The sequence below is a fragment of the Algoriphagus sp. SE2 genome, assembly GCF_039563885.1.
GTDB lineage: Bacteria > Bacteroidota > Bacteroidia > Cytophagales > Cyclobacteriaceae > Algoriphagus.
The window spans coordinates 230,686-288,356 of sequence record NZ_JBCLWJ010000004.1; the positions used below are offsets into that span (position 1 = coordinate 230,686).

The window sequence follows — 57,671 nt, forward strand, 5'->3', positions numbered from 1 at the left end:
AATACTGGCTCAGAACTTCCTGGGAGACCATCCTTTGGATCATGGATTAGTTATGGTTTGGGATCTGACAATGAAAATTTGCCTGCTTTCATTGTTCTGAAAACAGAAGGGCTTGAAGGTGGCTTTGCAGGATTATATTCCAGTGCATTCTTGCCTGCGGAGCATCAGGGGGTACGATTCAGAGGAGGAAAGGATCCTGTTTTATTTCTTACAAATCCTCCCGGAGTTACCGAAGCTGCTAGAAGAGTACAATTAGACTACTTGAAAAAAATGCAAGAAGGAGCATTTGAGTTTTGGGAAGATCCCTCTATTAAAGCCAAGATGGCTCAATATGAAATGGCTTTTAGAATGCAAACCTCTGTTCCGGAGGTGGTTGACACCATAGGAGAGCCTGATTACATCTATGATCAATATGGGGAGGATAGTAAAAAGCCTGGGACTTTTGCCAGCAATTGTCTTTTAGCCAGAAGGCTGGCAGAACGAGGAGTGAAATTCATCCAGGTTTACCATGGAGGCTGGGATCACCACAGTGATCTACCAAAAAATATTGGAAAAAGAGCCAAGGAGGTGGATCAAGCAAGTGCAGCATTAATCATGGACTTAAAACAAAGAGGCTTGCTTGAGGATACCTTGGTAGTATGGGGTGGAGAATTCGGACGAACTTGCTTTTCTCAAGGCCAGCTAACCAAGGATAATTTTGGAAGAGACCACCATCCAGACGCTTATACTATGTTATTGGCAGGAGCAGGTGTTAAAAAAGGGATGACTTATGGTAGAACTGATGATTTTGGATATCATGTGGTAGAAAACCCAGTTCACGTACATGATCTTAATGCAACGCTACTTCATTTGATGGGACTTGACCATGAGCGTTTAACATATAAATTTCAAGGTAGAAGATTTAGATTGACAGATGTGGAGGGAAATGTGATCAAGGAGATTTTGAGTTGATAATTCCATTAATTAATCTTCACGCAGGACTGATTGCCAGCTGCATCAGTGGCACAAACTTCAATTGAATCTGAATTTTTCGATTCTTCAACTTCTGCTTTCCATAAATACTCTCCATACCATTTCATTTCGATTTCAGCTGAATTCACCAAAAGAACGACTGATTTCCAATCTTGAGGCATGCTCGGACTTTTGTTGTCATGAATTCTGGCTTTAATTATAGAAGTTCCATTTAAAGATTCCTGATTCTTAAAATGTGAAATGATTGGCTTAGCCTTATCAACCACAATATTTTTCCCAATATAAATTCTTTCATCTATCATTTCCTCACCCTCCCCTTGTCCCATGATGATATCCATTTTATGGTCATTGTTAATATCTGCAAAGACTAAAGAAAGGGTATGAGGAGTTGGCTCTCCCGATAAAATGGATTGTCTAAGTTTGAATTTTCCAGATCCATCATTAATTAGAAGACGATCTTCACCTGTCAAGGAGCTCAGAATGAAGTCCGGGTCACCATCTGAATCGTAGTCTAAAAAAGCAATATTATTATCATCTTCTCCTATATTATCAGGACTCTGCCATAAAGCAGAAGTAGCGTCGATATATCGCCTGGCACTATCATTCAAGAAAATATGTTCTTTTCTTGACCAAGATTTTTGATCTACTATTTCACCGTCATTTACAGTCACTAAGTCAAGGAAACCATCTTTATTTACATCTGCTACCTCAAATTCATAATTATTGGTATAAGCCGGAAGCATTCTTTTATCTTCAAAATTCCCTTCCCCATCATTTTCAAAGATTCTACTTGTACCACACCTTTTACATGAAATAGCGATGTCCAGATCAAAATCATTATCAAAATCAATGAATTCCAAATCCCACGAAAATTGGATTAATATGTCTGGCATTTGGGAAGTTGTAACGTCTTCGAATTTTCCATTCCCATCATTGAGCCATAATAATGTTCTGCCTCCATTATTTTCCATATTGGATCCAGCTCCCCAGTCTGATAAAATAATATCTAAATCCCCATCATCATCCACGTCTCCAAATTCCAGATCTCCAATGCTTGCAATTTTTTGAGGAAAATTTGTATCTGTTACCTGAATGAATTTTCCTTTTTCGCTTCCCAGAAATAATTCACTTTGAGTTTGAAAGGTATTTCCAATGACTAGATCAACGAAGCCATCCTTATTTAAATCTTGCGCTTTGATCACTCTTGCATAAAACTTGTTCTCTCCAAAAATCTCTTCTGTAACCTCAAGAAATCGGGAATTAGGACCTTGATTGAGGAAAATTCGACTTGATTCCAAAACTCCCGGTTCTGAATAATCTCCTCCATTTGCAAATATTAGATCCACCAACCCATCCTGATTAAGGTCAGCTACTTCAACTCGATTGGTCCATTCTCCTGTTTTGGGGAGGTAAATTCCTGTCTGATCCTCCCATAAAAAATCTACTGAATCAATTTTTTTATCTTGAACCGTGGAGGTATGACAGGAAACAATAGAAAAGACTATAAAGGTGAAATATCTAGAGTTTTTTAAAAAATTGATCATCTAAAGGAAGTTTAACCCAAATTAAATTTGACCTACATACATCTGTAGTACAGAAAAGTAAGGTACAAATGTTATCTTTAAATAAGTCAATTTTCATTTTATGTATATACTTCTGCAATCAGATGCCGCACTATTTTTTGGACGATTTCATTCCCTTACGGTGCACCTGCCTATTGGTTTTCTACTTTTAGCAGCAATTTTATTTCTCCTGTCTTTATCAAAAAAGTTTAATTTCTTGATTAAGGCCTTGCCTTTAACAATACTTTTAACAGCTATTACGGCAGTTCTATCAGTTGTTTTGGGATTACTTTTAGCTCAAGAAGGAGGATATCCAGAAGGGAGTCTTTTTTGGCATAAAGCAATGGGGATAGCAGTTGCTATTCTATCCGTCTTTCTGACCATTTTTATATTGGGCTATTTTGATAAAACAAGGCAAGGGAATTCTTTAATGGAAAGATTGAATATCAATACCATTGAGTCAACTGTTGTTGACCATAAAAAAGGAGTGGGTATTTTTTTAGCAGCTGCAGTGGTATGTATTTCTATCACAGGTCATTTAGGAGGAAATCTGACCCATGGAGAAAATTATCTATATGCTTATGCTCCAACGTTTATTCAGGAATTTCTTTACGACCCTAATCTCGAAAAAAGCTCCTTGGAATTCCCAAAGGATGCGGATTCTACGTTGGTTTTTGACCATATCATCCAACCAATTTTAATTCAGAAATGCGCTTCATGTCACGACTCAGAAACTCAAAAAGGGGGGCTTCAAGTTACTTCTCTTGAAAGTTTATTGACTGGAGGAGAAACAGGTCCGGCCTTAGAAGCAGGATCTCCCCAATCCAGTGAATTATATAAAAGGGTGACTTTAGATCCAAAAAGTAGGAAATATATGCCTCCAAAAGGCGTAACTTTGTCATACGGAGAAATCACCTTATTGAAATATTGGATTGACAATGGAATGAATTCAGATCTTAAAGTCACAGATCAAGAGCTTCCAGGAGAAATTCAAGAGCTTTTAGAGTCAACTTATGGGCTTTCAACTAAGAAGAAAGCACTATATGAGAAAATGAATGTTGATGCCGCTTCAGAAGAAACCTTGGCTAAGGTAAGAGAACAAGGATTTAGAGTTTCAGCGCTTTCTGAGGAGAATAATTTTTTGGAAGTTGTGGCCAATGGAAAATTAAAAAGGGAGAATTTAGAAGCATTATCTTCAATTGAAAATCAGATCACCTGGCTCGATTTAGGAGAGGCTGCTATTGAAGATTCCTGGATGGAGATTGTTGCAGGTTTTCCGAACTTAACGCGACTATTATTGGATAATAATCCCATCACTGATAAAGGAACTATCCCTTTGGACAGATTGGAAAACCTAGAATCAATTAACCTTTATAATACCGCTGTTGGTGACTCAACACTCAATCTTTTAGCAACGCTTCCGAATCTCCAAAGTGTTTATCTTTGGAAGACAAAAGTCTCTAAGGATTTGGTTGCTAAATTAAGTGAAGTAAACCCAAAACTTAAGGTGGATCTAGGCTTTGTAGAAGAAGAAAAGAAGTCAAATTAAATAGACATTTTCTTCTTATGAGGAAGAGCTGGACCTCTTAAAATAGTCACTTTTGTATCCTTATTTTTGTTTTTTACTGTCAAAAAATCCGACTCTTCAAAGATTCTGTTTCATTTTCGGTCATAATGGCTTAAAAAATTGCTTGGAGTTGGATTTGCTAAATAGAGTTTGTTACAATCTGGAAATGTTAAAGAAAAATATGCTTTCCTGATTAGACAAAAACCTAGTAACTTAAATAACCAACGATAATGGATTTCAAACAATACACGATCAAATCTCAGGAGGCGATTCAAAAAGCGGTGGAGTTGGCATCAGCTGCTGGACAGCCGAATATTGAGCCATCTCACTTGTTGAAAGGGATCTTCTCTGAGGATGAAAATGTAACTGACTTTTTATTCAAAAAGCTCGGTGCAAACAAGCAGTTGCTTAATCAAAAATTAGATGAGCAATTGGAACGTTTACCAAAAGTAAGCGGAGGACAGCAACCGTACTTAAGTAATGCCGCCAACCAAGTATTGACTAAAGCAAAAGATTATCTTAAAACCTTTGGTGATGAGTATGTGGCTATTGAGCATTTACTTTTAAGTATTTTGGCGGCAGGAGACCCTGCTTCAAAGATTTTGAAAGATCAAGGCATCGCAGAAAAGCCTTTGATCGAAGCAATAAAAGAATTGAGAAAAGGTAATAAAGTGACTGACCCAAACGCAGAAAGTAAATATCAGGCATTAGAAAAATATTCTAAAAACCTGAATGAATTGGCCAGAAAAGGGAAGATAGATCCTGTGATTGGCCGGGATGAAGAAATCAGAAGGGTTCTTCAGATATTAGCAAGAAGGACCAAAAACAATCCGATCCTATTGGGTGAACCTGGTGTGGGTAAAACAGCGATTGTGGAAGGTTTAGCGCAGCGAATTGTATCTGGAGATGTTCCTGAAAATCTAAAATCCAAAACATTGATCTCTTTGGACATGGGCTTGTTAGTGGCAGGTGCCAAGTACAAAGGTGAATTTGAAGAAAGATTAAAAGCGGTTATCAAAGAAGTAACCGATGCAGAAGGGGAAATCATCTTATTCATTGATGAGATTCATACCTTGATTGGTGCCGGAGGTGGTGGCGAAGGAGCGATGGATGCTGCGAACCTTTTGAAGCCTGCTTTGGCCAGAGGGGAATTGCATGCAATAGGGGCGACTACCTTGAAAGAATACCAGAAGTATATCGAAAAGGATAAGGCCTTGGAAAGAAGATTTCAGGCTGTTATAGTCGATGAGCCTGATGCAGCTGATGCGATTTCAATTCTAAGAGGTATTAAAGATAAGTATGAAGTTCATCACGGTGTGAGAATTAAAGATGATGCTGTTATTGCAGCTGTTGAGCTTTCTCAACGCTATATTTCTGACCGTTTCTTACCGGATAAAGCCATTGACTTAATGGATGAAGCTGCTGCTAAATTGAGAATGGAGATTGACTCCTTGCCTCAGGAACTCGATGAGTTGAACCGAAGAATCATGCAGCTGGAAATTGAACGAGAGGCAATCCGAAGAGAAAAGAATAAGGATAAAGAAACCGTTCTTAGCAAGGAGTTGGCTGAGCTTTCTGAAAAGAGAGACAGTGTTAAAGCCAAGTGGGAAAGTGAAAAGGCAGTTATCACTGGAATTCAACGAGAGAAGGAAAGAATCGATAGTTATAAGCTGGAGGCGGAGCAAGCAGAAAGAGCTGGAGATTTCGGAAAAGTTGCAGAAATCAGATACGGCAAAATCGGGGAAGCTGAGCAAAAGCTTGAATCTTTCAAAAATCAATTGGCAGAAATGCAGGCTGGATCTCCATTGTTGAAAGAGGAGGTAGATCAAGAGGATATTGCTGCGGTGGTTTCCAAATGGACAGGAATTCCACTTTCCAAGATGATCCAATCTGAGCGCGAAAAGTTATTGCACTTGGAGGAGGAATTAGGAAAGCGTGTTGCTGGTCAGCAAGAAGCGATTACCGCCTTGTCTGATGCAGTGAGAAGAAGCCGAGCAGGATTACAAGATCCAAAGAGGCCTATTGGTAGCTTTATCTTTATGGGTACAACCGGTGTAGGTAAAACTGAATTGGCGAAAGCTTTGGCAGAATATCTTTTCAACGACGAAAATGCCATGGTACGAATCGATATGTCTGAATATCAGGAAAGACATGCGGTCAGCAGATTGGTTGGAGCGCCTCCAGGATACGTTGGATACGATGAAGGTGGACAATTGACTGAAGCAGTAAGAAGAAAGCCATATTCTGTAGTGCTCTTGGATGAAATTGAAAAAGCTCATCCGGATGTGTTCAATATCTTACTTCAGGTCCTAGATGATGGTCGTTTGACCGATAATAAAGGTAGAATAGCAAGCTTCAAGAATACTATAATCATTCTTACAACCAATATTGGTTCTCATTTGATCCAGGAAAGATTTGCAGAAATCGAAGAATGGAACAAAGAGGAGATTATGGAAAAAACAAAAGAAGAAGCATTTGACTTATTGAAAAAATCTGTAAGACCTGAATTCTTAAATAGGATTGATGAAGTAATTATGTTTGAGCCGCTCAATAAGAAGATTATCCGCAAGATTGTGGATATTCAATGGAGAGAGATTCAAAAGCGATTGGCAGAGGCAAATATCGAAATCGAAGCAACGAAGGAGGTATTGGATTATCTTGGAGAAGTTGGATTTGATCCGAACTTTGGAGCAAGACCACTCAAGAGAACCATGCAGCGATTGATCTTGAATGAGCTGTCAAAAGAAATCTTGTCAGGATACATCAAAAATGATTCTGCCGTATTGGTTGACTTAGATGCTGATAAGCAGGTTTATTTTAAGAATATAGATTCCCCAGTGGAAGTTTAATTCGTAATAATTCAGCAAAACCCTCGGAGAGTTTAGGCTTCGAGGGTTTTTTATTTTTAATTAACTTGTTATATGCCCGAACACTTTTTCAAATGTCCTTACTGTCTTGCCGAAATATCTATGCTGGTAAACCCTTCGATCTCCACTCCCGCTGTTCAGGATTTGCAATCCTGAACCTCGATCCTGGGATTTATAATCCAGAAACCAGAATCCTATCTTTTGAACATTAAGATTTAAAATCTTCGTATAGAGCTTCGAGATTACAAATCTCGAAGAGCGGATGATTTTTATTTACTGCAAAGTTCACAAGGGTATACGGGAAGGCCTTAATTAATGTAAATTCCGTCAGTTGTTAGGAAAGGTGTATTTGATTACTTTAGAAAATGCTTGAACATTTCTTTCAATGCCCTTATTGCCTTGCCGAAATCTCAATGCTCATTGATCCTTTGGTTTCTTCTCAACAGTACATCGAAGATTGCGAAGTTTGTTGTAATCCAATAGAGATTCGAGTTGAAGTTGAGTCTGGGGAGATTATAGCATTTGAAGCTAAGTCTATCGAACAGTAATTACTTAACCGGCGTATGCTCCATCAAATAGTTTGTGAGTAAAGTATATAAATGAAGTGAGGTCCCTGCACCTTCCCTAATACCGTGAGACCTGTTTGGATATGGCATGATCTGGAATTGTTTATTGTGTTTCACCAACTCGTTGATCAGCATTTCAGCACTTTGGTAATGTACATTGTCATCACCGGTTCCATGAATTACCAAGAGATTCCCTTCCAAGTTTTTGGCATAAGTAATTGGAGATCCGTTAACAAAGTCTTCAATATTTTCCTGTGGCAATCCCATGTAGCGCTCCTGATAGATATTGTCATAAATCAACTGATTTGAAACAGAGGCAACAGACATTCCTGTTTGATAAATTTCCGGGAATTTAAACATCAGGTTCAAAGTCATAGATCCACCTCCGCTCCATCCCCAAACAGCAACTCGGCTTTCATCTAGATAAGGGAGTTTTAATAACTCTTTGGCAGCTAAACCTTGGTCTTGCACATTTACTTTTCCAATATTTCGGTAAATGATTTTTCTCCAAGCACTGCCTTTCAGAGTTGGTGTACCCCGATTATCCATATCGATGATGAAATACCCCTTTTGCGCAAGCATTATATTGAAAAGACCCACTTGCGTATCGGTAGCCACGGTACTCCAAGGCTCGCCATACACATGAAAAAGCACCGGATATTTCTTCGTTTCATCAAAATCCACCGGATAGATGACCCGTGCATCTAGGGTCACTCCTTCTGAAGTAGTCACAGTCGTGAATTTGATTTCGGGAGTTTTAAGTGAAGCTAATTTGGCCTTGTATTCCTTATTCTCTATCAGAGTTTTCAGTACCTCATGCTTCGGCAAAGAGACCAATCTCGTGGTCAAAGGATCAGAAGTACTTTGATGATTATGCACTGCAAATTCACCATTTGGAGCGATATCGTAGGTGTTCACTCCCTCAAAAGCATCAGGAGTTACACGTCTAAGCTTTCCTTTTCCAGCTAAATCAATGGCGTACAGATAGCGCTGGGTAGTATTCTCAGGAGAAGCGATAAAGAACACTTCTTTATCAGAAAGGCCTCCAAAAGAAGCAACGTCGTATTCTCCCGGCGTTAGCAATGTTTTGTTTCCAGTTGCAATATCTACTTTGTAAAGATGTCTCCAACCGTCATTTTCGGTCATTCGGAGAAAAGCTTTTCCATCATCTACCAGTGGCAAGCTATTATCGCTCCAGCCATATCTTGATAGGTCAGGATAAGCCAAATCCACCCAAGTCTTTTCAGTCTCCACATAAACCTTCTTCAATTCTCCATTGGAAGGTTTGTAGGTCCAGATCGTCAATTGATTTTGCTTTCTATTCATCTGCTGAATCAAGAGTAGGTCCTCATTGATCCACTGCATTCCAGGTAAGTAGTTTTCTTTTTCTCCTCCTGGAATCGGAAGCCATTTGGTGTTTTTAGAAGCAATGTCGATTAGGCCAATTTTTGCTCCGGCAGGTTCTTCGCCCACTTTTGGATATTGTAAAGGAATTGGTCGGGAATAAACAGAATCGGTATTGTTAATCATGTAAAAGGTTCCGATTTCTGAGGCATCGATTTGCCAAAAAGAAATGAATTTGGCATCTGGGCTCCATTGAAAGCCATCTCGTTTTCCAAACTCTTCCTCATAAGCCCAATCAAAGGTGCCGTTAATAATTTTGTCAGTTCCATCAGAGGTCAATTGAGTGACTTCTCCTGTTTTAAAGTCCTCCAGATACAAATTGAATTTCTGGACATAAGCGACTTTGGAATTATCTGAAGAAAACTTTGCGAACATTAAAGAAGAGGACTCAAAATCCTGACCCAATTGTTTCAAAACACCGTTTTCCAGATCATATACGTAATAGTCTCCTTTGGTATTAGATCTCCAAACCCGGCTGGAATTGGTGAAAATCAACATTTTCGAGCCATCGTCAGAAAGGCTGAAAGATTCGATTCTTATGGGCTTTCCATCACTTTGCAAAGCAGATCCCGGGACAAAAACACTTTTCTCTAAACTTTTACTGTCCCATCTTGCAAGTTCATTTCCATTCTCCACAGTGACATAAGCCGCGCCATTTTCTATCCATTGAATGGGTTGTAACCGTTCTTGGCTGAATTCATTGGAAGCATAAATTCTTTCCAAGGTGAGTAAATCAGATGTTTGGGCTGAAGTTTCAGTTAAGGCAAAAAATGCCAAAAAGAGAAAGAGTACTTTTTTCAAGAAGTAATTCATATTCTATGGTATTATCTGTAAGCTAAAGTTAAGCTTTATATCCAAATTGGAGTAGAATGAATATTTATTCAGAATTAGAAGTTAATCCAGTGTTAGACTTTTTTTACAAATTCCACCAATAAGTAAACTTCAGCACAACTGATCGGTTTTTGGTGTAAAAAGGAGCAGGCAAATAGTTGTCTGTATACACTAAGAAAATATCGGATGCAGGCTTAAATCTCCATTGAAATCGCGTATTCAGGTTAATATTTTCGATTTGTTCATTGTATTGGACAAAAGCGGTAAAGAAAAGCGTATTGGTCATTGTGACATCTACTCTGGGACCAACCAGCCAAAAATTGGTGGTATTCCAAGGTTCTGGCAAATGAATGGAATTATAATTGGCACTTAAGGCAATGCTGACATAGGGTTGAAATCTGTATCCTATGTCTGCAGTAACGTTATAACGTTTGCCGTCTGCATAATATCCACCCAATCGAGTAGTGAAGGCATAGGTAAAAACACTTTGAGGCTTGGAAGTAAACTCTGCACCTGTGGCATACCATTGATGCTCAGTTCCCCTTGCGAGCGTATCACCGCTGTAATTTGTTGGGTCAAACGGGCGCTGAAGTAATACATAGTCTGTAGAGACCCATGCCTGAAAAGTACTTTGACTTCTCCATTTAATGTTATAGGCAAGAAAGGTGGTGTTATCTGTTTTCTCACCATCCGTATTGAAGAAATAACCTACTCCAACTTTGGGACCGTGATTCAGGATTTTTTCACTTTTAGGGAAGAACAAATAACTCGCTTCCGGATTGATTTTATAAAATCCGTTTCGAGGAACGTAGCCTACTTCTGCAGTGTAATTTTTAGAGACATATTGATGCTCCCAGTTCCAAGTAAGGTTTCCGGAACTGTATTTTAGATTCGCGGCATGGACAAATCCATCACCAACTTGGTTAGGAGCAAAGCTTTTCATAAACATGGCTTTTCCTGTCCAAAGATTATTAGAAGAGGCCAAGTTGTATTCCAGTCCTACGTTTCGATTGAATTGGGAATAAATTGGTAGTTCAGCGTCAGGATCTGGGTTGTAGTTCAATGACTGCTTGTTGATAAACATTCCGGTTATATTGGATCTGGCGCCAACTTGTCTCTGTAATGCCAAAACTGTAAAGTTTTGAGAGGGTAATCCGTCTTCCTCTACTTCTCCTGTTTGCATATTCATTGCCCCGATTCGCCAGTCTTTATTGATTTTCCCGCTCAACCTCGCCCCAAACTGAATAGGCGCATTTAAGCCAATTCTTCTAGAGAAAAACGGACGGATAGTCTCGTATCCAAAGCTTGCAAAGAGATCTCCATTTTCCAGGAAAAACTGTCTTCTCTCGGGAAAGAACAGTTCAAAACGATCCAGATTTGTGACCTGTCTATCCACTTCTACCTGTGAAAAATCAGGATTTACAGTCAGGTCCAAATTTAAGGAGGAAGTCAAACCTATTTTGGCATCCAAGCCTACTTCTCTACGATATTCAGTATCGCCATTTCCTGAAATATCTTTCTTTATTCCACCCAAAGCGTAGGGAATCACGGAAATGTTTGCACCTGTTTGTGGAGGTGCCTGATCCCAAATCAGAGAGCCAGTGTAAGCCAATGAGGCAGAAGGGAATTGACGTGGAACGGGTGCCCAACCTGATTTTTCTGTCGTTTTCAGATCCAATCTCGAAAAGTTGATTCCCCACTCCGTAATTCCTTTTTTGTATCGAATTGATTTGAAAGGGATCGCTGCCTCAAAAACCCATTTGTCATCGTAGTTGGTGACTTTTGATCGCCATTTATTATCCCAACTCAAATCCACACTACCTCCATTGTACATGATGCCATCCCATTGTGCTCCGGCAGCATTAGCTCCAAATGAAAAACCGTTCGTTTGGTCATCAAAAGGATCCATGAAGAGCAGGAAGTTGTCATTCTTACCAAAGGAGAAATCCCGTCGAAGGGATTCAACCATATAGGGGCCTTCTACTGCATGAAAATTCTCCACCAATAAATAGAGATTCTCATCGTCATAAGTCATTCTAACATCCGTGCGAACCCTTGCAAAGCTGGTATCCATTGGAGTGATCATAAAAAAATCACTTGCAATTTCGGCATCTTGCCAAGCTTGCTCATCGATGGTTCCGTCTATGAAAACCTCAGAACTAGCCTTCTTGATATGCAGTTTATAGGATGCATTTATTTTTTGGGCTTTAAGAAAATGACTGGTACTAAAAAGCATCAATACCAGTAATGAGAATTTCCACATGGGGGTAATTGGTTTTCCTGTAAATATGATTTACAAGGCGAATAGATTGGGCTTATTTGAACTTATTGTCTTAATCGGTAGCTCATCGTCAGATTTATTTGTCTTCGGATGAACTGAGAATCTTCTTCAGTGAAGAAGTTTTCACCATCGATAATATAGCGATTTCGTCGTGAATTGAAGATATCATTTGCAGTAAGTGTTAGGTCACCACGTTCTCCAAATATGTTTTTCGAAGCGGAAATATCGATAAAGAAAATTCCTTTTCTGATCCCTTGAGCAGTTTTTTGTCTTGCTTCGTAATTTGCTCTTAACTGAATATCAAATCCATCGCCGATTGTAAATCTGGAGGTTTGTCTGAACAACCATGAGTAAGTCTTTGCCCTATAACCTGACTGAATGTTACTTCCATCAATATTGGCATGAAAGAAGTTGATATTTAAATCCAACTTCCACCATTCTGTTGGGCGGTAGTCAGAGCTGAATTCTACCCCAAATGAATTTTCACCATTGAGATTGTAAGGCTGCGTTACAGAATTTCCATCTTCATCTACAGATCTTAAGCGTTCGATTTTATCTGTAGTGCTTCTATAGTAAACTGTTGAAAACAAGGTTCCCTTTTCGAAATACTTGATGTGTCCCAATTCAAATGCATCTGTGAATTCTGGATTCAAATCCGGGTTGCCGCTAAAAAAATTACGCTGATCAGAGAAGGTAACATAGGGACTCAGATCATTGTAAACAGGTCTTCGGACTCTTCTGCTGTAGCTCAACTGAAAAGCATTTTCTGTTGAAATATTGTAGGTTAAGTGTGCACTTGGAAATAGGTTGGTGTATTTCCTAGGGTTACGTTCATTAGTTTCCACCAAGATGGTTTCCACATCAGTATGCTCTACTCGCAAACCACCCTGATAGCTCCATTTGCCAGTTTTATTCCCCAAGATCCCATAAGCAGCTAGTATGTTTTCATTGTAAAGGAAAATATTATCCAAACCTGGCAGCGGGATTAACTCTCCGCTTTCATTTTCTTCTGAGACTATAAAGTCATTCTCCATTTCACGAAAACTGGTACGTAGACCGGTTTCAAACTTCCCCTCTTTTCCAAATGGCTTGACATAATCCAATTGCAGTAAATACTGATTTTCATATTCATCATTCAATGAGGTCTGAAGTAGATCGGAATCAGGAATCGGTTGTCCACTTGGCGTATAGGCAGACTCTGTAAATTTCTGATCGGAGCGCTCCCAGTAGTTTAGGTAGGTAAATGCAGTCGTGAGTTCATGCCCCTTTTCCTCAAAACTTTTTTTGTAACTAATTATCACTTCTGAATTTGGCTCCGCTTCAGTTTCGTCTTGTTGCCGAAGCGAATACCCCAAATAGGTATCAAAATTATTCAGATAGTCTTCATAGCGGATATCTGTAATACGTCTACCGTCACTTCTTCTCCAGAGGTAAGAAGCAGTCAGGATGCTATTTTCACTGAAATAATAATCTAGTCCACCACGGATATTATTATTGAATCCTTTTAGAACTCCTGAATTGTTTTGACTTAAAATAGAAGTTGAACCATCTTCATTATATACCTCTTGATATAATTCCTTTACGTTTGGTTGGTGTCTGCGAGCCAAGCTATAATTGATAAACCAATTAATTCGGTTCTTCCTATAATTGAGGTTTGTTGAAAAGCCGAGGTTTAGAGGGGTGCCGACTATCACTTCAAAGGAACCATTGAATCCCTGGTTATTATCTTTTTTTAGAATGATATTGATTACTCCGGCCATTCCTTCAGCTTCATAACGTGCTGATGGATTGGTAATAACTTCTACCCGTTCTACCATATTTGCCTGAAGCTGTCGCAGTCCGGCACCTCCCTTAAAGCTTACTAATCCAGAAGGTTTTCCGTCAATCAGAATTCTTACATTGGAAGACCCTCGGAGCCTGACATTTCCTTCAGGATCAACTGATACCGAAGGTAGGTTCATCAAAATATCATTTGCAGTTCCACCAGCATTTGCAAGGTCCTTTCCCACATTAAATATCCGTTTGTCGAGGGAAAGCTCCATCAATGTTTTCTCACCTTGGACTACCACTTCATCCAAATCACCAGCCGTGGCTTCAAGTTCGATAAGTCCTAAGTCAACTTTGTTATTATCTTTTGAAAAAATGATGAGTCCAGACTTGAAAGATTCAAAGCCCATAAACTCGATAAGTGTATAAAATTCGCCCAATGGAATATCTATGGAGAACTTTCCATTTTCTTCAGAGATCCCACCTGCCACCAAGCTGTCAGTTGGAGTATAAACTGCTACAGAAGCAAATCCTAAGGGACTCCCGGTTGATTTTTCCTGGATTGAACCTGAAAGCTTGGCTTTGTTTTGCTGGGAAAACCCTGTAAAACCTGTCAGAATAAATAAGATAAAAAGCGCAATATGTTTTCCGAAATTTATCTTTTGGAATAGACCCATGGTACTAGGATAGGTTTGAGTTTTAGGCAAGTTCCAAATCATATCTTGAATTTGGGAACATGAGTGAAAAGATATTCTGAAAAAAATGCTTTGTCAGCAGAAAATTGACTAAAGGTAAAATTTCAAGGATGGGAATGAACCATTCAAGAAAATTTTTAACATTCCTTCTATCAGTTAAATGAATTTGTTCATCAAATCTTCAAACTGACTAAGTAACCAGTGTATGCCAAATAAACCATCAATAAAATGGCAGCTTCCTATCTATCCAACTTTTTTTCCTGTAATCATCGCCAGGAAACGGAAAATTATTCCTCCCATTAAGATGTATTTGTCTGTGTTGAATGAAAGCTTATAATTCATGGGTTTAAATAATCGAACTGATTCCCAGAATTAGGAAAATGTTGAAAATACTAAAGCAGATTATATTTCCAATGGCCAAATCTGAGACGTGATATTACTTTGCTAAAACTAAGGCTCCGTCCACCAACCAATCAGCTCCATTGACTAAAAGCAATAATCCGATAATCAATAAAGAGAAGGGAATGTTCATGTATCTAAAATAGATTTTTGGATGAAAAATGGATCAAAAGTAGATGGAAAAAAGTGGATTAAATTAAATGGGAAAGAAATTATTTTTAGAGCTTTTAATACAGTATTAAATAGCTTTTTCTGATTGGAGATGCATGAAAAGTTGTATTGAAGATTTTTATGATTAATTTCCTAAAAAACTTCAAATCAAATTTTTATGAAAAAGTATATAATCCCAATGCTTTTTGTGTTTATGGTCTTTAACTTGACTTGCCTTGCTCAGGATGAAATACCTCCACATATCAAAGAAAATATTACTTATCCAGTGCTTGATTTCCATCCATGGGTGGGAGTGATGCCAATAAAAGATCCAGTAATGAAATATAATCCTGAACTGGATTATAAAATCGCCATAGATTTATATGGAAGAGTAAAAGATTCGACTGAAATCCAATCTGCTATTTTGGAAGTGGCCCGAACTTATAATCTGAATATAGCGAATGGAGTTCCTGCAGAGAAAATTCAGATTGCTGCAGTGATTCATGGGGGATTAGTTCAGGCAATTTTAAAGGAAGAGGATTATCAGAAAAAATATAGTCAGCCGAATCCCAATCTTGCTGCCATCAAAGCTTTGGAAGCAGTTGGCGTGAAATTCTATGTTTGTGGGCAAAGTGTGCGATTCAATAACTTAAATGCTGAAAATTTGACTCCAATGGTAAAAATGGCAGTATCTGCTAAGACTACTTTTATCACCTTAGATCAAATGGGATATTCCTATCTCAATGTAAGTGATGATTAAAATAATCTTCTTATAAAAGGGGAGGTTGCTCTGTTTTTAAAGCTATGGAAACTAATGGCAAAAAAAAGTACCACAGCCCCGATTAGTGCTGTCCACTGAAGCGTTGGGATTCTGTCCCAATGCCTTACTGAAATAGCAAGCAATGCCCAAACTCCTACTGAAGCAAATTCCCGAAGGTTTCTAGTGGCGATCATAAAGAGATTGAGAAGAACCGCAATGACTATCATTATTACAGTCCATGTTAATTCGGAGATTCCTCCGTTCCATCCCAATTTTGCTAGATAAGCTGAAATATTTGCGATTGTAGCCACCGCGATCCAGCCGCTGTAAATTGCAATTGGCCACCAAAGCCAGAAGATAATAGGCCGTGGAGCATCCCATCTTTCCATATTGGTGCTTAGAACTACGATGACCAATGAAGCTAGGATTCCTAACATGACAACTACGCTTAGTCCAGTATATTCCATCAACCATATGTAGAGCCAAAGTCCATTCCCGATGTTTGCCAAAATCAAATAAGGACCTATTTGAGAAAGGAAATCAGAGTCTCTGGATCTTCTAAAAGCTCTGGAAACAAAAAATATGGCTTGTCCTAAAAGTGATAAAAAGATGATCCCCCAAATAGAAAATGCATATCCTGCCGGGGTGAAGAGGTTCTGATATTCAGCACTTAGGGAACCGACAGTATTTCCTTCAAGGCCTTTAGATCCAACCCAATAATTCCAGAAAATAACCAAAATAAGAACGGCCAAATTGATGATAGCATAAATTTTATGAGACTTTTTCATGCAGGTTTTTATTAAATGGAAGTTTTTAATAATTGGCTAAAATGGCATTTCTTACATTTCCATGAAATTCATTGATGGCTTTGGTATGGAAGTAGGGGTAAATCACCTTGTCCCGAAACCAGGAACCACTTCGATAAAATGTTTTATGTGAAACCTCTGTTTTTCCGTCTGGCAAAGTCTTAAAGCTTATAAACTGACTTCCCTCTGATTTAGAATTTTCCAAATAGCAAATACGAATCAATTTTTTATTCTTGTCTACTTCCATTACCTCGTGGCCTATCGTTAGTTTTATTGCACCGTTGAAAACATGAAGATTCAGAATAATCACTTGGCCCACGCCCATCTCTGCTTTGAATTCCTGCCCTGGAAAAACTTCTTCCCCGGTTTCTCTGGAATAAAGTTGATTGAAATGAAGCATTTTACCTGCCCAGGCTTTTGCCGGATCTATTGAAACATACGTTTCCCAAACCTCATCAAAGGGTTGGTCGAAAAGATATTTTTCAAAATGCTCATGATAATTAGGGTCAGAGTCTGAATAGCACATTGCATTCAGTTTTGAATAAGGTGATTGATGAGAAGACAACGAATCTTGGTTAGTAGAATTCATAATATGAAATAACCCTTTTGAAATGGGATTTAAAGAAAGGGAAAGAACTTGGAATGGCAAGCTCATTCATAAAAAAAGGAGTCCTTAATGGACTCCTTTAAAAATTTAGAATGCTCTCTTTTCGAGATGTTCATCCAGTTCCAATTTATTAATTCCTTTAGATAACCAAACAGGAGCTTCTTCACCTTTGAGGTGATGGTTGAAGAATTCCATCATTCTCACGGAGTAGTCTTTCCTGTTTTCAAGTTTCCCAAGACCATGATTTTCACCTTTGTACTGAACCAAGACCACTGGCTTTTTTAATCTTCTCAAAGCAGAGTAATATTCAATTCCCTGGGTGAAATCCACTGCTCCATCCTTATCATTGTGAAGCATTAAAAGAGGAGTGGTTACATTTTTCACGTGATATACAGGGCTGTTACGCTCGTAAGAATCCCAGTTTTCCCAAGGTCCTCCAGTAAATCTACCTTGCGAAGCTTCGAAAATAGACATGTTTCCTCCCCCTGAATTCCAATAGATCAAGTCATACATAGAAATCATATTGGTCAAAGGGGCTCCAGCTGCAGCTGCTTTAAACATGTTTGTCTGGGTAATCAAAAATGCAGTTTGATAACCGCCCCATGAGTGCCCGTGAATACCGATGTTGTTTTCATCAATCACTCCTGTCTCTATTGCTGCTTTGACTCCTGGGATCACGCACCAGACGGCCGACATGCCCGGATCATCCATCTTGTAAACGATATCTGGAATAAATACTGCAAAACCATTGCTAGTGTATACGTTTGGATTCCATCCTGTACCACTATAGCCCGGATTAGTCCAATTGTGTCTGGTCTGTGAAAGCTTTTCGTAATAATAGACGACCGTAGGATATTTTTTACCTTCTACATACCCTGCAGGAAGGAAAAGTGCGCCTTGTAGCGTATCTCCCTTGTCAGAAACATAATCAACTAGCCTTGTGCCTGCAGACCAGGAGTACTTTGAAGCATCCGGTGCATTTTCAGTAACTTTTTTAGCGGAAGCCAAGGAAGCATCAGCGGCATAATACTGGGTAGGCTCATTAAAAGTCTCTTTGCTGTAGAAATAAACGGGAGCTTTTTCAGCTTTCTGTAGGGAACCAATCGAGGCATCCTCCCAAACCAGTTTTTCTGTTCCTGCAGCAAGGCCGGATTTCTTCGCAGGGTTGATTTTAGCAATTCCGCTTTTCTTGGTCCATTCTCCATAAATCCGGAAGTATTGAGGCTGACTCAAGTCAAAACCTTTTTCTTCAGGGTCCAATCTGAATCTATATTGATATCTAATTTTCTCAGCCCTTCCATCCTGGGTAAGGTTTACAGCCTTTTCTTTTCCATCAGCTACCGGTATTTGCCAAATATCCCATCCATCACTTATTAAGACATAATCATTATTAGAAGACCATCCTAGAAAGTTTTCTAAAGGTTTTTTGACATTGTGATCATCTTCGGTATCTACAAAAGAGACTGGAAGGCTAGCAGTTAAATTTTTCTCTTCCCCACTTTCGATATCATATATATAGTAGTTGCCATCGTATCCATAGTTAAACTTAGTTCCATCGGGAGAAGGACGAGGGTAGGATGAAAAACTAGGTAGGTAAAAATTAGTGAACAGAGTGGTTTTCTCACCAGTTTTCAAATCAACTATATAGAAATCCCTATAATTCTGACCATCAAGATTTATATCCAATTCATATTTCTGAAGGTCTGAACCTAAAGCATATTTTTCTTTTGGCATAATGCTAAGGTCTCTCATGGAACTGTCCTGAAGTGCAATATGCTTTCCAGCGGCAACATCGTACATAGCCCAAAAACTGTAATTCTTGTCCATGTTTTCCAATACTTGCTGACGGGACTGCAATCTGCTGTCGTTCCAGTGCCAAATGGTCATGTCAGGCTTGTCAGCATCTCCTTTTTTAGGAGAAGCTTTAGCCGTGTCCAACTTTGAAATTGCTTTTTGTAAATCTTTAATGCTATGTATGGACGTGTCAGCCATGATTTTTTTCATCGCTTCAGATTCAGCTTTGGCGACAGAATCTTTATCCACTTCTTTCTTGGCTTCTTCTTTTTTGGCTAAAACCAATGGGTGAATTCCATAAAAAAGTCGGGTCAAATCTTCAGACCACATCGGACGTCTGTTTGGACTAATGGTATAAGATTGATCAAATCCAGTAGAATCTTTTTGAGGATCATAAACTGTCACTTGAGGTGCAGCAAGGTTTTTTACTCCAACGATTTTTCCTTGGTCCTGCTTATATTTCTTATCTTCTACCATTTTCAAAGCGGCAAAAGCATCTCCTTTTTCTGTCCAGCTAAGTGATTTATAGCTCGCTTTGTCATTTTCCAAAACCGCGGTGCTGTTATTTGAAAGGTTGAAAAGATAAACCCCATTTCCAGACTTATTTGCAGCATCTACAGTGTAGGCCAGATAAGTTCCTGGCTTGTTAAAAGAGAATTCGAGCACATTCCCTAAAGTCAGGGCCTTCTCAGAATTCAGGTTATAAATCAATAAATCCGAACCTTTTCCTTCACCATTTCCTTCCTTTGGAAGGTTGATGGCTAAAACTGATGAGCCGTCATTATTAAAAGAAAAAGTGCTTACTTTTTCGAAGGTCTTTTTCTCGTCAGTTCCTAATTTGATCAAATGAAGTTTGTCAGAAAGCGGTTTGCCTTTTGCCTTTTCATTTTTCTTCTTTTCATCAAAAGAAGGATCTTCTTTGAAAGCAAGCCATTTAGAATCCTTGCTGAAAGCAAATTGCTGACCAGTTACTCCGCCGATATTATAAGTCTTTTTACTTTCTAGATCATTTACTTTTTGGACGATAAGTTCTCCGTCTCCTTCTAACTGGACAATGGTATAAGCCATCCACTGTCCATCAGGCGAAACTTCAAAGCTTCTTCCATTCATATATTTCCAAGTAGGAATATCCTTCCAAGTAATTGGTTTTAGGTCTTGGGCAATAGCTAAACTTGACAGAAAGCATAGTACCCAAAGTACGAGTAAGTGTTTACGCATAGTCTTTATCTTTTTTAGAATGGGAAAATAGGGAAAAATCCTCAATTGAGATTGTTAAGGTTTCTTAGGGGTAAGAAGTAATTGGGCAGGCGGTAAAATTTAATTTTTAAAAAAAAACTATTAGTTATATTTCTGAGAACATTTCAACTTCTATGAATAAGACTGCATTCTTATCGAGTTGCTTACTTGTGATGCTAACCACCTCCTGCTGGTGGCTCAATCCGAAATATCGTAAAGGGTATTTCCCCCGCAAAGTCACCAATTTTGAGGCATTGAACACTTCCTATAATGATTATAATATGGATATCCGGGTCCTTTTTCATGAAATGGATGTGATCTTTTCTTCAGATCGACCCGGAGGAAAAGGAGGATTTGATTTGTATTTAGTAGGGATTCCAAAATATTGAAAAAAGCTGAAGCACAGTTAATAGATAAAAAAACCTGCTTCTTTTTGGAGCAGGCTAATAGTTTTGAATTTTTAAACTTCAATTTTTATCATTCTGGTTTCTCATAAACAATTTTTCCTCCCACAATGGTCATCATGACTTTGCTATTTAAAATCTCAGATTCGGGGATTTCCATGATATTTTTATCAAAAACAGTAAAGTCCGCGGCTTTTCCAACTTCAATGGAGCCTTTAAAATCTTCTTCGAATTCAGCATATGCCCCATCTAAGGTATAAGACTTCAAGGCTTCTTCTCTAGTCATTTTTTGGCTTGCTTCATAGCCACCATCTGGAGTGCCTTCCAATGTTTGTCTACTTACAGAGGCGAAAAATGAAGGAATCGGATCAACTGGTTCGACTGGTGCATCTGTACCGTTCGCCACCACAGCACCACTTTGCATCAGCTTTTGCCAAACATATGCTCCATCTACAATTCTTTTCTCTCCCAATCGATCAATAGCCCAAGGTCTATCTGAACTCAAATGAATCGCCTGCATGGCGGCAATTACACCCATTTCTCCAAATCTTGGAATATCTTCTGGATCAATATGCTGCGCATGTTCAATTCTAAATCGAAGATCTTTGGCATCTGGATATTTTTCAAATGCTGCTTCGTATTCATCTAAAACTTCCCTATTTGCCCTGTCGCCAATGGCATGGGAGTTAACTTGGAATCCCGCAGGAATGGCTTTTTCGGATACTTGTCCTACAACTTCCATAGGAAGGGTTTCGTGTCCAAAGTGACCCGGTCTGTCGGTGTATTCTTCCAAAAGCCAAGCTCCTCTGGAACCTAAAGCACCATCGCAGAATAATTTGATCGATCTGACAGAAAAAAGATGGTCTACGCTGTCTATCATAGGTCCTCTTTTGTACCAATTTTCTAGAAGTTCAGGATCGCTACCTGCCAGCATCATGTAGTGCCTGGAGGTGAGTTTTCCTTCATTCTTAAATTTCAACAGTAAATCAATTGTCTCCTGACCACTTCCTGCATCGTGAAAGCTAGTGATTCCCTTTTCTGCCAATTCTTTCAACGCCAAAGTCAAAGCTTGAGCAGCCCTCTCTGGAGTTTCTTGGGGAACTAACTTTCCAACAATTCCAGAAGCTCTTTCGGTTAATACACCTGTTGGGTTACCTAACTCATCCAAAATAATCTCTCCTCCTTCTACTTCACCTGGTCTTTCTCCTTTGAGGTTAGAGATCCCAGCCAGTTCCAATGCTTTTGAATTTGCAAATGTAGCATGTCCAGATGCATGTCTTAAGAAGACCGGGTTGTCTGGAGATACTTCATTTAATTGATCATTGGTTTGAAAACCTTTAACCATTTTTTCAGGCTTTTCAATCCATTTATCCTGATGCCAACCTCTTCCTGTAATCCAGTCTCCAGGCTCTGCCTTTGCTACTGCTTCGGCTACTTTTTCCACCAGTTCGTCGTAAGTTTTTACATACATCAGATCGAGTTCGAGCTTGTTATAGCCGATTCCCATCAAGTGTGCGTGGGATTCGATAAGCCCGGGGGTCATCGTCATTCCGAGTAAATCAACAACTTCTGTTTGATCAGAAATGTATTCACCAATTTCTTCCGAACTTCCTACAGCCAAGATTATCCCATTTTTAACAGCCACTGCTTCAACTTGAGGGTTGGATTCATCGACAGTGTAAATGGTGCCATTCAGAAACACTAAATCTGCAGGCTCAGATTTGTTGGAAGAGCAGCTTATTGAAATAAGGCATGTAAATAGGAATATGTAAAAATATCTCATGTTTGGTTTTATAATATGCTCTTAAACTAGCTTATAAAAACCAATACTCAAAGAGACAAGGTTTATTGTACCCAGATTTTTCTTGACGTGGTAAACTTTCCGTTTACTTCAACTTGAAGAATATAGAGGGAAGGGGGTAAAAATCCTGCTTGGATTTCAAGCTCTTGATTTGCTTGGATTTGAATGTTTTCCAACATTATTTGACCTAGAGAATTGATCAGGCGTGCTTTTGCTGGAAGATTGGAGAGAATTTTTATTGGGCCTCTCGTAGGATTTGGATAGACTTTAATTCTAAACCCTCCCTCGTCTGGATTCTCTTGATTTTCTGCTTTTAAATAAATTAGGCCTCCTCCTTTGGTTCCTAAAATTAAATCCGGAGTTTCTTCAAAAAGGGGATTAACTACAGTTATCCAAGTATTTCTTCCTAACCTAGGCGGAAGGTTCAGATTATCAATATTTAAAAGGATTTCAGTTTTTGAGGAAGAATTCATGAAATCTGAAATCTTTACGATTTCCCCAAGTTGATCTACTGCATATAAATCAGGGTTGGGCTTATTATGTACTGCCACATTTAAATTTCTATTCGAAGGATTATCTTCGAAACCCAAAAAGTCTTCCTCTAACAAATTTGCAGAGAGGTTTCCAAAGTCAATTTCATATAAATCTAAACTTCCATTTTGTGCAGCTACAAGCAGATAATCTTTGTCTTCGTAGTTAAATAACTGCAAGTAATCTCCTCGGTTGGGCTGGTATCCTGAAAACTCTAGCGGATCGTACTGACTTTGGTCATCGTTTAGTTCAAAGATCTTTTGGTTAGGGATTCCATTGGAAATGGAAATTCCTGAAATGATATTATGGCGCTTTCCCTGTTGGTCATTGAAAAGTACATTCTGTGCATCAATCAATTTCAGATCATCCAGAATTGAATTGATTACTTCGATTTGGCGGAAGGTGCCATTTTCTAGTTCAAAAATTGATTGTTTGCTGATTACTTTTCCGTTTACTAGTTGGTTTGAAGTAACAAAAACAGATCCTGAGCTCTTGTTTCCAATAAATAGAGGGATGCTATTTTCTCCTAGATCAATCATCTGATTTTGGAGGAAATTGAAATCGGATACCCCATCTGAATCAATCTTGACCAATGAGTTTTTGAAATCAATGTCAAAATTCGTGGCAGATTCATTAGTGTTAAGTCCAATAATTAAATCGTTATCGATGACATGAGCAGTATGAAAGATCGGGAATTGTGGTAAGTTTCCGTATCCGGGAAGTTCATTAGAATAAGTGTTAAAAAGGGCTTCTTTATCGGTGCCCTTGTTAGGCAAATAGTAGAGCGTACTGCATTCATCCCTACCTAAAACTAAGTCCGAGATTCCATCACCATTGAAATCTTGATAAAGAATAGAATGGCCTCCTGCATGTTGGATTCTCTTATTTTCTAATTCATAGACTCTTAAATCTACTCCGGAGCAAGTTTTGCCAAACGAAAATTCAGCACATCCACAGAATACAAAATTTCCCCAAAAGGATTTTGGGAAAGCAAATCCATCGACATCAGGGCTTCCCTTTCTATCTACACTTGTATTTTCATAAAATTCCAAGAAATCACCTGATGCGAAGTTGAATATCACCAAATCCAAGTCACCATCGTTATCCAGGTCTTTGATCAAAGGAGTATCAAGATTATTTGCCTGGATATTACCCGAACCATCTATTCTCAAAAAATTTTGAGCTACGATCCACTGTAAGTTATTTCCAGAAGAAGCATTTTTATAAACCTTTATTCCCAATGGGGTGGATGTGAACAGGTCTTTTTTTCCATCCTGATCAAAATCTTTTAAAATTAAAAATCCGGCAATATCAAGAGGAAATAAGTAACTGAATTCGGGTATATAAATAAAATTTTCTCCCTGCTTTTTGTAAACCTGAAGTTGCCTTGAATTGATGTCCCAAATTACCCATTCTTCAGTTTGATCGCCATCTACATCCATTGTTTGTATTTGAGCAGAATTGATTCCACCTGAAAAGGGAGAATTCAAATTTTCCCCTCCTTGTTCGACATTAATTGAATGATCAAAAGAATAAACTTCCTGTGCTTGGGCGCGAAAAATGAAAAGAAAGAAAATGAATACTAATGGTTTTCGCATTTGTAGGAATAGAAATCTAAAATTAATACGGATGTATGGACTCAAAGATGTGAATGATTCGTTTATTTTGGGAGTAAAATGTCTTTAAAATGAATCTTTCTATATTATATCAACTTTTCAAAAAAAGTACCGGGGCTAGTACTGATACCCGAAAAATTGAGTCTGGAAATATTTTTTTCTCTCTGAAGGGGCCAAATTTTGATGCCAATGAGTTTGCGCCAAAGGCATTAGAAATGGGAGCTTCGTTGGTAGTAATAGATGATCCTAAGTATTTTATAGAAGATGATGAGCGATATTTTTTGGCAAAAGACAGCTTAAAAATGCTTCAGGATCTAGCCAATTTTCATCGGAGACAATTGGAAATCCCTATCATTGGATTAACTGGGTCTAACGGGAAAACTACTTCAAAAGAACTTTTGAATGCGGTATTAAAGACGAAATACAAAACGGTAGCAACGATTGGTAACCTTAACAATCATATTGGTGTTCCATTAACTTTATTGACCATTGGGGAGGATGCTGAAATAGCGATTATTGAGATGGGAGCAAATAAGCAGGGAGATATCCAGGAGTTATGTGAAATCGCAGAGCCCACCCATGGCTTTATCACAAATATAGGGAAAGCTCATTTAGAAGGAATGGGTGGTCCAGCGGGTGTTTTAAAAACCAAAACTGAATTATATCAACATCTCAGGGCAAATAATGGGACGGTTTTTATTAATTCCCAAGATCCAATTTTGTCGAATATGGCCAAGCGTTTTGCGAATCCAATATTGTATCCTGCCAAAGGTGATTTCTGTGAAGTGAGTTTTATCGATGCGAATCCATTTGTCAGATTTACAGTGGAAGGTGGAGAGAAAGTCTTTTTAAGCTCGCTCATTGGAGCTTATAATTTTGGAAATATTGCGACGGCTTTGACAGTAGGTAAATTTTTTGATGTACCAATCGAAAAAGCGGTAGCAGCTATAGTAGCTTATCAGCCTTCCAACATGAGATCTCAATTGATAGAGAAGCGTAGTAATTTAATTATTTTGGATGCCTATAATGCCAACCCATCTAGTATGGAAGTGGCCATTCGCACATTTGGTGAAATGACTGGGAAGAAGCATAAGATGATTATTTTGGGAGACATGTTTGAGCTGGGTGACCATGCAGAAGAGGAACATGCCAAACTGGGAGAAATAGTCAGCGAATATGCCATCGATAAGGTTTGTTTCACCGGGAAATTGATTGCTTCCGCCCTCACAAAGGCTCCTAAAGCGCTTTATTTTCCTGATCCCTTCTCTTTTAGAAACTGGCTTCAGGATAGCAAATTAGAAGATTATCTAATTTTGATTAAAGGAAGTAGGGGGATGAAATTAGAAGGATTAGTCGATTTCATTTAAACCAAAATCTTTCCTAGTTAGTTAACAAAATTGATCTTTAACATTACTCCGAATGAGACCTTACCTAAAATTTTTGTCTGAACTAGAAGAAAATAATCATAAAGAATGGATGGATGCCAATAAAAAATGGTATCTGGAATGTAAGGGAGAATTTTTGGAAGATGTTGGGGTGATATTGAAAGGATTGGCAGAGTGGGAACCGGCCTTTGAGGCATTCAAGCCTAAAGACTGTGTTTTTCGACAAAATAGAGATGTGAGATTTTCAGCAAATAAGGATCCATATAAAATTAATTTTGCAGCTTATTTTTCACCAAAAGGAAAGAAGTCCGAGGGTCCTGGATATTATCTACACATACAACCTGGGCAATCGTTTATTGGCGGTGGGATTTGGATGCCCATGGGAGAGACCTTGAAAAAGATCAGGAAAGAAATAGATTACTCAGGAGCAGAGTTGAAAAAGATTGAGGAAGAGAAAGACTTTAAAAATACATTTGGTGAAATAAAAGGTGAAAAACTTAAAACCAGTCCTAGGGATTTTAGTGCGGATCATGAATTCATTGACCATCTGAAATTGAAAAGCTTTACAGTTTCCACAGCCTTGAGAGACGAGGAAATAGAAAGCGGCCAATTTATCCAATTAGCCTTGTCTGGGTTTAGAATTATGCGTCCTTTTCAGGATTTTTTGAGCAAGGCTATCGAGGAAGTCGAGGATGGGTCTGGAATATTATAGAAAAAGTTTTTCCAGAGTCAAAGCCACGCCATCTTCCTTATTAGTCAACGTAATTTCTTTTGCCACTGCTTTAACCTCAGGTCTGGCATTTGCCACAGCCACTCCAAAACCTACGGACTGAAGCAAATCTATGTCGTTGTAATTGTCTCCAAATGCAATGACAGAATCCAATCCAAAGTCAAAAGAATGATCTAATATTTTCTTTAATCCTGTTGCTTTTGAAATGGGCTTTGGAGCTATTTCCAAATAATTATCATTGGATCGATAAAGGTGAAGGTCTTTTGCATGCTCGAAATGTAGCTCTCCAAAAAGCCAGGAAATTTCTTGGGAATCACCCATACACATTACTTTATGAGCACCTGAATTATCTTCGGACCATAAATTGATCACTTCGCCGGCAGGCATCCAGATGCAAGAAGTTTTAGTATTTCTTATTTCCCGCTGTGACCAATAATCATCTTTTTCTTCATACCAATTTTCTCCCTGATAAAGGCTAACGTGGATTTCTGAATTTTTAGTTAAGGAAAGAATTTTTTCCACCAATTTCAGAGGTATAGTTACAGAGTCCAAGACTTCTCCTGAAGCGCTCAAAACATACCCCCCATTGTAGCAAACCAAAGGTTGATCAACTTTGCCAAGGTCTTTTACCAAATGTCTCATGGCATTTGGCATCCGGGAACTTGCCAGAATGACAGGGAACTCAGCATGTAATTGGCTGATTATTGCTTTCAATCGCTGGGAAAGATCTCTTTCAGAGTTGAGCAAAGTACCATCAACATCTGAACAAAAGGCTTTTATTTCCATTAATCGAATTCGGACCAGTCTACGCCATCTGCAAAATTGGTAAAAAAACTAAAACCAATGATTGCTATAAAAATCATTACAGCAGCGAAAATAATTACATTAACTATTAGCTCAGCTTTGGCCCAATTTGATTTATCAGGGTCAGTATTTGAGTCAACAGCCCAAACGATGAGCATGATAAATCCGATTAGCGGAAGTCTTTTAATTATTACTGTAATTATCCAATCACCAAGTGTCATTTTTGGCTTTTTGAATTCAGGTGGCATTTCCATGGTTTCTTGGTTAGGTTAAAAATCTTTTGTTTCAAAAGTATATTCTTGAATAGCAATATTCTCAGGGTTACTTGGATCAGTTTGAATAAACTGAACAGTGATTTGCCTATAGTTATCTGAATTTTCGAAATCTCTCAAATAGATTTCAGCGCAGGTCCTTGCAAGAATTTCCGGTTGATTTCCCAATTTAACAGGATCTCCATTTTCTAGTTTTAAGAAAATAGTTGATTCGACATGATCATCAACTGTTGAGCTATTAAGTGCTACGCTCATGCCTTGAAAATCTCCCAAAGCTCTTATTTCTTCCGATGGTAAAAAACCCTCACCCATCATACTTTCCATTCCTTTAAACGCGAACTTTATAATATTTTCAGGATTACAAGAGCAGGAAGTCACTAGTATTGTTAGCAGGATGCTTGTAAAAAATGTTGTGATTATTCTTTTTGCCATAAGAAAAGATTTATGGCAAGATACAATTACTCCCCAGTCTTTTCAACTAGCAGTTGAATAGAATAGTCTTTTTCCCTATATGATTTAGTCGTATTAGGATAGGGTAGGACGTTTACTAAAACAAAAGTATAATCACCAAAATTCACTTCTGAGGGGATATTATTAAAAGGAGGATAGGTACTAAGCAGAAACGATTTTTCCCGGCCATTCAGGTTCACCAGGATTTCAACTTCGGCTAAGCCCTGCCAAATGCAAACCACGTTTTCTGGACATCGAGAATCAGAAATTATCTTTGAAAAAGTAATCGTGAAAGGTTCTTTACAAAAAGAAATAGTTTTTGTGAGTCCCACTTCGATTGGCTCACCTATATCATAGCTGTTGCAAGGGCTTTCCTTTTGACAAGAAGCCAAGAAAAGAAATATAAGAAGTAAGTAAATGGGGCTAGTTTTCATGGAAAAACAGTAAGTAGGTATCTTAATTAAAGACGATAAAGATTAAGGGAATGCTACATTTTAAAACATTCGATTAGAATTATTTAAGGGAAGAAAAGGATTAAATACTTTTAAAAGTCGGAATTATTGAATACAATTTCTTTAAACCAAAGAACCCTAAAAGTTGCTGTTAGTTGAATAAAAAAAGCTCCACATTTCTGTGAAGCTATTAATTAAGTGGAGAATAACGGATTCGAACCGTTGACCTCTACACTGCCAGTGTAGCGCTCTAGCCAACTGAGCTAATCCCCCAAAAGGTTTGCAAATATAGAAAGGTCATCTTACTGTGCAAACAAATAATTAATCAGAGGAATAATTAATCCTGGTCATTATACTTCTACCTAAGGTTACCTCATCCGTATATTCTAATTCACCTCCTACAGGAATACCTCTTGCAATAGTACTTACCTTAACTCCCTTTTCTTTTAGTCTTTTTGCCAAATAAAAAGAAGTGGTGTCTCCTTCCATAGTAGCGCTTAAGGCTAAAATTATTTCATGAACAGGCTCCTCTTTTGAAGCTATTTCTACTCTTTCCAATAAACTTTCGATGGTAAGTTCTTCAGGACCAATTCCTTGGATTGGAGAAATTACTCCTCCAAGCACGTGATAAATGCCTTGAAATTGATTGGTGTTTTCGATTGCCAAAACATCCCGAATATCTTCTACCACACAGATTACAGTTTTATCCCTTCTCGAACTTGAGCATATCGAACATTCTTCAGAATCAGAGATGTTATGACAAGTTTTACAGTATTGTATCTCTTGCCTCATTCTGCTTAGTGCCAAAGTTAAGGCCTCAGTATGCACTTCATTTTGTTTCAATAAATGAAGGGCTAATCTCAACGCTGTTTTTTTACCAATGCCAGGAAGTCTGGATATTTCAGTAACAGCATCTTCAATAAGTTTGGAAGGGATATTCACTCAGGATAGATTATACAATTGCAGCTTGGATTCCGGCATCTAAAATAGCTTCACACATAGGTTTTAGCTCTTCCACACTTCCTTTTTTTACAGCGCATTTTCCTTTGAAATGAATAATTAAAGTGCACTGCTCGGCTTGTTCTGGACTGTGTTTACAAACTTTCACCAAAATATTAGCCACATGGTCGAAGGTATTGACATCGTCATTATAGACAATTAGATCTGAGGAATCTAAATCTATCGCTTCCTCCAACAATACATCGGTCTCTTCCTGAAATTGATAGGTCATGTTCAATCGATTCATTTTGCAAAATTAATAATAATAGACAATTTAGCGGCTAATCTTAGCCTCAATTATGAATTCACAGGTAGTTCTAGTCGTTATTTCCTGCTATTTTTTATTGCTTTTTCTGATTTCATGGTTTACCTCAAGAAAAGTAACGGCAGACACATTCTTTACCGGCGATAGACAATCTCCTTGGTTTTTAGTAGCCTTTGGCATGATTGGCGCTTCTCTTTCTGGTGTGACGTTTATATCAGTACCTGGTGAGGTAGGTAATTCTAACTTCTTTTACTTCGAAGTTGTTTTGGGGTATACGCTTGGATATTTTACTATTGCCAAAGTTTTATTGCCCTTATATTATCGCTTAAACCTAGTATCCATCTATTCTTATTTGGAAGATAGATTTGGCTTTTGGTCTTATAAAACCGGTGCTTTTTTCTTCATTCTTTCTCGAACTGTTGGGTCTTCTCTTCGAGTATTTCTGGTCGCCTCAGTTTTACAATTGATATTATTTGATTCTTTGGGGATTCCATTTTGGACCTCGGTTTTGATCACAGTAGGCTTAATTTGGCTATATACCTTCAGAGGAGGAATCAAAACAGTGGTTTGGACAGATACACTTCAAACTTTTTTCATGCTGGCAGCAGTAGTAGTGAGTATTGTATTGATAGGTAATGAATTAGAGCTAGCTAGTGTCAGTGACTATTTCAAGGTGGTTTCAGATGACCCTAGATCAAAAATATTTAATTGGAACTGGAAAGACGGTACCAATTTTTTCAAACAGTTTATTTCAGGTGCGTTTATCACGATAGTAATGACAGGTTTGGATCAGGATATGATGCAGAAAAATCTAACCTGTAAAAATATAGGAGAAGCACAGAAAAATATGTTCTGGTTTACCACTAGCTTGGTGATTGTAAATCTCCTTTTTCTTGGATTGGGTGTAATGCTCTATCTATTTGCCGAAACCAAAGGTATCCCGCTTCCTACAAGAACTGATGAGTTGTTTCCAATGCTCGCTACCCAGCATTTTTCAGCTTTCGCAGGAATAGTCTTTGTACTTGGGATAACTGCTGCAGCTTATTCAAGCGCCGATTCCACCCTGACAGCATTAACCACCTCATTTTGCATAGACTTTCTTCAATTAGAGCGAAAATATCCATCTGATCAACGAGTTAAAATTAGGCAGAGAGTTCATGTGGCATTCACAATTCTAATGTTTTTTGTCATTTTGGTTTTCCATTGGCTCAATGACCAAAGTGTAATTAATACAGTTTTTGTGATAGCAGGCTATACCTATGGTCCATTGTTGGGATTATATTCATTTGGGCTTTTCACCAAAATGCAGGTGAAAGACAAGCGGGTTCCTTATTTGGCTTTCTTGGCCCCGACGATAACATACATCATTGCATCTAATTCAGAAAAATGGCTTTGGGGCTATAAATTTGGGTTTGAGGCCTTAATTCTAAATGGACTATTGATGTTTTTGGGCTTGTATTTATTACGGAAAAAGTAATTAAAGAGTAAGCTCAGTTTCTGGATTCCAGAAAACTTGTTCAAAATTCAGGATTTGATCATTCTCTACTTTCACTCCTTCTTTCTCTAGGGCTTCTTGCATCGCTGTTGGAGTTGCAAAGTGATGTTTTCCAGTGAGTAAACCTTGTCGATTTACAACTCGATGTGCAGGAACTTCAGGCATTGTATGGGCTGCATTCATGGCATAACCTACCATTCTTGCTCCACTTTTTAAACCTAAATAATGAGCAATGGCTCCATAACTTGTGACTCTTCCCACTGGAATTTCTTTAACGACTTGATAGACCAAATCGAAGTAATTAGGCTTCTCTTTCTTCATGGGATAGGTTTATGATGGATTGGTTGACAATTTTTCTAACCTTTGATTCTGATTCTTTTTCTCCCGTTTTTATGGGAAATTGAAACCTGACAAAGCTACTTTCAGATTTTCTTTCTAAGATATTAAGTTGAGCTCCTTTTATGTAAACTACATCTGAATAAGGCTTCAGGTCTTCTATTAGCTTTCCTTCCAATTCATTAAGTTGTAAATTATTTTCGTTTTTTAATTCAAAATCAAAAATCATCTGATGTGCATTGTTTCGAGAATAATTGACTATTTCGCTGGCCAAAATCATGGAATTAGGAACGATTATTACTTCACCAGTTTCACTTTTTAAGATCAAATTGATTAAGGTGATATCCCGGATGAATCCTGTGTTTTTGCCAATATGGATTTTATCTCCAATCTCCAATTGATCAGAAAACATGATGATCAAACCGTTAGCAATATTGGTAATGTAATCTTTGGTCAAAACAGCAATTGCGGCAGCCACAATAGTTATACTGGTCAAGAACTCCAGTGGCCTTATTCCTACAGCAAGCATCAGAGAAATTAGAAGAATGACCACATTGAGAATCCAAGAAATCCTGTCAATTCCAATTACGAAATTGGGCTGGACTTTTTCATCTTTAGTTCTTTTTAAGTAAAAGCGTAAGGTTGCAAACCTTCCAAGCGATATGATCAAGTTGCTACTAAGTAAAAAAACAAGCGCTCGAATTAAGTTGGTGATCAAAGGATTAGAATCCAAAAATGGGCGCAAGATCATATCAGCAACATAGATGTAATCCAATATGATTAAAAGCAATAGTTTGAAAGCGAAATTTCTTCTTTTGATGCTTTCCTTGCTTTGTATACTGGTTTTTAGATGATTCATGTCGTATTTTAAAAATTAAGGGTAATTTTAGGAATATTCAGACAGAATTTTTCATAAGTATGAGCAGAAATATAATTATTACAGGGGCAAGCGGAAATTTAGGATCTGCAGTTGTTGAGAAATTTAAGAGGGAAGGATATCATATTATAGCTTTAACGGATCCTAATAGAGATGATTTCGTAGAGGAAGCGGATGATAGTTATGAAGTGGATGTAACAGATGAGGAACAGGTGGTCTCATTTGTAAAGGAATTCCAACTTCAATACGGTGACCTAGATGCATTAGCCATGTTAGTTGGAGGTTATGGGAGTGGAGGCTTTGAAAAGACAAGCCAGACTGATCTTCAGAAAATGTTTCAATTAAATTTTTTTAGTGCATACCATTTGGTAAGAGGTTTTTTACCCATCATGAAAAAACAGCAAAAAGGAACTTTTCTATTTGTTGGGGCTAGACCTGCTTTAGAATTGTCAGGAGCTAAAGATACCTTGGCATACTCGCTAAGTAAAAGGCTGGTTATTACTTTAACGGAGATTCTTGGGGAGGAAATTAAAGATTCTCCAATACGGTCTCATGTATTTGTACCTAGTATAATAGATACGCCCCAAAATAGGGATTCCATGCCAGATGCTGATTTTTCAAAATGGGTAACTCCAAAAGAAATTGCTGAGGCAATGCATTATTCTGTTAATACTTCAGCCTTGCGTAATATGACTTTTAAATTATACGGTGAAGTTTAAATCGATATTTATGAAATCTAAATTAACTCTTTCTTTTTTACTTGTTTTTAGCCTCTTTGTTTCGGTCAATGCCCAGTCAGAAAGAGATAATGTAAAGGCAGTGATAGACGCATTATTCGATGGCATGCGTGCAAAAAATTCGGAGCAAATAATGGGTGCTTTTTCTGAAAATGCAATCATGCAGACAATACAGAATAAGCCAGAGGGAACATTCATTGCAATTAATTCCGTCTCCGATTTTGCAAAAAATATTGGCTCCATCCCGGCCGATAGACAATTAGATGAACGACTTACGGATTATGTGATAAATATTGATGCAAATATGGCGACTGCTTGGACGCCTTATCAATTTTTTGTGAATGATAAATTTAGTCACTGTGGAGTGAATTCATTTCAATTAGTCAAATTTGATGACGATTGGAAGATCGTTTACATCATTGATACTAGACGAACTGAAGCATGTGTGGAATAGATGGAAGATTTTAAATCTAAGGTTTTCCAGATTGCTTTTGATTTACTGGAAGAAAAAAACAAACTTCTTTCTTCTGAACTAAAGTCATTGGAGCAAAGTATCCATGAAGACACCAAAAGTTCTGCCGGAGATAAATATGAAACGGGTCGGGAAATGATTCGTCAGGAAATAGGTAAGGTTGAAAACCAATACAAACAGAACAAATCCTTCATGATGGAAATGAAGCACCTCAAGGAATCCCAGAAGCCCAGCTTGAAAATTACTGAAGGAAGTCTGGTTTGTTTTGGAGAGGATTGGTTTCTTATTTCCATAAGTCTTGGCCAGATCATCGTGAATAAAAAAAAAGTATTTTTATTGAGTAAAAACTCTCCTTTGGGAAAGGAACTATTGGGAAAAGAAAAAGGGGAGAAAATTGCCTTTAGAGGAATATCTAAAATGGTCAAAGAGCTATTATAAGAGATTAATTTTTTGGAATAAAACTCATTAATTCCCCTGATTCTCCCAATAATTTAATTTCATCACCTGAGCTTTGGAATTTTATTACTTGACCTAAGGCAGTTATAAAAGATGATTCTCCGTTTCCTTGACAAGCTTTTCTGGTCATCGCACCGGGATCAAGTTTTAACTTTTTACCCTCCAGACTATATATACCTGAAAAATTATTGCATCCGCTAAAACCTGCCAGTTTTCCTGCCTCTAAAAATTCGAGAGTAGGTACTCCTGAGGGAAAACTTTCCTCGAGAGAGGATATTCCACTCATTGAATTCAGTTCCCAAGTTTTATCTCCTAGAAGACCCATCGCTGTCTTTTGAACAGGTTTGCATTCTACCATCAAAAAGACCAAAAGAATAATGGAAATCGATTTAAAAACTTTCATCTTGTTTTGAATTTAAATGAATAACAATTTATAAAATTCATAGACCAAATTCTCTTCTGAGTTTCAATAATTATTCAAATTTTTAAGAGGGGTAAATCGAGAAAAGCCCGATTTATTGCCTAATTTTTAAAGAAAGTGCTTCTTTTTTGAAAAACTATAAAGGATTGTTTGGCATATCAAATTTTTGGCAGTAAGATTGTCACGTCAATTCTTCGGATATGGTATTAGCAGCAAATAGTTCGTTCACAGAAAACCCAGTTATTTTACGTGGAGTAGTTGCGCGTACATCTTTTTTTATGTCTACCGGGATTTGTACCACCATGACGGGTGATCCCGTTTTAATTTAATAATACCCGCCCCTTTGGCCATTTTTGGTCCTCCTTAGTAGTTTTAACTCATTATAGATTCTTTATGAAAGTCATCAAGTTTGGCGGTTCATCCGTAGCGAACCCAGAAAACATCAAAAAAGTATTTTCCATCATTCAGGAGAAACTCAAAAAGCATGAAATAGCCATTGTCTTTTCTGCATTTGGTGGTGTCACGGAGAGCCTACTTAAGATCTCACAGCTTGCAAAACATGGTGATTCTGCTTACAGAGATTTGCTTCAGAGCTTAGAAGAAAAGCATTTGGATATGGTAAGACAGTTGATTTCTGTCCAAAACCAATCTACAGTGATGACTTATGTAAAAGTCCGATTTAAAGAATTGGAGGATTTATTTCATGGAACTTTTCTAATCAAAGAGAATTCTCCAAGGACATTGGATTATGTGGTAAGTTTTGGGGAGCGACTATCTGCTTTTATTTTGTCTGAGTCCTTGGCAGGAAAAGGCTTGAAAACCCAATTTTTAGATGCCAGAGAGGTGATCAAAACAAATGATAGGTTTGGTCAAGCCCGAGTTGATTTTCAGACTACCAATGCATTGATAAGGAGTTATTTTAGTAAAAATGAGGGGATCAAAGTCATTACAGGATTTATAGCATCTACCTTCAAAGGAGAAACCACTACATTGGGAAGGTCGGGCTCTGATTATACAGCTTCAATTTTTGCAGGTGCGCTTGAAGCGGAAGATTTGGAAATTTGGACTGATGTTTCGGGGGTTTTAACCTCCGATCCAAGATTGGTTTATACTGCTTTCACTGTCCCTCAGCTGAGTTATAATGAGGCAATGGAACTCTCGCATTTTGGGGCCAAGGTTATTTTTCCGGCAACTATGCAGCCCGCAATGAAGCGGAATATCCCGATATACATTAAAAATACGTTTGAACCGGAGAACCCTGGGACCAAGATTAATGCTGAGGTTACGAAAGAAGCCTTGATCAAGGGCATCAGCTCCATGTCAAATATCTCTATTGTGACGGTACAAGGCGCTGGGTTAATAGAGTCAGTTTCCGGGACCAGTCGCGTTTTCAAAGCCTTGGCTGATGCGGAGGTGAATATTGTACTGATCTCGCAAGCTTCTTCAGAGCATAGCATTTGCTTAGCCATAAAGACCGACGAAGCTTTTCTAGCCAAAGAGGCAGTTGAAAGAGAGTTTCACTATGAAATTAAGTTGGGTGAAATGGATGAAGTCAATTTACTTCATGGTTTTTCTACCGTGGCAGTAGTAGGTGAAAATATGAAACAGAATCCTGGTGCTTCAGGAAGAATGTTTAGGGCCTTGGGAAGAAACAATATTAATGTTGCGGCAATTGCTCAAGGAAGCTCAGAATTGAATATTTCTGCGGTAATCCCACAGGTGGATCTTCAAAAAGCATTGAATGCACTTCATGAAGCATTCTTCCTTTCCGAAAACAAGGTCCTTCACGTATTCTTGATAGGAACAGGTTTAATTGGGCAGGCTTTGATCAAGATGATCGCTTCACAACAAGTTAAATTGCAGCAAGATAGTTTATTGGATATCCAAATCCATGGTCTAGCGAATAGCCGATATATGGCTTTCCACGAAGATGGATTTGACTTGAAAAACCCGCATCAGCTTAGCAGTAGTGATGAAAAGATGGACTTGAACAAGTTTATCGAAACCATGGAAAAGATGAACTTTTCGAATTCTGTAATGGTAGACTGCACAGCTTCTTTGGAAGTTGCTAATACCTATTCCAGAATTCTTGAAGCGAAAATTGGAATTGTAACTCCCAACAAAAAAGCGAACTCCGGTTCTATGGAGCAGTATCTCACCTTGAAGAGAATTGCCAAAAAGCGTGGAGTTAAATTTCTTTACGAAACGAATGTTGCTGCAGGTCTACCTGTAATAAACACCCTTCAAGATTTGATGCTATCAGGGGATCGCGTGATTAAAATTGAGGCGGTATTAAGTGGTTCTATGAATTTTATTTTCTCCGAATTTGAGAAAGGAGCGTCTTTTTCAGAGGTTGTGAAAATTGCAAAAGATAAAGGATATACTGAGCCTGATCCGAGAGATGATTTGAGTGGTATGGATGTGGCAAGAAAGATCTTAATTTTAGGAAGAGAGGCTGAGCAGACTTTAGAGTTTGATTCGGTTACTGTGGCAGGTATGGTTCCCTCTGATTGTGTTGTAACAGCCTCGGTTAATGAGTTTTTTGAAAAACTAAAAGCTCATGATATGGAGTTCGAAAAACTTAGAGAAGTGGCACAAAAAAAAGGTGAAAAACTTCGTTTTATGGCTACTCTAGAAAATGGGGCTGCCAAAGTAGGTTTGAATTCATTGAAATTGGATCATCCTTTCAGTAGTTTACAGGGAAGCGATAACATGATTTTATTAACCACTGAGCGATATCACGATTTCCCTATGATCATTAGAGGGCCTGGTGCAGGAGCAGATGTAACTGCAGCTGGAGTATTCGCGGATGTGATTAGAATTGGTAACTATACTCGAGAATGATGAAATCTGTCAAAGCTTTTGCACCAGCGACTGTTGCCAACGTTTCCTGCGGATTTGATATCCTTGGATTTGCGATCGATGCTATGGGTGACTACGTAGAAGTTACTCTGAGAGAAAATACAGGTTTAAAAGTTATTTCTATAGAGGAAGATGGAGGCAAACTTCCTTGGGAAGTTGAAAAGAATACATGTGCAGTAGCCATCCAAGCCATGTTGGATGACTATGGGAAGCAGGTAGGAATGGATATTGCCTTGCGAAAAGGGCTTCCTCTTGGATCTGGTATGGGTTCGAGTGCTGCAAGTGCTGTTGCTGCATTGGTTGCAGCAAACAGACTAATAGGAGATCCATATGAACGAAAAAATTTGTTGCCATTTGCAATCGCTGCAGAAAAATCGGCCTGTGGAGCAGGTCATGCTGATAATGTGGCGCCAAGTTTATTGGGTGGATTTGTTTTGATCAGAGATTATCATCCCTTAGATGTAATCAAACTTCATGTTCCGGAAGGGCTTTATTGTACGTTGTTGCATCCTCATTTTGAGTTGAAGACTTCTGACTCCCGAAGCGTTTTAAGGGATTCAATTCCATTGAAACATTCTACCATTCAATCTGGAAATGTTGCCGGTTTTATAGCAGGATTATATCAGGAGGATTTTGAATTGATTTCTAGAGCCATGAGAGACGTCATTGCAGAGCCTTACCGTGCTGTTTTGATTCCAGGTTTTTATGAAGTCAGAGAAGCGTTGAAAGCTGCCGGAGCTTTAGGTATGGGTATTTCAGGGTCTGGACCTACTTTATTTGCCTTATCTCATGGGTCAGAAAAATCTGGAGCAATTGCCAAAGCCGCTAATGAAATCTACGAAAGTATTGGACTAGGAGTGGATGTTTATTTTTCAGCCATCAACACGATTGGAGCCTATGTGCTAGAAGAAAAGAATTAATCTATGAAGTTTTACAGTACAAATAATCCAAAACAAAAGGTGAGTTTGGCAGAAGCGGTGATCAAGGGGTTAGCTCCAGATCAGGGTTTGTATATGCCTGAAAGAATTCCAATTCTTTCGAAACAATTTATCGAGAAACTACCCGAGTTTAGTTTTAAGGAGATTGGTTATAAAGTAATAAGTGCAATTTTCTCTGAAGATTTAACCAAAGCGCAAATTCATGATTTGGTGGACCATACCTTGACTTTCGACGCACCACTTATCAAAGTTGAGCAGGATGTTTTTAGCCTTGAACTGTTTCACGGCCCTACTTTGGCATTTAAGGATTTTGGGGCAAGGTTTTGCTCGAAATTGATGAGCTTGTTATTGAAGGATTCGGAGAAAAAAGTGAGGGTGTTGGTTGCTACATCAGGTGATACTGGGAGTGCAGTTGCCAATGGATTTTTAGGTGTGGATGGAGTTGAAGTGATCATTCTTTTCCCAAAAGGAAAAGTCAGTGAGCTGCAGGAAAAGCAATTCACAACACTAGGTCAAAACATTACCGCCTTGGAAGTAGATGGTGTTTTTGACGATTGCCAGGCGATGGTAAAGCAGGCTTTTTTGGACAAGGAGCTAAATGAAAAGTTATTATTGACCTCTGCCAATTCTATCAATATTGCGAGGTGGATTCCTCAGTCTCTTTATTATTTCTATGCCTATTCACGACTCCCACAGAATGGTAAGAAAGTTGCTTTCGCGGTTCCTTCTGGAAATTTTGGGAATATTGCAGCAGGAATTTTAGCCCAACGAATGGGTTTACCAATCGACCATTTTGTAGCTGCCACCAATGTAAATAAGGTAGTTCCGGACTTTTTGAGAGGAGCTAAATTTAAAACTATGTCTTCAATCCCTACCATTAGTAATAGTATGGATGTGGGGAATCCAAGTAATTTCCCAAGGCTATTAGCTCTCTATGGAAATAGTGAAAAAACACTGAAAGAAAGTGTAGCTGGATATTTTTACAGAGATGCTGAAACGGTGGAGGTGATGCAGGAAGTGAAAAAAATGGGATACACTCTTGACCCCCATGGAGCCGTTGGATATAAAGGATTGAAAGATTTCATGTTAGAAAACCCCGGATACCAAGGCGTGTTTTTGGAAACTGCGCATCCCGGAAAGTTTCGGGAAACTGTGGAGAAAGCATTGGACTTAAAGTTGACATTGCCTGATAGGCTTGCTACTTTTATGAAAGGCGAAAAGAGGGTGGGAATACTAAATAATGATTTCGGAGATTTTAGAAAGTATTTAATGAAGCTTGAGTAAGGGATTTACTTTTTCCTTTCAATAGTATAGCTCACCAGATTTGCCAAAGAGGTCTTGTATTCGGAGTCTGGAAATGAATTAAGAATTTCCAAAGCCTCCTGATAGAATTTATTCATCACGCTTTTTGCATAATCAAGTCCTCCGCTTTGTTTCACGTAGTTTATCACCTCATTGACGGCTTTCTTATCTTCGCTCTTATTGCGGATAAGACTAATTATTCTTCTCTTTTCAAGCCAATCGCTCTGATTTAAAGCATATATCAAAGGTAAAGTCATTTTCTTTTCTTTGATATCAATTCCAACTGGCTTTCCGATTTCATCCTCTCCATAATCAAAAAGATCGTCTTTGATTTGAAATGCCATTCCTACCTTTTCGCCAAAAGTTCTCATTTTATCAATCAACTCATTTTCATTCTGATTACTTGAAGCACCTACTGCGCAACAAGAAGCGATTAGGCTTGCAGTTTTCTGACGGATAATTTGATAATATACTTCCTCGGTGATGTCGAGTTTTCTTGCCTTTGCTATTTGGAGCAACTCACCCTCAGACATTTCTTTCACAGTGTTCGATACGATTTTTAAAAGATGAAAATCTTCATTATCTACACTGAGTAATAAGCCTCTTGAAAGGAGGTAATCTCCTACCAGAACTGCAATTTTATTTTTCCAAAGAGCATTCACTGAGAAAAAACCTCTCCTGTAATTTGAGTCATCCACTACATCATCATGAACGAGTGTTGCGGTATGCAATAGTTCTATCAATGCTGCTCCTCTGTGAGTCGATTCATTGATTCCTCCGGTAATACCTGCAGTCAAAAAAACAAACATCGGTCGCATTTGCTTTCCTTTTCGCTTCACGATGTAGTTCATGATGTGATCCAGAAGTTTGACTTTGCTTTTCATTAAGCCCCGAAACTTTTGTTCGAACTCTGCCATTTCGGCTTCAATGGGAACTTGTATTTGTTTGAGGTCTGCTTTCATCCGATGAATTGTGTCGTAAAAATAATACCCTTTCTTTCATGGGCAAGGAATATCAACGGCATAGGTTAAGATTCCTTATGATTGTTCATTTTATTCGACTTTTTTGTAACTTAAATAGGATTGATTTATCACCTTAACTTCACCTAGCTAATTCTGTTATGAAAAACATTGGTATTGAAATTAAATGGGCCTTGATATTTGTAATTATGATGCTGGCCTGGATGTTTTTAGAAAAGTCCTTAGGCTGGCATGATGAAAAGATCGCTGATCATTCTACGCTAACCAACTTGGTAGCTATCCCGTCTATAATATTTTATGTATTGGCCTTATTGGATAAAAAGAAAAACTATTACCATGGGCAAATGACCTATGTTCAAGGGTTTTTGTCTGGAGTAATTATTTCTGTTATTATCACAGTATTGAGTCCATTTACCCAATATATTACCGCAGAATATATTACGCCGGACTATTTTAAAAACATCATTGCTTATTCAGTAAGCTCAGGAACTTTGACACAAGAAGAGGCGGAAGCTTGGTTTAATTTAAAAAGTTATATGATACAAGCAACAATCGGCGCAATGGTGATGGGGGTTATTACATCGGCAATTGTAGCTATTTTTACAAAATCAAAGAAGCAACCCTGAGTTATTCAAATAGGTGGGGTTTAAGCTAAAGGCTTTTGCTATCTTTAAAGCGTTTTTAAATCTGAATTCCACTTGGAGGAAAAATATCTTAAACATAAGTACGAACCAATCATTCCTAGTAAGAATGAATGGCCTGTTGTCAAACTGGCAAGAGAACGGAAAGAGTTTGTCAAGAAAGTTTCTGACCTTGCTGAAGAAAGGATTCTCAATCTAGCAGAAAAAAATCCAGAGATTCTCAAAGAGGAATTGGAGACCACTCTCTACCGGGAGAAACTTCGCATTAAGCAAAACCCTTGGGTGGTAGACCCTGATGATGAAAGTTCTTTCTGGGGGGAAGTCAAAGCTTCTTTACTCCAGATTAATTCAGTTACTGGAATATCCAAAGCAGAAAAAATTCAGGGATATAAATCCATTCTGAATAGAATTACCTCTCGCTATGCGGAGGAAATTGCGAGTAATTTTAAACATTCTCATTACAAATTCACACGAAGTGTAGTCACTTTTGGATTTTCAAGACTGCTCAATGCCGCCAGAGTAAAGGGTTTTAGATCTATTTTCAGCAATCAATATACGCTGCAGGATAAGATTCAAATTACTGGAGAAACTGACCAATTGAGGGATTTGGCGACCAAAGGGACGATTGTCATGGTCCCTACACATTTTAGTAATCTTGACAGTATTTTAATAGGTTGGATCATATCCGTTTTAGGCCTTCCACCATTTATTTATGGAGCAGGGTTAAACTTGTTCAATATTTCAATTTTTGCCTATTTCATGAATTCTCTAGGAGCCTATAAAGTAGATAGGAGGAAGAAGAATTTGCTGTATTTAGAAACCTTAAAAACATATTCAAAGGAAGCAATTCAATTTGGCTGTCACAGTCTTTTCTTTCCAGGAGGAACTAGGTCAAGAAGTGGAATGATTGAATCTAAGCTCAAATTAGGTCTATTAAGTACAGCGATTGAGGCCCAAAGGGCTAACTTTCAAAATGGGATCAATGATAATTCTGGAAAGGTATTCGTAGTGCCTGTGACAATAAATTATCATTTCGTCCTAGAAGCACCTAGTTTGATTCGAGATCATTTAAGTATCACTGGACAAGAAAGGTATTATAAAGAAAACGATGAGTTTTCAAACTCATACAAAATCTCAAAATTCTTATTGAAATTCTTTACGAAAGGGTCTGATATTTCTGTTTCAATAGGGAAAGCTATGGATGTTCTCGGAAACTATGTTGATGCGGATGGAAACAGCCTTGATAAGAAAGGGAGAAGAATAAACACGAGGGATTACTTTTTATCGGAAGGAGTTATAACAGTAGATCAGCAAAGGGAAGAAGAGTATACGAATATGCTCGGAAGACGTATTGTGGAGGAGTTCCATAAAATCAATCGAGTATTTAGCTCTCATTTAGTGGCGTTTACTGCTTTTGAAATGATCCAAGCAACGAATAGAAAATTAGATCTATTCGATTTGATCCGATTGCCGGAGGAGGATATTGTTTTATCCTATGATGAATTTAAAAGCAATTGTCAAATGGTTATGGATAGGGTTTATGAACTTAAATCAAAAGGTTTAATAAACGTTGCTCCACACCTTCAACAAGGTATGGATGAAATCATCAAGCATGGATTGGATAATGTAGGAATGTATCATGCAAAACGTCCACTTATTCAAAATGAGCAAGGAAATATCGTCACAGAAGACATGAGTTTACTTTATTTTTATCACAATAGATTAACTGGATATGGCCTCGAAAAACTCTTCTAAAACCAAAGTAAAATGGATTGGAGTGATTGGAGTTGGCAGCTTTGGAACAGCTATAGCAAATATGTTGGCTGAGAAGAACCCAGTGATGGTTTATGCTAGAAAAGAGGAGGTAGTTCAGGAAATAAATACCAAGCATACTGCTCAAGGAAAATCTTTAAATCCAGAGGTTAAAGGAACATTTGACCCTCAGGAAATCTGTGAAACATGCGATATCATTTTTATGATGGTTTCATCTTCTGGTTTTCAGGAAGTTACCAAAACATTCGCTCCCTTTTTGTTACCCTACCATTTGATTATCCATGGGACCAAAGGTTTGTGTCTGAATTTAGGGAAGGGAGAGACTTTGGGGTCAGTTCATAAAATTCAAAGGTCTCAAATACTCACGATGAGTGAGGTTATTTTGCAGGAAACTGTGGTTGTCCGGGTAGGATGCTTGGCCGGACCAAATCTCTCTAAAGAGTTGGTGAAAGGACAGCCAGCAGCAACTGTTATTGCTAGTAAGTATAATGAAGTCATATTGGAGGGACAGAGCTTACTTCGTTCTGAAAAGTTTCAAGTTTATGGAAATTCAGATATCATAGGAGTTGAATTGAGTGGCGTCTTGAAAAATATAATTGCTATAGCAGCAGGAGCTTTGGCCGGATTGGAATTAGGTGAAAATGCTAAGGGGCTTTTGATTTCAAGAGGAATGGTAGAAATGGTTCATTTGAGCAATGCCTTGGGAGGAAGTGTGAAATCAGTTATCGGATTGGCAGGAATTGGAGATTTAGTTACTACCTGTAACTCTGTAGATTCACGTAATTTTACCGTTGGGTTTCGATTGGCTAATGGTGAAAAACTATCAGAGATTATGGACGATATGGAGGAAGTTGCCGAGGGTATTAATACGATTCGCATTATCAAGGCATTTTTAGAGACAGCGGAGCTTAGAGCTCCAATTACTGAATATTTATATCGTGTGCTTTTTGAAGACTTTGATATTAAAGAAGCGCTTCAGTTTTTGATGAAATATCCTTTTAATGTTGATATTGATTTTGTCTAATCAATGAACAAAAAAGGCTTCTGAACTAATTCAGAAGCCTTTTTTTAGATCTTAATTTCCATTATCTGATGGGAATAATTTTTATTAATAGACCCGTAGCTTGTGTGACGGCATACAGATAACCATCCGGACTTTCTTTCACCTGTCTAACTCTGCCAATATCCTGGAGGATAATTTCTTGGGAAAGCGCTTTGGTTCCATCCATATCAACTCTGTTTATATGCATCTTGGCAAGCGCTCCTATCAAAATATCTCCCTTCCATGCTGGATATTTATCAGAAGTAACCATCGTGATTCCTGCTGTGGCAATTGAAGGCACATAATAAGTAACCGGCTGTTCCATACCTTCTTTCTTAGTAATTTCCGTAATCGTGGTACCGTCATAGTTTTTACCATAAGTGATTACCGGCCAACCATAATTTTTACCTTTTTCTATCAAGTTTAACTCATCCCCGCCCATTGGGCCATGCTCTGACTCCCAAAGTCTGTTATTTGCCTTGTCGAAATAAAGTCCTTGAGGATTTCTGCTCCCATAAGACCAAATTGAAGGAACAGCTTCAGGGGTATTTACAAATGGATTATCTTCAGGGATTCTTCCATCATCATGGATTCTATGAATTTTTCCATGTGAATTAGTGAGTTCCTGTGCATTTTCTGGTCGATTGAACCTGTCACCATTTGAATAAAATAAATAGCCATCATTATCAAAAACTATTCTACTTCCATAGTGATTTCCCCCTTTCCAAGCAGGCTGAGATTGGATCAACTCCTCTTGATCAACAGCAGTAGTTCCGTCAAGTCTGAATCGCATGATCGCAGTAGTTGTTTCTTCTTCAGATACTTGTTTTGCATAACTAATATATAGCCAGCCATTTTCACCATAATTAGGATGTGCTTGGATATCTAGAAGCCCTCCCTGTCCTTTAGTGGATACTTCAGGTAGACCTTGGACTTTTTCGCCAGTAAATTTATCGTCTTTGAAAATTAGGATTTCACCTTCTTTCTCAGTTACCAATAAAGTACCGTCTGTCAACCAGGTCATGCCCCAAGGATTGTCAAAACCTGTATACAAGGTGTCGACATTGAAAAGTAGTTTTTCTGATTGGACTGCATAAGTTTCATCGATAGGTTCTGCAGGAACTTCTTCTTTTACCTCAGTTTTTTGACTACAGGAGAAAAGAAGTGATATGGCAATCGCTAGCTGAGAAAAGTTAACTATTCGTTTTTTTAGCTTCATATGTATTTCGTTTGAGGCGTAAAGATAATAGATGTTCTTCAAATAATGTTTCCAAGAATTTGAACCTCACTTATAAAAGTGAGGCGGCACTTTTTTGAAAGTAAGACAATGCATCTTTTACCATTTTTTTTGAGCCAATGAAGAGTGGTGTTCGTTGGTGAAGACTTTTTGGTTGAATTTCCAAAATCCTTTTACTTCCGTCCGTGGCAGTACCTCCTGCTTGTTCGGCTATAAAAGCTAGGGCATTTGCTTCATACATAAGTCTCAATTTTCCATGAGGATTCTTCTTGGTAGCTGGATAAATGTAAATACCACCCTTCAATAAATTTCTGTGAAAATCTGCTACTAAACTTCCAATATATCTTGCTGAGTAATTCTTGTTTTTACAGGAATCAACATAAGCTCTCACACCGTTTTCCCATTCATTTTGGGTTCCTTCATTTATGGAATAAATTGAGCCATTTTCCGGTGCTTGAATTGAGGGATGGGAAAGAAAAAAATCTCCTAAGGATTGCTCATAGGTAAAACCATTTACACCAAAACCTGTGGTATATACCAGCATGGTTGATGAGCCATACAATATGTATCCAGAAGCAACTTGTTCCGTTCCTGGCTGCATGATGTCTTCTTCCAAAATAGGGCTTCCCACAGGAGTTTTTCTTCTATAAATAGAAAATATAGTTCCTATGCTGATGTTAACATCAATGTTGGAGCTACCATCTAATGGATCGATGGCTACCACATATTTCCCTGATTTATTTTGAAGATCGATGACCGCATCTTCTTCTTCGGAAACTATGGCACAGACTTCGCCACCTTTGCTTAATGCTCGAATGAAACGAATATTTGCAATCACATCTAATTTCTGCTGTTCTTCTCCCTGCACATTAGTCTGACCAAAAGCCCCTCCAATATTGGAAAGCCCAGCTCTATTTGTTTCGCGATTGACTATCTTCGAAGCTAACGCTATGTCTCTTAGAAGTTGGGATAGTTCTCCAGAGGCAAAGGGAAAATCACTTTGTTTTGATTTGATAAAGCGGTCTAATGTGGTTCCTACAGAATAAGCTAGGCCACTTTGATTTGGTTGGTAAGGTAGTATTTTCATTTCTTGAAAAAGTACAATAATTGGATTTAGTTTCTTGAAAATTAAGAATAATATTTTATGACAAAAACGATTATTTTCAAATTTGGTGGAGCTTCTGTAAAAGATGCCGATGCATTAAAAAATATGGCTAATATTCTCCGTAATCGATTGCGTAGAAATGTTGTAATCGTGGTTTCAGCTATGGGGAAGATGACTAATTTACTGGAGGTGATTCTTAATCTGAAACTTGAGAAAACTGATTATTCTTTGAGTTGTGATATTTTTAAATCTTATCATATTGATATTTGTAAAGCATTATTTCCTAAAAACCATCGAATTTTTCCTGTTTTAGAAAATCAGTTCATTTTATTGGAAAAGAAACTTGAAGGCGAACTTTCCAGCGAAAACTATGATGAATTTTATGATGACATAGTGAGTTTTGGGGAATTGATTTCATCAAAGATTGTAATGGAGTTCCTTTGTTTGGAAGGGCTCATCGTGTTGTGGCAAGATGCTAGAGAAATAATTACCACTAATAATGATTACCGTTTCGCTAAGATCGATTGGGAAAAGACAAAAAAGAATTGTCAATCGGATTTGAAACCTCGATTGGAGAAATTCCCAGTTGTGACCCAAGGGTTTATTGGTGGGAATGAATCTGGGAAGACCACGACTTTAGGTAGAGAAGGTTCAGATTTCACAGCTGCCATTCTTGGTACTTGTTTGAATGCCTCTTCCGTAACAATCTGGAAGGATGTACCGGGAGTATTGAATGCTGATCCTAAAAGATTTTCTGAAACTGTATTATTTAATGAGTTGGATTATAAGCAAGCAGCCGAAATGACATATTATGGGGCATCTGTTATCCACCCGAAAACCATAAAACCTTTAGCGAATGAAGGAATTCCTTTGTTCGTTAAATCATTTTTGCATCCGGATTTGTCAGGAACAAAAATTTGCTCAATAGATTCTTTCACCCCTATACCAACATTCGTCCTAAAAGAGAATCAAGTACTAGTTAGTTTTAAAGTAACCGACTTCACTTTCATTGAAGAAAACCATATTCATAGGGTATATGATGAACTCCGTAGATTAAAACTACGGGTAAACATGCTTCAGATTTCAGCAATAAGTATTTCTTTGGTGATGGATATTCAGCCCTTTAACTTCAAAAAATTACTTGAAAGATTAAGGAGTGAGTTTGAAATCAGATATAATGAAGGCTTAGAATTACTTACAATAATCCACCCAGGAAAAGAATCACTTTCATCTCAATTGGAGGGATTTGAGATATTGTTAGAACAAAGCACAAGAAATACAGTGCAGATAGTAAGAAGAGGAAAAAGCTCGAAAAGCTCTCATAATTAAATTATAAAGGAAGCTTTTCAAGGATTTTCTGTATTTTAAGTGTTGCTAAAAAACGCAAAACAAACCCACCTATGAAAACAAGAAGACTTTTTCTCCAAAAAGCAGGCCTTTCTGCATTAGCTCTTAATCTAACGCCATTTAACCCCCTAACAGCCATGAGTCAAGAGATTTTTAATGAAAGACAAGATGAAAAACCACTCAGAGTTGCCATAATGGGGCTAGGTAGTTATGGTACAAGGGTAGCAAAGGCGATGAAAGACTGCAAGCGTGCAAAATTAGTAGGTGTTATCAGTGGCACTCCATCGAAAATCGAAGCATGGCAAAAAGAATATAATATCCCTTCAAAAAACTGTTATAATTATGAGACCTATCACCAAATTAAAGACAATCCAGATATTGATGCGGTCTATGTGATCACCCCTAATGGTTTACATAAGAATCATACATTGGGAGTGGCAAAAGCTGGAAAACACGTGATTTGTGAAAAACCTATGGCAGTCAATGCAAAAGATGGAAAAATCATGGTTGATGCATGTAAGGCTGCGGGTGTAAAATTATTGATTGGCTATCGAATGCACTTTGAAGCTAAAACCCAAGAAGTTGTCAAAATGCGAATGAATGGTGATTTTGGAAAGGTCCTATTTTTTCAGGGACTCAGTGGGTTTATTATTGGAGATCCAAACCAATGGAGATTGAATTATGAGCTTTCAGGTGGTGGAGCAATGATGGATATTGGGATTTATTCTATCAATGGAGCCAGGTATATGATAGGAGAGGAGCCAATATGGGTTACTGCCCAAGAGACAAAAAATAATCCTGAAAAATTTAAGGAAGGAGTTGATGAGACTATTCAGTTTCAATTTGGATTTCCAGGAGGAGCAGTTGCCTCTTGTTTATCAACCTACAGCATGAATAATTTGGATAAATTTTTCCTTAATGGTTTGAAAGGTTTTGCAGAAATGCAACCATCCACCGGATATGGCCCAATTGAAGGAAGGACACACAAGGGGCCTCTTACAAATCCTCATGTAACTCATCAAACAACACAAATGGATGAGATGGCGGCAATTATATTGGATGGAAAAAAACCATTGGTTCCGGTTGACGGAGAAGAAGGATTAAAGGATATGGTCATAATAGATGCTATTTATGAGGCAGTTAAATCAGGGAAGAAAGTTAGTTTGGTTTAAAAATATTCTTAGTCTAAAGAAAGCTGGACAAAAATTAGGTCTAGCCATTTGTCAAATTTCCTTCCTACCTCTTTAAATCTGCCAATTTCTTGAAAACCAAGTCTTTTATGGAATTCAAGACTATCTAGATTATTAGAGTCTATTCCTCCGACCATTAAATGATAGCCATTCTTTTTTGCGAGGCGAATAAGTTCTATCATTAGTTGTTTACCGAATCCTTTTCCCCTTGCATGTTGGTGTAAATAAATAGAATGTTCTATAGTGTACTGGTATGCAGGCTTAGGCCTGAAAGTTCCATAGGTTGCAAATCCCAACACTTGTTTATCAACTGAAAGCACGATTACGGGCAAACCTTTTTCAGTTTTTTCCCGAAACCAATTTTTCTGAAATGCAATGGTTTTAGGACTGTAATCGTAATTGATGGTTGAGTGAAGAATTTCATAATTATTGATCTCCAGAATTGCATTGAGATCTTTTTCTGTAGCTAATCTGATAATGATATCCATGATTACCTAACATAGCGGTGAATGATTCTTTCGATACCTGGTAGATACGCTGTTCCAAATAAATTTAGGTGAACAAGTAAAGGATACAGGTTATAAATACCCATTCTTGCTTCAAAACCGGGTTCAAGGGGAATGATTGATTCATAAGATTGATAGAAACGAGAATCAAACCCGCCAAATAATCTACTGAATGCTAAATCCATTTCTCTATGACCAAAATAAACGGCAGGATCAATGAGACAAGGTTGGCCTTCAGGATTGCATAGTACATTTCCGGACCATAAATCCCCATGCAAGAGGGATGGTTTCTCGGGAGGGATGATCGATTCAATTACTTGATAAATAGATTGGAATTTTTTTAAAAAATCAAGTGGTATCAATCTATCAAAATATGCCTTGCCTAGAAGTGGTTCCAGTCTTTGTTCTATATAAAAGTCAATCCAATTATTTGTCTGAAGATTTTTTTGAACTAAAGAGGCTATATAATTATCCTCTTTCAACCCAAAAAGGCTATTTGTTTTTAAGTGAAGATCAGCTAAACCAAAGCCTAAAGTTTCCCAATAATCAAGTTGATACCTTCCAGAAGGGATAAATTCCGAAAGTAAAAAATTGTAATCACCGACTCTCCCACACCCAAAAGTCTCAGGTATCTGAAGGAAAGTATTTTTTCGAAGGTAATCTAACCCTTCGGACTCCTTTAATAAAATATCCTTCTCATGATCAAAATTAAGCTTGAGGAAGAAATCTCCAACTGAGGCTTCAATGCGTATACCTTGATTATGGTTGCCTGCAGCTACCAAAGAGGCAGATTTTAATTTTACCTGAGGTCCTAGGCTTTGGAATAGTACTTTTTCGTAGATTTCATTGAGATCATACATATAGTTGATGAGTCTCTTTCACTTTCGTGAGAAAATTATCCAGCGCAACATCCAAGATTTTGTAGATCTCTTCAAACCCTTCATCTCCACCATAATATGGATCTGGAACAGATAATCCTTCAGATCCTGGAACGAAATCTCTCATGAGGAATATTTCCTTATCAGGAAAACCATATCGGGTTTTCATGTTATTGAGGTTTCTAAGATTGTTATCATCCATAGCAATGATATAGTCAAAATCTCTAAAATCAGTTCTGTTTACCTGTCTACCTCTATGATTCATTTCAAGGTTATACTTTTTGCCAGTAAAAATTGTTCTTTCATCAGGAAGTTCTCCAATATGAAAGTCTGAAGTGCCCGCACTATCCGATTTAAAAGATGAAAGAAGATTCGATTCTTTTACTTTTGCATTAAAAATTGCTTCTGCCAAAGGAGACCGACAGATGTTACCTAAACAAACAAATAAAACTTTAATCATACCAATTTAACTCCAAACCAATTATTTCAAAAAATAGACTCTTTTTGAAAGTAGCTATTTTTGAGAATAAATGCACGTGTCAGTTTTTATTTTTTATTTCTATTTTAAAATCAATCAAATTTATTTTTGATTCAAGCCTCTTGAAAGATATGGTTTAGAAGTCCCATTGATTAGCTACTTTTGACAAATGAATTTGCTGTATAGAATAGCTATCGCACTGATAACTGCAGTATTGCCTATTGCGGGCATTTTCAGTGTAAAGATCAACCATTTTTTGAAAGGAAGAAAAGGTCTTCTCAATAAACTCAAGGAATTTAGGTCTAAAAACTCCAGCGATTTAGTTTGGTTTCACGTCGCATCCCTTGGTGAATACGAACAGGCAAAGCCAGTAATAGCAGAATTAAAACTTAAAAGACCTTCAATCTTGGTCCTGATTAGTTTTTTTAGTCCATCAGGTTATGACATTGCCACCCGCAAGGCTCAAGAACATGTAGATTTTATAAGTTACATTCCTTTAGATAGAAAATCTTGGGCTTTTGAATTCGTGAAAATCATGGATCCAACACTGGTGTTTTTTGTGAAATACGATCTTTGGTATCATCATATTTTAGCATTGAAAGAAAAAGGTATTCCAATGATTCTATTTTCTGCATCTTTTAGATCTGACCAAAGATATTTCAAGTCAAATGGTTTTTTCAGAAACATCTTACTTCAGATGGATGAAATTTTCACCCAAAACCTTGAAAGTGTAAGGCTTTTAGAAAGCATTGGATTTAAAAATGGAGTTTTAGCCGGGGATACTAGATTTGATAGAGTTCATGAGACAGCTTTGGCACCCAAAAAATTTCCTGAAATTGAAAAATGGGTTGAAAATCAAAAGGTTGTGGTTTTAGGATCGGTGTGGGAGGAAGATATGCAGCTTTTAATTCCTTTGATCAATCAAAATCAAGATTTTTTATGGATCATCGCTCCTCATGACTTAAATCCTGAGCCAATGAGGATTTGGCAGGAGGCAATCGAAGCTGATTCTATCCGGTACTCAGAGAGTAAGAATTTCGAGGGAAATAAAATTCTTTTTATAGACAATATTGGTATGCTTTCTTCTTTATATCAATATGGGACTTTAGCGTATGTTGGAGGAGCCTTTGGAAAGGGGCTGCATAATATTTTAGAGCCCTTGGGCTTTGAAGTTCCTGTAATTTTTGGAACCCTAAAAAACTCATCCAAATTTCCAGAAGCAGCCCAAAGTGTGAAGGAAAATTGCGGGTTTTCTGTAAAGGATTTGGAAGAATTACAATTGATATTCAAAAAATTGAGAGATGAAAAATTCTATTTTGAATCAAAATTAGGTGCCAAAAATTGGGTAGAATCTAATCTGGGAGCAGCAAAAAAAATAGTCCATAAGGTATTATTAAATTATCCATTAAATGGAAGGTAGAGTTATAAAATCAACTGGGAGCTGGTATGTGGTCAAAGTTGGATCTGAGTTTATATCGGCTAGATTGAAGGGGAAATTCAAACAAGAAGATTTGAAATTGACTAACCCCATTGCTGTAGGGGACTGGGTGACTTTGGCGAAGGAAGATAATCAAGAAACAGCGGTAATATCTGCTATTCATCCCAGGGAAAATTATGTCATTCGAAAATCAACCAGAAAGCAGCATTTTTCTCATATCATTGCCAGCAATGTCGATCAGGCGATGCTTGTGATTACCATGAAACAGCCAAGAACTTCTCTTGGGTTTATTGATCGATTTCTGGTGAGCACGGAGAGTTTCAGGATCCCCGCTATTTTGGTGGTTAATAAATCAGATTTGTTATCAGGTGAAGATGCTGAAGATTGGCTATTGGATATTCACGAGATTTATGAACCCTTGGGATATAAGGTTCTGGAAATTTCTGCTTTAAATGATGCCAAACTTTTTGAAAAATTTCGTCCCTTCCTTCAAAACAAATCAACTTTAATTGCAGGACATTCTGGAGTTGGGAAATCTACTCTCCTGAACAAACTCGTGCCCAACGCTTCTCAAAGTACAAAAGAAATTTCAGGCTTTAGTGCAAAGGGAGTTCATACGACAACTTTCGCTGAACTCTTTCCATTAGAAGGTGGGGGTGATTTAATAGATACGCCTGGTATAAAAGAGTTTGGGATTTTGGATATTGAAGACTTTGAACTTTCCCATTACTTTCCGGAAATGAGAAAGTACCTAGGAGAATGTAAATACAACAATTGCCAGCATATCAATGAGCCAGGCTGTGTAATTAAGAAAAAAGTAGAAGAAGGATATATTCATCCCTATAGATATCAGAGTTATCTCAATATTTTGAATGAAGAGGATTCCTACCGTTAACCCTATCTTTATTTTGAAACCTTAGAGAATTGGCCTAATTTTCATTATTCAACTAATTCACATGAGCGAAGTACTCAATCACCAACAGATCAAGAAAAAAATAACACGGATGGCTTATGAGATTTATGAAAGAAATCTCAATTCTGCAGGAGTTGTTTTTGCTGGAATTTCTGGAATGGGCACCATTCTAGCGGATTTGCTTGTTAAAGAGCTAAAAAAAATATCTCCTTTAAAGGTGGAAGAATTGGAAGTCAAATTGGATAAAACCGATTTGATTTCAGAAGAAATCGAGCTTTCGCATGAAGTTGAGTTGGCGGGGAAAACTCTGATTTTGGTAGATGATGTTTTAAATACAGGGAAAACACTTGCCTATGCAATGAAGCCGTTTCTTGATAAAGAATTATTTAAAATGGAAATCGCAGTCTTGGTAAACAGAAGCCATGGTCGATTTCCCCTAAAACCTGATTATACAGGGTATGAACTTTCTACCACATTGAATGAGCACATCAAAGTGGATTTTTCAGGGGATGAATATTCTGTCCATTTAAACTAAATCATGTCGGTTCACTCTTCAGCAAACATCAAAAGAATTACCACTCATATTCTCCAAGAAATGAAGAATCGGGGTGAAAAAATATCCATGCTTACTGCCTATGATTATTCTATGGCAAAAATTGTCGATGAGGCTGGGATAGATATCATTTTAGTTGGTGATTCTGCATCCAATGTGATGGCTGGTCATGAAACAACTTTGCCAATAACATTAGATCAAATGATCTATCACGCGTCCTCAGTACTAAGAGCTGTCAAAAGAGCTTTTGTTGTGGTGGATATTCCGTTTGGGTCCTATCAAGGAAATAGTTCTGAAGCCTTAAGATCTGCTATTCGGATAATGAAAGAATCTGGAGCTCATGCCATCAAAGTAGAAGGAGGAGCCGAAATTAAAGAGTCTGTGGTAAGAATTTTAAGCGCCGGGGTACCTGTTATGGGGCATTTAGGTCTTACACCTCAATCTATTTATAAATTCGGAACTTATAGTGTTCGTGCCAAAGAGGAATCTGAAGCTTTGAAGCTTCTTGAAGATGCAAAAATTCTGGAAGAGTGTGGGTGTTTTGCAATAGTCTTAGAAAAAATACCAGCCTCTTTAGCTAAAAAAGTAGCAGAATCCGTTTCTATTCCTGTTATAGGAATTGGAGCTGGAGGGGAGGTAGATGGCCAGGTTTTAGTAGTTCATGATTTATTGGGGATTACCCAAGAGTTTAAGCCACGATTTTTAAGGCAATATGCAGATTTACAAACTGTGATGTTAGAAGCATTTGCAAATTATATCAAGGACGTAAAGAGCCGGGACTTTCCGAACGAATCGGAGAGCTATTAATTAAAAAAACGCAGAGCTCCATTGGACCGGCTACAAAACCAACCAAGGAAGCTAATAGACCTGATTTGGGGATTTAGTAAATCCATTAGCAAAAGATTTTTAATAATATTTATTGGTTACCCGGGGCTCAAACTGAAGCTACTAATTTTAAGTTGATGTCAGTCATCACTTTAGAGGAGGGATAATTAGCAAAGTTAATTGGACTTACTATAAACTAAAAAAGACCGAGGGTTTCGGTCTTTTTCTTACTGATATTTTATTTTTAAGCCTCTACAGCACTTGATTTTTCTTTTAAGCGAATCATAAAATCGCTAAGTACATTCATATAATTGATAAATGCATCGTATGGGGAATCATATGGGCTAAAGTAAGAGTGAATATCCCCATCAGAAAAGAACTTGGTACACATGTAATAAAAATGATCCGAGGTTTGGAGATATCTCCAATCCCTTTGAATTTCTTCATCTTCAATCGTATTGACCAATTTTTCAAGATCATATAACCGATCGAACGCTTCATCTTGCAAATCATTACCGAGCCAAGCTGTCAAATCTCTCTCTTCATCAGCCCATGAAATAGGAATAGGAACATGGATTTTTCCAACAGGAGGGATTTTTGATGCAATCTCTGAAGGAGTGGAAAACCCGAAATTTGTTCTTTTGAAAACCGCTTCCGGAAGATGTTTCATAAAATCAAAAATTCCAGTCTCAGCCCATTGGTGCTCGCCAAAGGTCTCATAATCCATGAATAAGTTTAGAGTTTCTTCCTCTTTTGGAATGGCATTAATCCACTTTATGAACTTATCGGTAGTTAATGGATAATCATCCCAAGACTTATTGCCAAATCTGAAAGCAATATCATCACTCAATTGGAAGTTCTTTAATAGTACCTTTAGCTTTGGCTCAATACTATTCACATAAACATAATTGGGGCTTTTCCATCCCAAAATATGCTTAGCCCCTTCAGTGAGCATTGCATCATATCCCATTTCAGCAACCATAGCACCAATTTGATCAGAATAGATCAACTCTGTATTTCGAAATACTTTTGGAGTGTATCCATTAAAAAGTTCCTTGATTTTTGCCTGATGTTTATGAACAAGGTCTTTAAACTCATCTTTACTTTTAAGTGAGGCTAAAGAGTGCGAATAAGTTTCATTTAATAATTCTACATGACCTGTCGCTACGAGTTTCTGAAAACTTTCCAGCACATCAGGGGCATAAGCTTGCATTTGATCCATAAAGGTCCCTGAAATGGAAAAGGTTACTTTGAAACCCCCGTCATATTTATTGATGAGATCAAGGAGCAACGCATTCATGGGCAAGTAACACTTCTGTGCTACCTTACGCATAATACTTCGATTGCTAAAATCGTCCCAATAGTGATGATCCTCTCCAATATCAAAAAAACGATAAGGTTTTAAGCGGAAAGGTTGATGAACTTGAAAGTAAAAGCAAATAGTTCTCATGATTTTTGGGATAAAGTTTTTTCATATACGGTAACAAGCTTGGCGGCCACATGTTCCCATTTAAGTTTCTTAAGTTCTTGACTTCCAAGCTCTTTAAACATTTGAGAAATACCTTTGTAGTGTAATAATGCAAAAATTGCGTCTGCCATTGCATCAATATCCCAAAAGTCTACTTTTATAGCATTCATTAATACTTCTGCTACCCCCGATTGCTTGGAAATAATTACCGGGGTATTGTGCCGTACTGCCTCAAGAGGAGATATTCCGAATGGTTCGGAGACTGAAGGCATTACATATACATCAGAAATCGCATACATATGATCTACATCATCGCCTTTAAGGAATCCTGTAAAATTGAATTTAGTAGCAATTCTTAATTCAGCAACACGGTCTATCATTCTATTTAATAAATCTCCTGAACCAGCCATTACAAATCGGACATTCGGATCTTTTTCAATCACCTTTTTAGCCGCTTCTACAAAATATTCAGGTCCTTTCTGGAAAGTTATCCTGCCTAAAAAAGTGACGATTTTTTCAGGTACTTTCTTCTCATAAGTAGATTTTATTATACTGGCATCTAATACAGCATTATGTAATACAGTTACTTTACTGGCAGGAACACCGTACTTTTTAACAATCGTGTTTTTTGTCAGTTGGCTTACCGCCAAAACATGATCTGCAGCATGCATTCCGGCTCTTTCGATATCATAGACTACCTGGTTTACGCTTTCCCCTGATCTATCATACTCCGTTGCATGAACATGGGCAACTAGTGGTTTTCCACTAATTTCTTTTGCAGCAATACCCGCTGGAAAGGAGAGCCAATCATGTGCATGAATAATTTCAAAATCGCTTCGGTCTCGTGCTATCTGAGCACCTGTTAAAGCATATCTTGAAACTTCTTCCATTAGATTTTTACCATACTTTCCGCTGAACTCATACTTTGTTGTAAAGATACTTTCATCTACATCAGTCCGGTCATGAATAGCATAATCAGTAAATTTCTGATATTCTTCAGGGCCTAGATAGGGAACTAAAAAACTACTTACTTCGAGGTAAGTGAGATTTTTCCAGATGGATTTAAATTTCTTTTCCCTATAATCTATCGATATATCGCTGGCATTTACAAAATCAGCCATAGGTTCCTCATCTCCCCAAAGTTTAGGGACCACAAAAATGATATCCTGTTTATGATGGGTCAAGCCTTTGACTAAGCCATAACAAGCTGTTCCAAGTCCTCCAGAAATATGTGGTGGGAATTCCCACCCAAACATCAATACTTTCATAAAAAGCTATTTAAATCTTTTTGACCAAATCCATCATTCGAAGCAACTCTGCTACACTCCATGCTTGTGAGATAGCACCTTTCGGTCTATGTGGGGGATCCCCATCATATAACTCTGCAACAGTTCCAACTCCATACTGCGTCATTACTCCATCAAAACC

52 protein-coding genes and 1 tRNA gene (2 of these 53 only partly in view) are annotated in these 57,671 nt (G+C 37.8%); 24 read left to right on the plus strand and 29 right to left on the minus strand.

Going from position 1 to position 57,671, the window contains the following annotated elements:
• A protein-coding gene (locus tag AAGF08_RS06995) for a DUF1501 domain-containing protein (RefSeq protein ID WP_343510434.1) crosses the window boundary here: on the plus strand, window positions 1–951 show its 3' portion. It extends 462 nt beyond the left edge of the window; the window shows 951 of its 1,413 coding nt (coding positions 463–1,413); its start codon lies beyond the left edge, outside the window; its stop codon occupies window positions 949–951.
• Between the two features lie 8 nt (window positions 952–959).
• Here the strand turns inward: AAGF08_RS06995 and AAGF08_RS07000 are convergent, their stop codons facing one another.
• Complete coding sequence (locus AAGF08_RS07000) at window positions 960–2,516, minus strand: VCBS repeat-containing protein (RefSeq protein WP_343510435.1); 1,557 nt, start codon at window positions 2,514–2,516, stop codon at window positions 960–962.
• A 100-nt stretch (window positions 2,517–2,616) separates the two neighbouring features.
• Here AAGF08_RS07000 and AAGF08_RS07005 point away from each other — a divergent pair, with 100 nt between their 5' ends.
• From AAGF08_RS07005 to AAGF08_RS07015, 3 genes are all read left to right on the plus strand, one after another.
• Window positions 2,617–4,083 (plus strand): c-type cytochrome domain-containing protein, encoded by a 1,467-nt coding sequence (locus AAGF08_RS07005; RefSeq protein ID WP_343510436.1) that lies wholly within the window; start codon window positions 2,617–2,619, stop codon window positions 4,081–4,083.
• Window positions 4,084–4,331: 248 nt separating this feature from the next.
• The gene (gene clpB, locus AAGF08_RS07010; protein ID WP_343510437.1) at window positions 4,332–6,950 is read left to right on the plus strand and encodes an ATP-dependent chaperone ClpB; all 2,619 of its coding nucleotides are present in this window, start codon (window positions 4,332–4,334) and stop codon (window positions 6,948–6,950) included.
• A 383-nt stretch (window positions 6,951–7,333) separates the two neighbouring features.
• Window positions 7,334–7,516, plus strand: coding sequence for a CPXCG motif-containing cysteine-rich protein (locus AAGF08_RS07015; protein ID WP_343510438.1), 183 nt, complete (start codon window positions 7,334–7,336; stop codon window positions 7,514–7,516).
• Here AAGF08_RS07015 and AAGF08_RS07020 read toward each other — a convergent pair whose 3' ends face one another.
• The 3 genes from AAGF08_RS07020 to AAGF08_RS07030 form a co-directional block, all read right to left on the minus strand.
• A complete protein-coding gene (locus AAGF08_RS07020) occupies window positions 7,517–9,751 on the minus strand; it encodes a DPP IV N-terminal domain-containing protein (RefSeq protein WP_343510439.1) in 2,235 nt (744 codons plus the stop codon).
• 103 nt (window positions 9,752–9,854) lie between these two features.
• Complete coding sequence (locus AAGF08_RS07025; protein ID WP_343510440.1) at window positions 9,855–12,032, minus strand: DUF5916 domain-containing protein; 2,178 nt, start codon at window positions 12,030–12,032, stop codon at window positions 9,855–9,857.
• 62 nt (window positions 12,033–12,094) lie between these two features.
• Complete coding sequence (locus AAGF08_RS07030; protein WP_343510441.1) at window positions 12,095–14,536, minus strand: outer membrane beta-barrel family protein; 2,442 nt, start codon at window positions 14,534–14,536, stop codon at window positions 12,095–12,097.
• A gap of 703 nt (window positions 14,537–15,239) precedes the next feature.
• Between AAGF08_RS07030 and AAGF08_RS07035 the strand changes: the two genes are divergently transcribed.
• Window positions 15,240–15,821 carry a DsrE family protein gene (locus AAGF08_RS07035; RefSeq protein ID WP_343510442.1) on the plus strand — a complete coding sequence of 194 codons (582 nt, stop codon included), beginning with the start codon at window positions 15,240–15,242 and terminating at the stop codon, window positions 15,819–15,821.
• Here AAGF08_RS07035 and AAGF08_RS07040 read toward each other — a convergent pair.
• From AAGF08_RS07040 to AAGF08_RS07050, 3 genes are all read right to left on the minus strand, one after another.
• Entirely contained in the window at window positions 15,818–16,609 is a 792-nt protein-coding gene (locus AAGF08_RS07040; protein ID WP_343510443.1) for a hypothetical protein, read from the minus strand. The two genes, AAGF08_RS07035 and AAGF08_RS07040, sit on opposite strands and share 4 nt — an antisense overlap.
• A gap of 25 nt (window positions 16,610–16,634) precedes the next feature.
• A complete protein-coding gene (locus AAGF08_RS07045) occupies window positions 16,635–17,153 on the minus strand; it encodes a hypothetical protein (RefSeq protein WP_343510444.1) in 519 nt (172 codons plus the stop codon).
• Window positions 17,154–17,321: 168 nt separating this feature from the next.
• Window positions 17,322–20,246: a prolyl oligopeptidase family serine peptidase gene (locus AAGF08_RS07050; protein WP_343510445.1), complete on the minus strand. Its 2,925-nt coding sequence runs from the start codon at window positions 20,244–20,246 to the stop codon at window positions 17,322–17,324.
• 152 nt (window positions 20,247–20,398) lie between these two features.
• Between AAGF08_RS07050 and AAGF08_RS07055 the strand changes: the two genes are divergently transcribed.
• The gene (locus AAGF08_RS07055) at window positions 20,399–20,653 is read left to right on the plus strand and encodes a hypothetical protein (protein WP_343510446.1); all 255 of its coding nucleotides are present in this window, start codon (window positions 20,399–20,401) and stop codon (window positions 20,651–20,653) included.
• Between the two features lie 88 nt (window positions 20,654–20,741).
• Here the strand turns inward: AAGF08_RS07055 and AAGF08_RS07060 are convergent, their stop codons facing one another.
• Both AAGF08_RS07060 and AAGF08_RS07065 read right to left on the minus strand, forming a co-directional pair.
• A complete protein-coding gene (locus AAGF08_RS07060; protein WP_343510447.1) occupies window positions 20,742–22,451 on the minus strand; it encodes an amidohydrolase in 1,710 nt (569 codons plus the stop codon).
• A 62-nt stretch (window positions 22,452–22,513) separates the two neighbouring features.
• Window positions 22,514–24,598 (minus strand): T9SS type A sorting domain-containing protein, encoded by a 2,085-nt coding sequence (locus tag AAGF08_RS07065; RefSeq protein WP_343510448.1) that lies wholly within the window; start codon window positions 24,596–24,598, stop codon window positions 22,514–22,516.
• A gap of 89 nt (window positions 24,599–24,687) precedes the next feature.
• Here AAGF08_RS07065 and murF point away from each other — a divergent pair, with 89 nt between their 5' ends.
• Entirely contained in the window at window positions 24,688–25,983 is a 1,296-nt protein-coding gene (gene murF, locus AAGF08_RS07070; protein WP_343510449.1) for a UDP-N-acetylmuramoyl-tripeptide--D-alanyl-D-alanine ligase, read from the plus strand.
• 52 nt (window positions 25,984–26,035) lie between these two features.
• The gene (locus AAGF08_RS07075) at window positions 26,036–26,713 is read left to right on the plus strand and encodes a DUF2461 domain-containing protein (RefSeq protein ID WP_343510450.1); all 678 of its coding nucleotides are present in this window, start codon (window positions 26,036–26,038) and stop codon (window positions 26,711–26,713) included.
• Here AAGF08_RS07075 and AAGF08_RS07080 read toward each other — a convergent pair.
• The 7 genes from AAGF08_RS07080 to AAGF08_RS07110 all read right to left on the minus strand — a co-directional run bounded on the left by AAGF08_RS07080 (window position 26,708) and on the right by AAGF08_RS07110 (window position 29,955).
• Window positions 26,708–27,517 (minus strand): Cof-type HAD-IIB family hydrolase, encoded by an 810-nt coding sequence (locus AAGF08_RS07080; RefSeq protein WP_343510451.1) that lies wholly within the window; start codon window positions 27,515–27,517, stop codon window positions 26,708–26,710. The two genes, AAGF08_RS07075 and AAGF08_RS07080, sit on opposite strands and share 6 nt — an antisense overlap.
• Window positions 27,517–27,789 carry a hypothetical protein gene (locus AAGF08_RS07085; protein WP_343510452.1) on the minus strand — a complete coding sequence of 91 codons (273 nt, stop codon included), beginning with the start codon at window positions 27,787–27,789 and terminating at the stop codon, window positions 27,517–27,519. Before AAGF08_RS07085 ends, AAGF08_RS07080 begins: the two co-directional genes overlap by 1 nt.
• Window positions 27,790–27,804: 15 nt before the next feature.
• Complete coding sequence (locus AAGF08_RS07090) at window positions 27,805–28,239, minus strand: hypothetical protein (RefSeq protein ID WP_343510453.1); 435 nt, start codon at window positions 28,237–28,239, stop codon at window positions 27,805–27,807.
• Window positions 28,240–28,265: 26 nt separating this feature from the next.
• Window positions 28,266–28,691, minus strand: coding sequence for a hypothetical protein (locus AAGF08_RS07095; protein ID WP_343510454.1), 426 nt, complete (start codon window positions 28,689–28,691; stop codon window positions 28,266–28,268).
• A gap of 217 nt (window positions 28,692–28,908) precedes the next feature.
• Window positions 28,909–28,982: transfer RNA gene (locus AAGF08_RS07100), tRNA-Ala, on the minus strand.
• 48 nt (window positions 28,983–29,030) lie between these two features.
• Window positions 29,031–29,651, minus strand: a complete 621-nt coding sequence (gene recR, locus AAGF08_RS07105) for a recombination mediator RecR (protein WP_343510455.1) — start codon at window positions 29,649–29,651, stop codon at window positions 29,031–29,033.
• 10 nt (window positions 29,652–29,661) lie between these two features.
• A complete protein-coding gene (locus AAGF08_RS07110) occupies window positions 29,662–29,955 on the minus strand; it encodes an ATP-dependent Clp protease adaptor ClpS (protein WP_343510456.1) in 294 nt (97 codons plus the stop codon).
• A gap of 52 nt (window positions 29,956–30,007) precedes the next feature.
• Here AAGF08_RS07110 and AAGF08_RS07115 point away from each other — a divergent pair, with 52 nt between their 5' ends.
• Window positions 30,008–31,450 carry a sodium:solute symporter gene (locus AAGF08_RS07115; RefSeq protein ID WP_343510457.1) on the plus strand — a complete coding sequence of 481 codons (1,443 nt, stop codon included), beginning with the start codon at window positions 30,008–30,010 and terminating at the stop codon, window positions 31,448–31,450.
• Here AAGF08_RS07115 and AAGF08_RS07120 read toward each other — a convergent pair whose 3' ends face one another.
• Complete coding sequence (locus tag AAGF08_RS07120) at window positions 31,451–31,789, minus strand: MGMT family protein (RefSeq protein ID WP_343510458.1); 339 nt, start codon at window positions 31,787–31,789, stop codon at window positions 31,451–31,453. It lies immediately after the preceding gene.
• Window positions 31,770–32,663, minus strand: a complete 894-nt coding sequence (locus tag AAGF08_RS07125) for a mechanosensitive ion channel family protein (RefSeq protein WP_343510459.1) — start codon at window positions 32,661–32,663, stop codon at window positions 31,770–31,772. Before AAGF08_RS07125 ends, AAGF08_RS07120 begins: the two co-directional genes overlap by 20 nt.
• A gap of 59 nt (window positions 32,664–32,722) precedes the next feature.
• On the opposite strand from AAGF08_RS07125, the gene AAGF08_RS07130 reads away from it, so the two are divergent.
• From AAGF08_RS07130 to AAGF08_RS07140, 3 genes are read left to right on the plus strand one after another with little or no spacing between them, the layout of a single operon-like run.
• A complete protein-coding gene (locus tag AAGF08_RS07130; protein WP_343510460.1) occupies window positions 32,723–33,400 on the plus strand; it encodes an SDR family NAD(P)-dependent oxidoreductase in 678 nt (225 codons plus the stop codon).
• A 10-nt stretch (window positions 33,401–33,410) separates the two neighbouring features.
• Window positions 33,411–33,872: a nuclear transport factor 2 family protein gene (locus AAGF08_RS07135; RefSeq protein ID WP_343510461.1), complete on the plus strand. Its 462-nt coding sequence runs from the start codon at window positions 33,411–33,413 to the stop codon at window positions 33,870–33,872.
• Window positions 33,873–34,328: a hypothetical protein gene (locus AAGF08_RS07140; protein WP_343510462.1), complete on the plus strand. Its 456-nt coding sequence runs from the start codon at window positions 33,873–33,875 to the stop codon at window positions 34,326–34,328.
• Window positions 34,329–34,332: 4 nt separating this feature from the next.
• On the opposite strand, the gene AAGF08_RS07145 is transcribed toward AAGF08_RS07140, so the two are convergent.
• Window positions 34,333–34,749 (minus strand): META domain-containing protein, encoded by a 417-nt coding sequence (locus AAGF08_RS07145; RefSeq protein ID WP_343510463.1) that lies wholly within the window; start codon window positions 34,747–34,749, stop codon window positions 34,333–34,335.
• A 199-nt stretch (window positions 34,750–34,948) separates the two neighbouring features.
• Window positions 34,949–35,071, minus strand: a complete 123-nt coding sequence (locus AAGF08_RS07150; RefSeq protein WP_343510464.1) for a hypothetical protein — start codon at window positions 35,069–35,071, stop codon at window positions 34,949–34,951.
• An 89-nt stretch (window positions 35,072–35,160) separates the two neighbouring features.
• Here AAGF08_RS07150 and thrA point away from each other — a divergent pair, with 89 nt between their 5' ends.
• From thrA to thrC, 3 genes are read left to right on the plus strand one after another with little or no spacing between them, the layout of a single operon-like run.
• Window positions 35,161–37,611, plus strand: coding sequence for a bifunctional aspartate kinase/homoserine dehydrogenase I (gene thrA, locus AAGF08_RS07155; RefSeq protein WP_343510465.1), 2,451 nt, complete (start codon window positions 35,161–35,163; stop codon window positions 37,609–37,611).
• A complete protein-coding gene (locus tag AAGF08_RS07160) occupies window positions 37,611–38,549 on the plus strand; it encodes a homoserine kinase (protein WP_343510552.1) in 939 nt (312 codons plus the stop codon). The genes thrA and AAGF08_RS07160 overlap by 1 nt, the downstream gene beginning before the upstream one ends.
• Before the next feature lie 3 nt (window positions 38,550–38,552).
• Window positions 38,553–39,851, plus strand: coding sequence for a threonine synthase (thrC, locus tag AAGF08_RS07165; protein ID WP_343510466.1), 1,299 nt, complete (start codon window positions 38,553–38,555; stop codon window positions 39,849–39,851).
• A 5-nt stretch (window positions 39,852–39,856) separates the two neighbouring features.
• On the opposite strand, the gene AAGF08_RS07170 is transcribed toward thrC, so the two are convergent.
• Window positions 39,857–40,831 carry a polyprenyl synthetase family protein gene (locus tag AAGF08_RS07170; RefSeq protein WP_343510467.1) on the minus strand — a complete coding sequence of 325 codons (975 nt, stop codon included), beginning with the start codon at window positions 40,829–40,831 and terminating at the stop codon, window positions 39,857–39,859.
• 158 nt (window positions 40,832–40,989) lie between these two features.
• Here AAGF08_RS07170 and AAGF08_RS07175 point away from each other — a divergent pair, with 158 nt between their 5' ends.
• The 3 genes from AAGF08_RS07175 (at window position 40,990) to AAGF08_RS07185 (ending at window position 44,287) form a co-directional block, all read left to right on the plus strand.
• Window positions 40,990–41,475, plus strand: a complete 486-nt coding sequence (locus AAGF08_RS07175) for a DUF4199 domain-containing protein (RefSeq protein WP_343510468.1) — start codon at window positions 40,990–40,992, stop codon at window positions 41,473–41,475.
• Between the two features lie 72 nt (window positions 41,476–41,547).
• The gene (locus AAGF08_RS07180) at window positions 41,548–43,245 is read left to right on the plus strand and encodes a 1-acyl-sn-glycerol-3-phosphate acyltransferase (protein WP_343510469.1); all 1,698 of its coding nucleotides are present in this window, start codon (window positions 41,548–41,550) and stop codon (window positions 43,243–43,245) included.
• Window positions 43,223–44,287 (plus strand): NAD(P)H-dependent glycerol-3-phosphate dehydrogenase, encoded by a 1,065-nt coding sequence (locus AAGF08_RS07185; protein WP_343510470.1) that lies wholly within the window; start codon window positions 43,223–43,225, stop codon window positions 44,285–44,287. Before AAGF08_RS07180 ends, AAGF08_RS07185 begins: the two co-directional genes overlap by 23 nt.
• A 61-nt stretch (window positions 44,288–44,348) precedes the next feature.
• Here the strand turns inward: AAGF08_RS07185 and AAGF08_RS07190 are convergent, their stop codons facing one another.
• A complete protein-coding gene (locus tag AAGF08_RS07190) occupies window positions 44,349–45,524 on the minus strand; it encodes a PQQ-dependent sugar dehydrogenase (protein ID WP_343510471.1) in 1,176 nt (391 codons plus the stop codon).
• A 70-nt stretch (window positions 45,525–45,594) separates the two neighbouring features.
• Window positions 45,595–46,629, minus strand: coding sequence for a class 1 fructose-bisphosphatase (fbp, locus tag AAGF08_RS07195; protein WP_343510472.1), 1,035 nt, complete (start codon window positions 46,627–46,629; stop codon window positions 45,595–45,597).
• Between the two features lie 57 nt (window positions 46,630–46,686).
• Here fbp and AAGF08_RS07200 point away from each other — a divergent pair, with 57 nt between their 5' ends.
• Window positions 46,687–47,976: an aspartate kinase gene (locus AAGF08_RS07200; protein ID WP_343510473.1), complete on the plus strand. Its 1,290-nt coding sequence runs from the start codon at window positions 46,687–46,689 to the stop codon at window positions 47,974–47,976.
• A gap of 71 nt (window positions 47,977–48,047) precedes the next feature.
• Window positions 48,048–49,166, plus strand: a complete 1,119-nt coding sequence (locus AAGF08_RS07205) for a Gfo/Idh/MocA family oxidoreductase (RefSeq protein WP_343510474.1) — start codon at window positions 48,048–48,050, stop codon at window positions 49,164–49,166.
• An 8-nt stretch (window positions 49,167–49,174) separates the two neighbouring features.
• On the opposite strand, the gene AAGF08_RS07210 is transcribed toward AAGF08_RS07205, so the two are convergent.
• Genes AAGF08_RS07210 through AAGF08_RS07220 form a run of 3 tightly spaced genes read right to left on the minus strand, consistent with a single transcriptional unit; the run spans window position 49,175 to window position 51,028 of the window.
• Window positions 49,175–49,672 carry an N-acetyltransferase family protein gene (locus AAGF08_RS07210; RefSeq protein WP_343510475.1) on the minus strand — a complete coding sequence of 166 codons (498 nt, stop codon included), beginning with the start codon at window positions 49,670–49,672 and terminating at the stop codon, window positions 49,175–49,177.
• Window positions 49,673–49,674: 2 nt separating this feature from the next.
• Window positions 49,675–50,550 (minus strand): fructosamine kinase family protein, encoded by an 876-nt coding sequence (locus tag AAGF08_RS07215; RefSeq protein WP_343510476.1) that lies wholly within the window; start codon window positions 50,548–50,550, stop codon window positions 49,675–49,677.
• Window positions 50,543–51,028 carry a low molecular weight protein-tyrosine-phosphatase gene (locus AAGF08_RS07220; protein WP_343510477.1) on the minus strand — a complete coding sequence of 162 codons (486 nt, stop codon included), beginning with the start codon at window positions 51,026–51,028 and terminating at the stop codon, window positions 50,543–50,545. The genes AAGF08_RS07215 and AAGF08_RS07220 overlap by 8 nt, the downstream gene beginning before the upstream one ends.
• Before the next feature lie 187 nt (window positions 51,029–51,215).
• Here AAGF08_RS07220 and AAGF08_RS07225 point away from each other — a divergent pair, with 187 nt between their 5' ends.
• The 4 genes from AAGF08_RS07225 to panB all read left to right on the plus strand — a co-directional run bounded on the left by AAGF08_RS07225 (window position 51,216) and on the right by panB (window position 54,757).
• Window positions 51,216–52,466 carry a glycosyltransferase N-terminal domain-containing protein gene (locus tag AAGF08_RS07225; RefSeq protein ID WP_343510478.1) on the plus strand — a complete coding sequence of 417 codons (1,251 nt, stop codon included), beginning with the start codon at window positions 51,216–51,218 and terminating at the stop codon, window positions 52,464–52,466.
• Entirely contained in the window at window positions 52,456–53,379 is a 924-nt protein-coding gene (gene rsgA / locus AAGF08_RS07230) for a ribosome small subunit-dependent GTPase A (RefSeq protein ID WP_343510479.1), read from the plus strand. Before AAGF08_RS07225 ends, rsgA begins: the two co-directional genes overlap by 11 nt.
• Window positions 53,380–53,440: 61 nt before the next feature.
• Window positions 53,441–53,932, plus strand: coding sequence for a phosphoribosyltransferase family protein (locus AAGF08_RS07235; RefSeq protein WP_343510480.1), 492 nt, complete (start codon window positions 53,441–53,443; stop codon window positions 53,930–53,932).
• 3 nt (window positions 53,933–53,935) lie between these two features.
• Window positions 53,936–54,757: a 3-methyl-2-oxobutanoate hydroxymethyltransferase gene (gene panB, locus AAGF08_RS07240; RefSeq protein WP_343510481.1), complete on the plus strand. Its 822-nt coding sequence runs from the start codon at window positions 53,936–53,938 to the stop codon at window positions 54,755–54,757.
• Between the two features lie 262 nt (window positions 54,758–55,019).
• Here panB and AAGF08_RS07245 read toward each other — a convergent pair whose 3' ends face one another.
• The 3 genes in view from AAGF08_RS07245 to AAGF08_RS07255 are tightly spaced (at most 10 nt apart) and all read right to left on the minus strand, a layout consistent with a single transcriptional unit that may run on beyond the window.
• Window positions 55,020–56,225: a glycoside hydrolase family 57 protein gene (locus AAGF08_RS07245; RefSeq protein WP_343510482.1), complete on the minus strand. Its 1,206-nt coding sequence runs from the start codon at window positions 56,223–56,225 to the stop codon at window positions 55,020–55,022.
• Window positions 56,222–57,511 (minus strand): glycosyltransferase family 4 protein, encoded by a 1,290-nt coding sequence (locus AAGF08_RS07250; protein WP_343510483.1) that lies wholly within the window; start codon window positions 57,509–57,511, stop codon window positions 56,222–56,224. The genes AAGF08_RS07245 and AAGF08_RS07250 overlap by 4 nt, the downstream gene beginning before the upstream one ends.
• 10 nt (window positions 57,512–57,521) lie before the next feature.
• Window positions 57,522–57,671, minus strand: partial view of an amylo-alpha-1,6-glucosidase gene (locus AAGF08_RS07255; RefSeq protein WP_343510484.1) — the end only. Its footprint extends 1,767 nt past the window's final position; only the last 150 of its 1,917 coding nucleotides appear in the window; the start codon falls outside the window, past its right edge; its stop codon occupies window positions 57,522–57,524.

Coding starts and splice junctions, on each gene's coding strand:
- AAGF08_RS07000 (WP_343510435.1), bottom strand. CDS start 2,516: ATGATCAATTTTTTAAAAAACTCTAGATATTTCACCTTTATAGTCTTT.
- AAGF08_RS07005 (WP_343510436.1), top strand. CDS start 2,617: ATGTATATACTTCTGCAATCAGATGCCGCACTATTTTTTGGACGATTT.
- clpB (WP_343510437.1), top strand. CDS start 4,332: ATGGATTTCAAACAATACACGATCAAATCTCAGGAGGCGATTCAAAAA.
- AAGF08_RS07015 (WP_343510438.1), top strand. CDS start 7,334: ATGCTTGAACATTTCTTTCAATGCCCTTATTGCCTTGCCGAAATCTCA.
- AAGF08_RS07020 (WP_343510439.1), bottom strand. CDS start 9,751: ATGAATTACTTCTTGAAAAAAGTACTCTTTCTCTTTTTGGCATTTTTT.
- AAGF08_RS07025 (WP_343510440.1), bottom strand. CDS start 12,032: ATGTGGAAATTCTCATTACTGGTATTGATGCTTTTTAGTACCAGTCAT.
- AAGF08_RS07030 (WP_343510441.1), bottom strand. CDS start 14,536: ATGATTTGGAACTTGCCTAAAACTCAAACCTATCCTAGTACCATGGGT.
- AAGF08_RS07035 (WP_343510442.1), top strand. CDS start 15,240: ATGAAAAAGTATATAATCCCAATGCTTTTTGTGTTTATGGTCTTTAAC.
- AAGF08_RS07040 (WP_343510443.1), bottom strand. CDS start 16,609: ATGAAAAAGTCTCATAAAATTTATGCTATCATCAATTTGGCCGTTCTT.
- AAGF08_RS07045 (WP_343510444.1), bottom strand. CDS start 17,153: ATGTGCTATTCAGACTCTGACCCTAATTATCATGAGCATTTTGAAAAA.
- AAGF08_RS07050 (WP_343510445.1), bottom strand. CDS start 20,246: ATGCGTAAACACTTACTCGTACTTTGGGTACTATGCTTTCTGTCAAGT.
- AAGF08_RS07055 (WP_343510446.1), top strand. CDS start 20,399: ATGAATAAGACTGCATTCTTATCGAGTTGCTTACTTGTGATGCTAACC.
- AAGF08_RS07060 (WP_343510447.1), bottom strand. CDS start 22,451: ATGAGATATTTTTACATATTCCTATTTACATGCCTTATTTCAATAAGC.
- AAGF08_RS07065 (WP_343510448.1), bottom strand. CDS start 24,598: ATGCGAAAACCATTAGTATTCATTTTCTTTCTTTTCATTTTTCGCGCC.
- murF (WP_343510449.1), top strand. CDS start 24,688: ATGAATCTTTCTATATTATATCAACTTTTCAAAAAAAGTACCGGGGCT.
- AAGF08_RS07075 (WP_343510450.1), top strand. CDS start 26,036: ATGAGACCTTACCTAAAATTTTTGTCTGAACTAGAAGAAAATAATCAT.
- AAGF08_RS07080 (WP_343510451.1), bottom strand. CDS start 27,517: ATGGAAATAAAAGCCTTTTGTTCAGATGTTGATGGTACTTTGCTCAAC.
- AAGF08_RS07085 (WP_343510452.1), bottom strand. CDS start 27,789: ATGGAAATGCCACCTGAATTCAAAAAGCCAAAAATGACACTTGGTGAT.
- AAGF08_RS07090 (WP_343510453.1), bottom strand. CDS start 28,239: ATGGCAAAAAGAATAATCACAACATTTTTTACAAGCATCCTGCTAACA.
- AAGF08_RS07095 (WP_343510454.1), bottom strand. CDS start 28,691: ATGAAAACTAGCCCCATTTACTTACTTCTTATATTTCTTTTCTTGGCT.
- AAGF08_RS07110 (WP_343510456.1), bottom strand. CDS start 29,955: ATGAATCGATTGAACATGACCTATCAATTTCAGGAAGAGACCGATGTA.
- AAGF08_RS07115 (WP_343510457.1), top strand. CDS start 30,008: ATGAATTCACAGGTAGTTCTAGTCGTTATTTCCTGCTATTTTTTATTG.
- AAGF08_RS07120 (WP_343510458.1), bottom strand. CDS start 31,789: ATGAAGAAAGAGAAGCCTAATTACTTCGATTTGGTCTATCAAGTCGTT.
- AAGF08_RS07125 (WP_343510459.1), bottom strand. CDS start 32,663: ATGAATCATCTAAAAACCAGTATACAAAGCAAGGAAAGCATCAAAAGA.
- AAGF08_RS07130 (WP_343510460.1), top strand. CDS start 32,723: ATGAGCAGAAATATAATTATTACAGGGGCAAGCGGAAATTTAGGATCT.
- AAGF08_RS07135 (WP_343510461.1), top strand. CDS start 33,411: ATGAAATCTAAATTAACTCTTTCTTTTTTACTTGTTTTTAGCCTCTTT.
- AAGF08_RS07140 (WP_343510462.1), top strand. CDS start 33,873: ATGGAAGATTTTAAATCTAAGGTTTTCCAGATTGCTTTTGATTTACTG.
- AAGF08_RS07145 (WP_343510463.1), bottom strand. CDS start 34,749: ATGAAAGTTTTTAAATCGATTTCCATTATTCTTTTGGTCTTTTTGATG.
- AAGF08_RS07150 (WP_343510464.1), bottom strand. CDS start 35,071: ATGGTGGTACAAATCCCGGTAGACATAAAAAAAGATGTACGCGCAACT.
- thrA (WP_343510465.1), top strand. CDS start 35,161: ATGAAAGTCATCAAGTTTGGCGGTTCATCCGTAGCGAACCCAGAAAAC.
- AAGF08_RS07160 (WP_343510552.1), top strand. CDS start 37,611: ATGAAATCTGTCAAAGCTTTTGCACCAGCGACTGTTGCCAACGTTTCC.
- thrC (WP_343510466.1), top strand. CDS start 38,553: ATGAAGTTTTACAGTACAAATAATCCAAAACAAAAGGTGAGTTTGGCA.
- AAGF08_RS07170 (WP_343510467.1), bottom strand. CDS start 40,831: ATGAAAGCAGACCTCAAACAAATACAAGTTCCCATTGAAGCCGAAATG.
- AAGF08_RS07175 (WP_343510468.1), top strand. CDS start 40,990: ATGAAAAACATTGGTATTGAAATTAAATGGGCCTTGATATTTGTAATT.
- AAGF08_RS07185 (WP_343510470.1), top strand. CDS start 43,223: ATGGCCTCGAAAAACTCTTCTAAAACCAAAGTAAAATGGATTGGAGTG.
- AAGF08_RS07190 (WP_343510471.1), bottom strand. CDS start 45,524: ATGAAGCTAAAAAAACGAATAGTTAACTTTTCTCAGCTAGCGATTGCC.
- fbp (WP_343510472.1), bottom strand. CDS start 46,629: ATGAAAATACTACCTTACCAACCAAATCAAAGTGGCCTAGCTTATTCT.
- AAGF08_RS07200 (WP_343510473.1), top strand. CDS start 46,687: ATGACAAAAACGATTATTTTCAAATTTGGTGGAGCTTCTGTAAAAGAT.
- AAGF08_RS07205 (WP_343510474.1), top strand. CDS start 48,048: ATGAAAACAAGAAGACTTTTTCTCCAAAAAGCAGGCCTTTCTGCATTA.
- AAGF08_RS07210 (WP_343510475.1), bottom strand. CDS start 49,672: ATGGATATCATTATCAGATTAGCTACAGAAAAAGATCTCAATGCAATT.
- AAGF08_RS07215 (WP_343510476.1), bottom strand. CDS start 50,550: ATGTATGATCTCAATGAAATCTACGAAAAAGTACTATTCCAAAGCCTA.
- AAGF08_RS07220 (WP_343510477.1), bottom strand. CDS start 51,028: ATGATTAAAGTTTTATTTGTTTGTTTAGGTAACATCTGTCGGTCTCCT.
- AAGF08_RS07225 (WP_343510478.1), top strand. CDS start 51,216: ATGAATTTGCTGTATAGAATAGCTATCGCACTGATAACTGCAGTATTG.
- rsgA (WP_343510479.1), top strand. CDS start 52,456: ATGGAAGGTAGAGTTATAAAATCAACTGGGAGCTGGTATGTGGTCAAA.
- AAGF08_RS07235 (WP_343510480.1), top strand. CDS start 53,441: ATGAGCGAAGTACTCAATCACCAACAGATCAAGAAAAAAATAACACGG.
- panB (WP_343510481.1), top strand. CDS start 53,936: ATGTCGGTTCACTCTTCAGCAAACATCAAAAGAATTACCACTCATATT.
- AAGF08_RS07245 (WP_343510482.1), bottom strand. CDS start 56,225: ATGAGAACTATTTGCTTTTACTTTCAAGTTCATCAACCTTTCCGCTTA.
- AAGF08_RS07250 (WP_343510483.1), bottom strand. CDS start 57,511: ATGAAAGTATTGATGTTTGGGTGGGAATTCCCACCACATATTTCTGGA.